This window comes from Viridibacillus soli (genome assembly GCF_016612995.1).
GTDB lineage: Bacteria > Bacillota > Bacilli > Bacillales_A > Planococcaceae > Viridibacillus > Viridibacillus soli.
In genome coordinates, this window is sequence record NZ_JAEOAH010000023.1 from 1 (window position 1) to 57,671 (window position 57,671).

The window sequence follows — 57,671 nt, forward strand, 5'->3', positions numbered from 1 at the left end:
CGCCACTCATTTATTAAACAATGGTGCACCTATTGAAGTCATTCAAAGTCTGATGGGGCATGAAAAAGCGAAACCACTGTAATATGTTGAAGGTATTTTATTTTTTTTCGTATCATGACTAAAAGACTTATAATAAAAGTTAAAATAACAGCAGATATCCATATTAAATTATATAACGTCACATCAGTGATAAGTATTATTTTTCATTTATGCTTTTCACTTTCTCAATTCCCGTGGAACCGCATATCTTTTGAGTCACTATTCATGCAAAGTACTTCCTTTCTGTTTTATCTTAATCTGTCCGTTCCAAGACCAATTTGTCCAAATTCGAAGTATATTTTCTATTGGCCCTCGTTTAAATTTCTTTAAATAAACAATGCTGAAAATACATTGCAAACTGTAAAGAACTATGCCAAATAACATTCCGCCAAAAATGCCTAATTTTCCAGATAACCCTAAACCATATTCATAAAATACGGCCGTACAAATAACGGTTTGCATTAGATAATTGGTTAATGATAGTTTACCGACACTCTCAAACGCAGGTGCCAGCATTTGTACAGGGCGAGTTTTATATAACAAAGCTGCAAGGCAGACATAGCCAACTGCAAGTAGCTGTGAGCCATTCATCATCAACATGCCAGAAAAAGTACTTTCTATAAAACTAAAACTTTTACAAGCTAGACCTACAGGAATGAGTAACGCTCCAATCAAATACCATTTCTTTTCGTTCTCCATATTTACAAAAGCTTGCGTTTTCGCGAGACCCATTCCAAAAAGGCACAATTGAAGAATCATTGGATTTGGTGTAGGACCTATTGATTGAACTGTTGAAAAAAGAAGAAGAAGACCCGTCCAAATAAATAACGTTTTTGGTTTGCGATTAATAAATGGGATTAATAAAATAGTCATGACTCCATAGGCAAATAAAATATCACCTCCCCATAATAATCTATGGAGCAAACCTAAGGCAATTAGCCCCGTTGCACGACGTAAGATGGACCATAGACTCTTCTCTTTTTTCTTACGTATAGATTCTATAAGTTTAATAAGAGAGTAGCCGAATAAAATAGTGAAGATCGGCATAAATGATCCTTCTATAAAGATTTTCACAAAATACGAAGCCCCATTATCGAGGGCGGATAGATCTTTTATTTCGGACCAGCCAAAGTCAAACTGGAAAATCACTAAATTCGCCAGTAAGATGCCAAATAAACTAAACCCACGCATTGCATCGATGAAGGTAACACGATTTGTTGTCATTGCGTTTTTTACCACTCCCTAGGTTTGAATTTTTCTACGGCTTTAGAATACATTTCAAACCTTAAGAAACAGTAGGAAAAATACTTAAGAATCCTAAAGATTTTTAAAGTACATAGTGATAAGTTTAATTTTTCACTTATGCTTTTCACTTTCTCAATTCCCGTGGAATCTCATATACTTCTAAAGTTTTTGTAAATATATTAAATTTATACCTTAGTAAACCAAACTGTCCCGTTAGTGAAAAAGTGTAATACACATAGTGTTGTCTTCTTTTTTTCGAAGTACGCAAAACATATCACAGTTTAGGAAGGTTCCCAAATCGTTTCAAAGTAAAGCGTTTTAAAGATAATGCTTTACTTTGCATTACAATCCGGAGCAATCGATTAAAGCAGATTAATGACTCTGCTTTATTTTGCTTTTATTCGATTTTCAGTCTTACACTCTTATCCCTTTATTCAAATTATACTCTGACCATTTCTTCGCTTCCTTATTTCGCCATCCAAAACATCCGCATTGCTGGCAGTGCCTATCCATGTACGTGTTGTTAGGTCTCTAATTATCGTATATTGTATTTTCCCTATATATATAGCAATATAGTACTCTTTATATTCCTATATAGCTTCACTTCTTAACTGGTTTTATTTACTGTATTTTATATCTGTTTCTAATAAAAATTACGGATTTTGTATGTAAAAGAGAAAAACATTCTATATAGTAAATATACAAAAAAGACACCCTCTATCTAAAGAGAGTGTCCTGTATAATGTTTCTAATGCAAAACCATGGACTTATCTGTAGTTTTCATTTGAAACTTATCTGCTCAACACTAATAGAAAACCGATTTTGCAAAAATGTTCGTTTTTAGTTGCAATTATTTATTCGATCATTTTTCATTATTAACTATATTTAGGCACCAAGAGAAATTATCCCAAGCAGAATACCAGCCGTTGAAAAGTTCGGACGAATCATCCCAACGGACATCGAATTTCTTCTGTCCGTTTACATCCACTAAATACAAAGAAAGGGTCTCATCCGCCTTAGAGACAGCTAACTTCATACCGATTTGTAGTTCTTCTTCAGTGAATTGAACGTCTGAAACCGGACGTAGCTGTGCCTGTTCAAATACTTGTTTGTTACTGATTTTGTAATTCATAATAAACCTCCAATAAAACTTTCAATTAATTTTAAGTTCCTACTCTATCTGCAAATCATAGGACTATAAAAGTATATCCTATATTCATTCAGAAATGAAAATAATAAAAAAAATGAGCTTGGCTCTTTTCAATTGAGCCAAACCTAAAGACGTGTCTGTTTCTTAAAAACATAACAAAAATTACTGTCTTTCTAGAACAGTCTATTGGATTAAACTTACTATCAAAAGTCACTAGTGTTGCATAAATAACGTCATAAAATTCTGTTTTTTTATTTGTGATTTAGAGACAAAAAAGTAACACGCCAATAAAGGTGGTCCATTCATTTGGTTTTTTTTACAATCGCACGTATGCGACAACGACAGTTTGCGTTTTATGGAACAGCTTTTCCTTCAATTTTTCGAAGCCAGGTGTAGGCTGGTTTCCATAAAGAAGCCCTTAAATATCGGCTGATTTGCAGGATTTTTCGTTTACTATTGGTTTCAATTTGAGCTAAAATATTCAAACAAAATACAATGAGGGCAATGAACACTTGGTTGTAATTCGCATTCTCACTTTGACCATAGAACTTTTTAATGTTGAGCTGTTGCTTTATCCATTTGAATAACAACTCAATGGCTCAGCGTGATTTGTACATGTCTGAGATTTCATCGGGTGCTAGATCAAACCGATTTGTTATCAAGTGGAGTTCATTGCCTTTTGAATCGACGACTTTTTGTAAACGAAAGTAATATTCTGCACGATTTTGCTCGGTGTCAGGTGAAAACGAATTCCAATAGGTTGTATAGTTGTTCCCAAGTAAAGTTAAATGTTAATTAAAATGCAAATAGTGTTAAGACTACAGCTAAAGTGTATATGCCTCAAAAACCATTATGTATCTGTAAAGTCTCTTTGGATTCACTATCCATGTAAGGTACTTCCTTTATGTTTTATCTTAATCTGTCCGTTCCAAGACCAATTTGTCCAAATTCGAAGTATATTTTCTATTGGCCCTCGTTTAAATTTCTTTAAATAAACAATGCTGAAAATACATTGCAAACTGTAAAGAACTATGCCAAATAAACTAAACCCACGCATTGTATCGATGAAAGTAACACGGTTTGTTGTCATTGCGTTTTATCCCCTTAACTAGTTATCTTATACATAGTGTAGTTAGTAAAGCTTATGGTGAAATAATGAATACCTTAAATTAATCTTATATACATTTGCCGTTTCCCATAAGCCATTATTCTTTAATGATATATTCAATTGTAAAGGTTAACCAACCTTCTCTATAATCAGCCTCAATTGTTCCACCATGGAGCTCTATAATTCTTTTAGAGATGGCAAGTCCAATACCAGACCCTCCATCTTCCTTTCTTGCCTTATCCCCTCGATAAAAGCGTTCAAATAATTTATTAACGTCTTGTACTGGTAAGTTCTCTGCTTGATTGGATATAGACAAAATAGTTTTTATGCCAACTATATGAAGATCTACTTTTATTGTAGAGGGTTTCATGCTGTATTTTATTACATTCATTAGAAGATTATCATAGACACGCACCATTTTTTCAATATCCATCGACACGTGTATATCTTCTTCAGGTATTGATTTTTGAATGTCCAGACCTTCATTTTCTAAAATTGGCATGTATTCTCCTATTATTTGTTCTAATAATCCTCCTAATTCAACTTCAGTAAAGTTTAATCTTAGATCAGGACTTGTAAGTTTGGTGTATTCAAATAGTTCATTAATAAGTTCCCTAAAATTTTGTGATTTAGAATAAATAATTTCCAGATAATCATATAATTGTTCATCATCTCTATATTCTTTTTTTCTCAATAAATCTACATATCCAATGATGGACGTTAAAGGTGTACGCAAATCGTGAGAAATATTTGTAATAAGTTCGTTTTTTGCACTCTCTATTTGCCTCTCATGTTTGAACTTATTTTCCAATTCTTTTGACATATTGTTGATATTCGAGGCAAGTTGACTTAACTCATCATTACCCTTAATTTCAATAGTATTACCCAGTTTTCCATTTGCAATGGTTTGAACACTTTCTGTAATATGTTGAAGGTATTTTACCTTTTTTCTTATCATTACTAAAAGACTTATAATAAAAGTTAAGATAACAGCAGATATCCATGATAAATTAAATAGCGTCACATCATTAGGGTTTTTAATAAAATACTTCATGGCATATAGTAAAATGCTACCTACAATTATGACTGAGATGATAAAGCTAATGGCTATTGCTGTAAGGAGTTGAACGCTTAGCTTTTTACTCCTCATATTTTATACCCCACTCCCCAAACGGTTTTGATGTATATAGGATGTTTCGCATCATCTTCAATTTTGAATCTGATTTTTGTAATATGAACCATCACAGCGCTATCAGATTTAAAGAAGTTTTCCTTCCAAACAGCTTCATATATTTTCTCAACGCTTAGTACAATGCCCTTATTACGAGCTAGGAGTTCAAGGATATCAAATTCTTTTGGCGTAAGCCTTACTTCGCTATTCTTAATCCATACTTGGCGAGTATCTATATTTATGGTTAAATCGCCAATTTTAATTACACTCTTATTACTTTCTGTTTCAATATTATATTTTTTATACCTTCTGAGTTGAGATTTGACCCTGGCTATTAATTCTAACGGGTTAAACGGTTTGCTTAGATAATCATCCGCACCAGAAGCTAGACCTTGAATTTTATCGATATCCTCGGATTTAGCTGATAGCATGATGATAGGCATATTACGTCCTTCCCTAATTTTCATACATGCCTCGATTCCATCCATTTTAGGCATCATAATATCCAAAATAATCAAATCAAAATTATGGACTTCCAATAACTCCAATGCTTCTAGTGCGTCGCTCGCCTTGGTTATTTCAAGTCCTTCATTTTCTAAATAGATGGAAATTAGATTTCTAATTTCTGAATCATCATCAACAATTAAAACCTTTCCATTCAAACCTATTCACACCCTCTATAAGATTTCCAAAAGTGTACATATTATTTACTACAATGGAATACATACGCTGGAGGCATATTTCTATACTCACGTGTTATATTAATATGCTTAAAATAGTGACTAATAAAGCCTTTCTTAAATAGCGTATATTGGAAAGTAATAAAAGTCCCATTTCTCCTTAACAGCTTTTTGGTTTTAATTAAAATAGCACTTGAGACACTTTTTGGCAAACTTGCAAAAGGAAGACCCGAAACTACATAATCGAGATATGGGATATTAAAGTCCTTTGTATACTTGTCGATTTCCTCAGCAGAACCATTAATAATAACCAGATTCTTTTCGTTCTTATACTCTTCTTTTAATAACGTACAAAATTCTTTATTACTCTCAATCACCATGACAACCGTATGTTGAAGTCTGCTTTTAATAATCTTATCTGTAAAGACTCCTGTACCTGGGCCCAATTCTACGATATATTTTGCATTACGGAAATCAATACTATCTACCATCTTTGCCGCAAGATAATTTGAACTTGGCAAAACTGCCCCAATTTTCCTTGGATTTAATAAATATTGAAAAATAAAACTGAAAGATTTCATGTACACTATCACTCCATAGATTTGAATTTTTCTACGGCTTAAGAATACATTTCAAACCTAAAGAAACAGTAGGAAAAATACTTAAGAATCCTTAAGATTTTTAAAGTACATAGTGATAAGTTTTATTTTTCAATTATGCTTTTCACTTTCTCAACTCCCGCGGAACCGCATATACTTCTAAAGTTTTTATAAATATGTTCAGTTTATACCTTATTAAACTAAACTGCGCCTTTAATTGAATACGAAAAAAAGAGCCGTCTGAACAGCTCAACGATCTTCTAAAGCACCCGTTCGCTTAAAAAGTATAAATGACGACAAAAAAAAATAAATGCAGATGCAAGGATAGACATTATCCCATTTGTTTTCCGTTTTACTTGTAGTTCTAACAGCCCCATAGCCAATATAAACACACCTAAGAACAATAACATATATGGCATAAACTCAAAGTTTTTAGTAATTAGACCATTAGATTCTGGAGTCGGTTACCGAATAACATAAAGGAGCGACCTTAGATTATAGTCGCTCCCTCATGTTATCTTCTTCTATTTTTTGCCTTAACAGCTTTCCTAAATCGCTTTATTTGTCGCAAATTATCAAACATATATTTTAGTCTTTCTTTTTCCCGACCCTCAGCTTTCAGCTCAGCACGTCTTGCTTCTCTTTCAAGCTTTTGATAACTTTGTAATCTTTTATTTGAAAGCTCTCCATCTGTAATGGCCTGCTGCACGGCACAGCCTGGTTCACTCTTATGCTGGCAATTATTAAATTTACATTGCTTCGTTAACTCATCAATATCTGAGAATGATTTTGATAAATCAACACTATGCACCCCCAACTCTCGCATACCAGGGGTATCAATGACAACACCAAGTCCCGAAATCAGAAAAAGTTCGCGTCTTGTTGTCGTATGCTTTCCTTTCTCATCATTCCTAAGATCGCGCGTTTCAATAAGCTCTTGACCAAGTAACGCATTTATTAATGTTGATTTTCCAACACCAGATGATCCAATAAAGGCTACCGTCTGTCCACTAGGTAAGTAGTTTTTGACCGGCTCATAACCCTCATTATCGACACTTGAAGTCACGATTACATCAACGCCTATAGAAATCCTGGATACTTCCTCTAGCATTGCTTCAACATTTTCACACAAATCTGCCTTAGTTAACACGATAACTGGTATCGCTCCACTATCCCATGCAATCGATAGATAGCGTTCCATTCGTCTTATGTTAAAATCATTATTTAACGACATACATATAAAAATTTTATCAATGTTAGCGGCAATAAGCTGAGTTTCTTGGGTCATTCCGGCTTCCTTGCGTACAAGTAAACTTTTTCGAGATAGCACATGGTGAATTATACTATTCCCATCAGTTCGTTTAATCATAACAAAGTCTCCTACGGTCGGATAATTTCTGGCTCCTGTAGCTTTGTAACGAAACTTTCCAGATACCTCCGCTTTCAGCTCACCTTGATCAGTGATTAACTTATAAATCCCTTTTGATAATGAAGACACTCTTCCAACATGAAGACCTTCAAAATGTTTTACCTCTTTTAAGAAAAAGTCATTTAAACCTAAATCTTTCATTTCATTATTCAACGTACCATCCTCCTAAAGTTTAAGTACAACTTTTGGAAGGCCTAATGTATGGGGTTAATTAACACGTACCTCCCTAAAAATTACAATTCCAGTCACATACGTCTTATTCATAAAACATCATCCCCTCTCATTTATTAATACAAATAATATACCATTAATTATCACAATATCCTATTTACACCTATGCGTTACTAGAATATTCGACAAACCTTTTCAAAACAGTTTATTGTTTAAGAACAATCTGGTTTAACGCTTGCTGTATTTCTTCTCTGTAAACTTCCTGAAGATATTACAAAGAGGCTTTCGAAATAGAGGATTATACAATATCAAAACTCTTCACCAGTAAAATGGGACAAGTTATATTCACCTTTTTATAATGAACAATATGAAGTCGTACATTGAATCTGAAGCAAATCACCCCTCACAGACTGAGGCATACACATACGACCATTTTAATAAGCAAGAATGTTAATGTGAAGGTTATAGCTAAGAGGCTGGGAAATACCCCTGCTATGATACTTGATATTTATGGTCATACATTTAAAATAGAGTCCGTTGAAAAGTTCAGTGAGAGCTTATCAGAAGTGGGGAAGGATTCTGAAAAGGACCTTCAGCCCCTTCAGATCAACCTTCTCCAGACATTTGAGTTCTACTCTTGTTAATCTTCTGTTCTTAACTGCTTTAAAACCTTTAGAAATGTTGAATTATCAACACTTTCTAAAGGTTTTTTTATTATCTAAAAGAAAAGCCCTTTCCAATTTACACTGGAAAGAGCTTAAACGTTAAATTATACTGAGCCTCATAACCCAAGAAATACTACTAGAATAATCCCTACTATCATAATAAGAGTTATAACTAAAATAAGTCCAGGAATAAAAATCGTCAAGACGGCACGCCATGTTGAGAATCGATGTACTTCCGATACAATCGCTACGTTAATGACGATCTGCCAAATACCAATAACAATTGACGCAATTGATGCTACAACAGCAATAATCGTAAATGAAACATCGCCAGGAACTATATCGTTCTTAAAATAAGTCACTGGCGAGAAAGCCATCCATATAAACATAAATGGAAATAACCAAATTTCTGGAATTCCACCGATACTTAGCCCTTTGAACATTTCTTTGTAAGTTGCCTGACCACCAAAAAGTTTACCAAACAGCCATATTACAAGACTAGAAACCGAAACTGACAGTAATCCAAAAATCGGACCTAATAGAGTACATAGTAAGACAATTCCCCAAATAGGTAACATTGGATATAACTCTGTGTCTAGTATTCCAATAAAACTACCCGCAATTCCGCTAAGTATAGCAAACATAATGGCATAACCAATTGATTTTTCTTCTAATACAAATCTAACTGTCTTTTTCGGATTAAGCCAAATTGAAAAAAACGGTTGTATTTGATCTTTTTCTTTCATTTCTTCAAAAGAATTCATTTTACACAAAACACTCCTCAAATTATAAAACTCTTCTTTAGCATAGCAGAAAAAACGTGAGAAATTGGCATTTCATGAAAATGTACTAAATTCATTCGAATTTAACTGAAATTTACATCATAAAAAAAGATATGCAAATTGCATACCCTTTAAAACTGCTCTAATGATTAAATGTTATTCAACATCGCCAGCCCAAGCTATCATACCGCCATCCATGTTCATTACGATGAAGCCTTGATTATCTAAAAAGGTTGTCGCTTGTCCACTACGGCCGCCTGAACGACAAACCATAATGTATTCTTTTGATTTATCTAGTTCATTCATACGAAATTCAATCAAGCCCAATGGCATATTGATTGCTGATGGAATTTTACCTACTGATACTTCATCTACTTCACGAACGTCGATCAAGTTTAACTCTTTACCCGCTGCTAATAATTGTTGTACTTCTTCTACTGAAATTGATTTCATTTCTATTATCCCCTTTACCCCACTAGGTATATAATTTATTTAAAATAAAGAAGAGGCGATTTATCGGCTCTTCACTAGTAGTTCGACAGCTTCTTTAATTAAAGTTTCTTTATCTTTCCCTTTAAGCTCGTTTTCGTCTTCCATGCAATGTACTAAGTTCGTACTTACAATAAGGCCAATTGCACGATCAATTGCTGAGCGAGAGGCAGATAGCTGTGTAATGACATCTTTACATTCTTTTTCTTCTTCAATCATACGAATAACACCTTTTAGCTGGCCTTCGATTCGTTTCAATCGATTCTTTATTTGATCGTTATACTCCATTATCTTCACCCCAATTCAAGCATATCGTGTAACAATTATAGATGATATACCCCTAAAGGTATTGTGTCAAGCAGATTAATCACAAACAAAGGAGTTGAAAAATAATACCCCTAATAGTATATTAAGTATACCGTATAGGGTATATAGGGAAGGAGTTTGTAACATGCTTTTTCAATCTTTCTTTGATGACAAACTTGTAAAGTTTTCAAATTTGATCGGCGGTTACTGTACAGAGGGGGAAATTATTGAATGACACAGGAATTAATGACTTCTATATGTCACCTAGGTTTACCACATCCGAATATTAACGGCAATTGGGTATGACCCAAATTCAGCTATAAACATTTTTAAGCAACTAACATTATTGAATGGAAACGGAGAGACTCACTAATGGAATGGATTATCCTACTACTCGGAATCGTTATTTTCATCTACTTCCGTACAAAAACGGTAAAAGGTGTGAAAAACATTTCAACAGCTGACTTAAAAGATATGCTAAATGACAAATCAAAACAGCTCGTTGATGTCCGTACACCTGGGGAATATAAAGCTCGTCATATCCCACAATTTCAAAATATCCCGCTAGATCAACTACCTAGCAAAGTAAGTAAACTCGACACCAACAAGGAAATAGTTGTCATCTGTCAAAGTGGTATGCGAAGTGCTCGTGCAGCCGGCATTCTTTCAAAAGCTGGCTTCACTTCTGTATACAATGTCAAAGGTGGCATGAGTCGTTGGTCATAAAACTACTATAACAGTACGTCTACTCCCTTGATGTCTGACCAAAAGCAGCCATTCGTTATGTTATAATGACACATAAGGAATGGCTATTTTTTTATTTACAAGGAGGTCTTTTATAAATGAAAATTATATCAATTTGCCCTAGTAATACTGAGCTACTCACCTATTTACAGCTTGAGAATCAGTTAATTGCTGTCGATGATTTTTCTGATTGGCCATCTTCTATTAGTCATTTACCACGTCTTGGCCCTGATCTTTCTATCAATATGGATTTGCTTGAAAGCATGGAGCCCGAGCTCGTCATCGCTTCACTAAGCGTTCCCGGTATGGAAAAAAATATTGAAGAACTCGAGCAACGTAAAATCCCTCATATTGTCCTTAATCCAAGTAGCCTGCAAGAAATTGCCAATGATTTACGCATACTAGGTGAAGCATGTGGCGTATTAGAACGCGCTGAAAAAAGAGCAGCTGAATTTGAAAGCTTTGTTGCTATTATGAAAAATATCGGAGAAAACTGTAAAATAAAACCATCATTATATTGGGAATGGTGGCCGAATCCCATCTTTACCCCTGGAGGTGTCAACTGGTTAACGGAAGTGAGCGAAATCGCAGGTGCTGTGAATGTATTTGCTGACGTAGAATTAGCCAGTGTACAAACAGATTGGCATGATGTACTAAAACGGGATGCTGATTATGCATTTTTAGCATGGGTTGGTGTTCAGCATCACCGTATTAAACCTGGACATCTATTAAAAAGACCTGGAGCTTTAGATATGACTGCCGTTAAATTAGACCACCTTCATGTAATGGAAGAATGGCTATATTGCCGTCCATCACCGAGATTACTTGAAGGCGCGTTGAAATTATCCTTATTATTACATCCTAGGGAATATAAAGATTTAACTTTGCCCGAATGGGTTTATGAAAAATAAATTTTGTTTAATAGTAAATGAAGACTTCTCGCGCGGGACGAGAAGTCTTTTTTTGTGTTTCTATTTTCTCATTTTCATATTTCACAATAAAAATGGTTATTTTTTCAAATAAAGGACCATTCTATATGTAGATTAGACTTTTAAGGTTGGGCATCGCTAACGTAGGTTGCTCTCTTTGAAGTGGAGCCTCCAGTATATATCGTAGCCAGGCAAGGGTTTCGACCTCTTAAAGGAAATAAACTCTAATTATAGTGAGTTGCTATGCTCGAAAATCGGTGATCTATATTTCCTTATTCCAATAAAAAAACCTACTCTGGATTCAGAGTAGGTTGATTTATAGAAACATACGCTCGAGTCATAACAACTGGGCTTCTCTCCCAGTCATTATAGTGGGCTCTCAGTCATCTAAGCTGAGCTTCCAGTCATTATAGTTGGGCTCTCAGTCATCTAAGCTAAGCTTCCAGTCATTATAGTTGGCTCTCAGTCATCTAAGCTGGGCTTCCAGTCATTACAGTTGGGCTCTCAGTCATCTAAGCTGGGCTTCCAGTCATTATAGTTGGGCTCTCAGTCATCTAAGCTAAGCTTCCAGTCATTACAGTTGGCTCTCAGTCATCTAAGCTGCTCTCCCAGTCATTATAGTTGGGCTCTCAGTCATCTAAGCTGAGCTTCCAGTCATTATAGTTGGGCTCTCAGTCATCTAAGCTGAGCTTCCAGTCATTATAGTTGGGCTCTCAGTCATCTAAGCTAAGCTTCCAGTCATTATAGTTGGCTCTCAGTCATCTAAGCTGGGCTTCCAGTCATTACAGTTGGGCTCTCAGTCATCTAAGCTGGGCTTCCAGTCATTATAGTTGGGCTCTCAGTCATCTAAGCTAAGCTTCCAGTCATTACAGTTGGCTCTCAGTCATCTAAGCTGCTCTCCCAGTCATTATAGTTGGGCTCTCAGTCATCTAAGCTGAGCTTCCAGTCATTATAGTTGGGCTCTCAGTCATCTAAGCTGAGCTTCCAGTCATTACAGTTGGGCTCTCAGTCATCTAAGCTGAGCTTCCAGTCATTACAGTTGGGCTCTCAGTCATCTAAGCTAAACGGGCGTCCTCAGCATTTAATCAACATATCCAGCTTCAGCGGCCAATCCCTCGAGGTCACTTCCGCTCTCTCGGACAAAAGCTGAAATGATGCTTTTGTTTCGAGAGCTACAGTGCTTGTCGGGATTGAACGGGCCGCTTCAGCATTTAATCAACATATCCAGCTTCAGGCGCTAGACTCTCGAGGTCACTTCCACTTTCTCGGACAAAAGCTGAAATGACGCCTTTGTTTCGAAAGTTCCAGTGCTTGTCGAGTCTAAACGAGCGCCTTCAGCATTTAGTTAAACTGCACCATATGGTATTTCTTTTTACCTCTTCGTACGATTGCGAATGCATCTTCTAGGCGGTCTTTGGCGTCTACAGTGTATGCTACATCTGTAATTTTTTCACCATTGATTGAGATGGCTCCGTTTGTTACGTCTTCACGGGCTTGACGTTTTGAAGATGAAATTTTTGCATCAACGATTAGATCTATGATGTTTTGATCTTCTTTTGTAATTTTTACTGAAGGCACACCGCTGAATGCAACTTTCATTTCCTCTACTGAAAGTGCTTTTAAATCACCAGAGAATAATGCTTCTGTAATGCGTATTGCTTGTTCTAAACCTTCTGCACCGTGGATGAGTTTAGTCATTTCAGCAGCTAATGCTTTTTGCGCTTTACGTAGATGTGGTTCAGCTTGCACAGCTGCATCTAGTACTTCAATTTCTTCACGTGATAGGAATGTGAAAATTTTCAAGTATTTTACTACGTCTGAGTCCGCTGCGTTAATCCAGAATTGATAGAACTCGTATGGAGATGTTTTGTCAGCATCTAACCAAACTGCTCCGCCCGCTGTTTTGCCGAATTTTGTACCGTCAGCTTTTGTTACGAGTGGAATAGTAATACCGAATGCTTTTGCTTCTTCGTTATGTGTTTTACGGATAACTTCTAAACCAGTCGTAATATTACCCCATTGGTCAGAACCGCCAACTTGTATACGGCAGTTTAAATTATCGTATAAGTGGTTGAAGTCGATACCTTGGATAATTGTGTATGCAAATTCAGTAAATGAAAGACCTGTATCAAGGCGAGATGAAATTGTATCTTTACCAAGCATGTAGTTTACATTGATTAATTTGCCATAGTCACGAAGGAACTCGATTGTATTCATAGAGCCAATCCAATCACGGTTGTTTGCAAGCTTGGCACCATTTGCTGAATTGAAATCAAAAATACGCTCTAATTGTTTTTTAATCCCTTGAACATTTTTCTCAACTTGTTCAACGGTTTGTAATTGGCGCTCTTCAGAACGTCCTGATGGATCACCAATCATACCAGTTGCGCCGCCGATTAAAAGAATTGGTTGGTGGCCTGCCAATTGGAATCTTCTTAAAGTAAGCAGTGGCACGATATGCCCAATATGCATACTATCTGCAGTTGGGTCAACGCCACAATACAAAGAAACAGATTCCTCGTTTAATAATTTTTGCATACCTTCAGCATCTGTTTGTTGGTACAGTAGGCCACGCCACTGTAAGTCTTCCAATAATAGATTTGTCATATTCCTTACCTCCTAATATAAATAAAAAAAGTCCCTGCATATAAATATGCAGGGACGTTAATCACAATTTAACGCGGTACCACCCAGCTTGAAGAAAAAATGATTCTTCCGGCTCAGACGTCTTAACGCGACGCTTACGTTCTCGCTCCAAATGTGTAATTCGTGTCCATACTGTGACTAGCTTTCACCAACCGCTAGCTCTCTATACAGGGAATATGTTCACTACTGCGCACTTTTCAACGCTCGAAAAACTATTAATGACTATTGTACTTCATTTGGATTCATTGTCAATAAATATTATTAGTCATAAATCAATTATGGTATAATTAACGAGATTTTAGGAGGTCGATTTAGTGATAGAAAAATTTAAACAATGGGTTGAAAAAATAGACAATCGCTTACAAGAAATGACTTCTATGAGATGGATGAAAACGGTTCGTATAACATCAAGCGTACTCTGGAATTTATGTTTATTATTCATCATATTAGGAGTTGTTGGTCTTGTATTCGTTGGATCTATTGGCTCTGGTTATTTCGCTTCTCTCGTAAAAGAAGAGCCCCTTCGAGCTAAAGCCGAAATGCGCAGCGATATTTTAACCTACGATGAAACTAGTGATCTCTACTTTGCAGGTGGAAAATATTTAGGCAAAATGCGTTCCGATTTAGAACGTCGTGAAATAACTTTAGAAAACGTGTCACCCAATGTTATTAATGCCGTACTAGCTACAGAGGATGAATACTTTTACGAGCATAACGGAATTGTACCGAAAGCTGTTGTCCGTGGATTATTACAAGATGTAACGAACTCTGCGACACAAACAGGTGGGTCAACGTTAACACAACAATTGATCAAAAACCAAATTTTAACGAATGAAGTTTCTTACGAACGTAAAGCGAAAGAATTGTTACTCGCAATACGTCTAGAAAATTTCATGAACAAAGATGAAATATTAGAAGCTTATTTAAATATTATTCCTTATGGTAGAAATGCTTCCGGACGTAATATTGCTGGTATCGAAACGGCTGCTGAAGGTATTTTCAATAAAAAAGCAAATAAACTAAATCTTGCTCAAGCTGCTTATATTGCAGGGATTCCACAATCTCCATATGCATATACACCTTTCACACAGCAAGGGAAACTTAAGGATAAAGACTCTTTACAGCTCGGTATTAACCGTATGAAAACTGTTTTATACCGTATGCATGAAACAGGCTATATAACGGATAAACAATATAACAAAGCATTGAAATATAATATTAAAAAGGATTTCCGTAAACCGGAACTTCGCCCTGAAGAAAAATATCCATATGTAACATATGAAATTGAAAGCCGTGCAAAAGATATAATGGCTACAATTTTAGCTAAAAAAGATGGCTTAGATCCAAAACGTTTAGAAAACGAAAAAAAATTAAAAGAGAAATATACAATATTAGCAGACCGTGAATTGCGATCAAAAGGATATAAGATTTACTCAACAATCGATAAGGCAATGTATGACAATATGCAAAAAGTAAAAGATAACTTTGCCTATTACGGTGCTACATTTAAAAAGACAGTTACAGATTCAGAGACTGGAAATAGTAAACAAGTTGATGTACCTGTCCAAGTAGGTAGTATTGTTATGGAAAACAAAACAGGTAAAATTTTAAGCTTTATTGGTGGTCGTGACTTTAAATTAGAAGAACTAAACCACGCTACACAAGCGAAGCGTTCGAATGGTTCCACAATGAAACCACTTCTAGTATACGCACCAGCAATTGAATACGGAGTAATTGGTGCGGGTAGCCCTGTAGTTGATGCGAAATTTAGCATCCCTGGATGGTCTCCGCAAAACTATACTACAAGTGATAACCGAGGTATTATTTCGGCACGTGAAGCTTTACAAGACTCACAGAACTTACCAGCAATCAGACTGTACAGCCAAATCATGAACCGTAGACCTGCTGATTTACTTGCCAAAAATGGCTTCTCAAATTTAGATGCGGATGATTATACAAACTACGCAACTTCAATCGGTGCACTTAAATACGGTGTCACAGTTGAAGAAAATACGAATGCCTTTGCGACTTTCGCTAACGGCGGTAAATTCGTAGATGGTTATATGATTTCTAAAATTGTCGACTCAGATGGCAAAACTGTGTATAAGCATAAATCAAAAGCTAAACAAGTATACAGTGCACAAACTTCATATATCATTACGGATATGATGCGTGATGTATTGAAAAAAGGTACAGGTATGCAAGCAAATGCTGGCTTGAAATTTAGTGCCGACTTCGCTGCTAAAACAGGTACATCACAAGAATATAACGACGTATGGTTAGTCGGATACAACCCTGATATTTCATTAGGTGTATGGATGGGTTACGATACACCACAGACACTTTACCAATACAATGAAACTTACTTGCAGCCAAGTACCCGAATTAATTTGTTATGGGCTAGACTGATGAACTCTGTTTATGATACAAACCCAAAATTAGCTACCGCTTCCGGCAAAAGCTTCACTGCCCCTTCAGGCGTAGTAAACCAAACCTTCTGTGGTTTTTCTGGAAGAGCATTATCATCAGCATGTTCAAAAGCTGGCTATACACGAACTGACTTATTCAACTCTTTAGTAATGTTACCGAATAGCCCCGATGATAGCTTTAACTCAAGTGGTGGCTTAAATAGTGATTTTATCTCTCGTATGTTAGGCACTCTAGGTGGCGATCCTTCAAGCCTTCTATCCGCTAAAGCAAGAGAACAACTTGAATCTGCTAACAAAACAGCTGATGAAAAGGATAAGGAAAAAGATACAGATAAAGACAAAAATAATCAACCTAATAGTAATAGCAACACAGATACGAATAAAGATAACAACCAACAAGCCAATACAGATAACAAAACACCTGCAACAGACAAAGACAAAGACAAAGATAAAGATAAAGATAAAGATAAAGTTAAGGATAAAGACGAGGATAAAGACAAAGATAAAGATAAAGTTAAAGACAAGGACAAAGATAAAAATACTAGTACAGGCTCTGAAAACACCGGTGCTAGTGGCAACAACTAATCCTTTAAAAAAGAGCATTCCTTTATATCGGGAATGCTCTTTTATTATGTCATTTATCTGCATTTCAATGATCTTATTTACAAAAAACTATACACTTAAAATTACGACACTAGACAAACTTTTTTCTCATTTATGTGATTATTCGCTTTTTCATTCATGTATAATTGAAATACAATATCTTAGTAAGGCGGTGAAATAATGGAATATGCTAAAACTTATTACGCTGTTAATATGAATACTAATTCAGGTCAAGTTGTAATTGAGGGGCCAGTTCCTCCTGAGCAATTAGAAAAATTAAAGTTTCATGAGGACTTAACTGCCTTTCGCGTTGCTAAACAACAATTTAAAGCGCTACTTGGAATTGCAAAATTACCTGAAGGTCGTATTATTATTGTTCGTAATGAGGATACCATCGTCGGTTATGCAACCTATTTGTATCCTGATCCATTAGAACGCTGGTCAGAAGGTAAAATGGCGAACCTAATCGAACTAGGAGCAATTGAAGTCATACCAGCATTTCGCGGTACAGGTGTAGGCAAACAAATACTTCGCGTATCTATGATGGATGACGCGATGGAGGATTACATCGTTATTACAACCGAATATTATTGGCACTGGGATTTGAAAAGAACTGGTTTGAATGTTTGGGAGTACCGTAAAATCATGGAGAAAATGATGAATGCAGGAGGTCTTGAGAATTTCGCCACAGACGAGCCCGAAATCTCTTCACACCCTGCGAACTGCTTAATGGCTCGTATCGGTAGCAGAGTTGATGCAGACTCAATTCAGAAATTTGATCAACTTCGATTTAAGAGCCGTTTCATGTACTAAACAACAAAACAAAGGGGATTTTGTCTATGATTGTTGAAGAAATCATGAATACAACCGTGTTCTCCCTACAGCCTTCCGACACGATTAAGGATGCTGTACAGTTACTAAAAAAAGAGCGCATTCGCCACTTACCTATTACAAATTCAGCTGGCGAAGTAATCGGACTTGTTACAGAAAGAGATATTAAAAATGCCCTTCCCTCTTCGCTACTCAAAATACACGACGAAGATATTTTTTACCAACCTTTAGAAAATATTATGACGAAGAACATTATTGTCGGGCATCCACTTGATTTTGTCGAGGAAATTGCCCTCATTTTTTATGAGCAGCGAATTGGTTGTTTACCCATCGTTAGTGCCGGTAAATTAGTCGGCATCGTAACGGGGACTGATTTACTGTATAACTACATTGAATTAACAGGAGCCAACAAACCAAGTTCACTTATTGAAATTCGTGTACCAGATGTCGTCGGTATTTTATTTGAAGTAACAAAAGTGTTCCACAAACATCGTGTGAGTGTTTTGAGTGTCTTAGTTTATCCAGATAAAGAGTTAGACAATATGAAAATACTATCTATTCGGGTGAAAATCATGAATCCTCTATCAATTATTGAGGATTTACGAAAAGAGGGGTTCGATGTGTTATGGCCAAATATGCCGGGCATGAATCTCTAACAAAGAACGCAGTGTTCGTCTACTCAGATAACCAACTTGGATATAAATTTTCAGACACTCACCCTTTTAACCAAAAAAGATTAACATTAACAGTTGATTTACTAAATGAACTTGGTGCTTTAAATAAAGATGATATCGTTGAACCACGTATTGCCACAGATGAAGAGATTCTGCTTGGTCACGACGCGAAGTATGTAGACATTATCAAAAAAGCTGGCCACGGCGAACTATCAAACGAGCAAGGTGAGCCATATGGCATTGGCACGGAGGATACACCAATCTTCCCCTTTATGCACGAAGCGAGTGCTCATATCGTTGGCGGAACATTAACTGCCTGCGATTATGTTATGCAAGATAAGGTTAAGCATGCCGCTAATCTAGGTGGGGGTCTACATCACGGCTTTAAAGGCCGTGCATCTGGTTTTTGCATTTATAATGATAGTACTGTAGCCATTAAGTATATGCAGCAAAAATACAATGCGAGAGTGCTCTATATCGATACAGATGCTCATCACGGTGACGGTGTACAATGGAGCTTCTACGACGACCCAAATGTGTGCACAATTTCTATTCATGAAACTGGTCGCTATTTATTTCCTGGCACTGGGAATGTGACAGAGAGAGGCACTGGTGAAGGACATGGTACATCATTTAACTTACCAATCGATGCTTTCACGGAAGATGAATCATTTTTGGATATTTATGAAACCGCTTTTCGAGAAATTGTCGCTCATTTCAAACCAGACGTGATTCTGACACAAAATGGTGCAGATGCACATTATTTCGATCCTTTAACACATCTTTATTGTTCGATGAAAATTTATAAAGAAATACCGCGTATTGCTCATGAGCTAGCGCATGAATTTTGTGATGGTCGTTGGATTGCAGTCGGTGGTGGTGGTTATGATATATGGCGAGTGGTGCCAAGAGCATGGTCACTAATTTGGACTGAAATGACTGATCAAAAAGCGCCAGATGGACCGCTTCCTGCTACCTGGTTGGAAAAATGGCAGCTTGAATCGCCCGTCACACTCATTCCAACTTGGATGGATCCAAATAATATGTATAATGATGTACCACGGAAAGCAGAAATTACTGAAAAAAATTATCAAATTTTAGAAAAAGCATTATATATGATTCGCTCTTCACAAAGTTAGGTGTACATAAAAAAGGATTGCTTCTACCATCATGTCTCATAACGGTGAAGCAATCCTTTTTTTAACTAAATTTATTTTACAGAATCGCGTTCTTCAATACGATGTGGAAGAATTACAATTTCCTTTTCTACCGTTTCTTTATTCATAAATTTCGTTAATAGACGCATTGAGACTGCTCCAATATCATACAGCGGTAATACAACACTCGTTAATTGAGGGCGTACCATACGTGCTAATTTAGAGTTTTCAAAGCTAATCACTTCGATATCTTCAGGCACTTTTTTACCTGCATCTTGTGCACCGTGAATAATCCCTATAGCTAGTTCATCACTACCTGCAAAAAAGGCTGTCGGTGCATTTTCAAGCTTGTTTAACTCTGACCAATCTTCGATACCGCTATCATATGAATCCTCAGCAGCAACAACAAGATTTTCATCTACTGCAATGCCAGCTTCGGCTAATGCTTTCTTATAACCAGCATACTTATAATTTTGATTAATCGTCGCAGTGAAAGGTCCAGATACGAAGGCAATTCGTGTATGACCATTTACGATAAGACGTTTAACCGCTTCATAAGCAGCTTGTAAATAATCAATATTGATAGACGGTATTATATTTGTTTCGTCAATAGAACCAGCCAGTACGATCGGTACAGGTGAATGACCCATTTTCTTTAATAAATCTCCTGTCACCTGATCGCTCATTAAAATGATGCCATCTACTTGCTTACCATACATATTATCTAATAGTTGTAGTTCCTTATCTTCTCTTTGGTCGGAATTCGATAAAATAATATTATAGCGATACATTGTCGCGATATCTTCAATACCTCTGGCAAGCTCTGCATAGAAGATATTAGAAATATCCGGAATAATAACGCCCACAGTCGTCGTTTTTTTACTTGCTAAGCCACGAGCAACCGCGTTTGGTCTGTATTCTAAGCGTTCAATTACATCAAGAACTTTTTTCCTAGTCGACGGCTTTACATTTGGATTGCCGTTGACGACACGTGAAACTGTCGCCATTGAAACATTTGCTTCACGTGCAACATCATAAATTGTAACGGTCACTTGATGACCCCCTTTTCTTTTCTTCTTTTCATGATACGACAGTTTACAAAGAATTTTCAACAAAAGAAAAGTGACGATTCAAGTAAATTGAACCGTCACCCCCTATTATGCGTGAATTTCGTAAGATTTCATGAACTTTTGAAGCGTTTCGTAGAATTCATCAAATTGCGGAATGCTCATTTGTTGTTGTGCATCCGATAATGCTACAGCTGGATCTGGGTGAACTTCTGCCATTACCCCATCTGCTCCAATAGCAATTGCAGCTTTAGCACAAGGTAATAGTAAATCACGGCGACCAGTTGAGTGCGTTACATCTACAAATACTGGTAAATGTGTTTCTTGTTTTAAAATTGGAACAGCTGAAATATCTAATGTGTTACGCGTCGCTCTTTCATATGTGCGAATACCGCGTTCGCAAAGAATAATTTGATCATTACCTTTTGAGATAATGTATTCAGCTGCATTGATGAACTCATCAATTGTTGCTGCTAAACCACGTTTTAATAATACTGGTTTATTGGTAGAACCTGCAGCTTTTAATAATTCGAAGTTTTGCATATTACGTGCACCGATTTGGATTACATCAATGTGATCTAACGCTTCATCCAAATGAGATGGTGTGACAATTTCAGAAACAACGGCTAAACCGAATTCTTTTGAAATTTGTTTTAAGATTTTCAAGCCCTCAAGACCTAAACCTTGGAAGTCATATGGTGATGTACGTGGTTTGTAAGCACCACCACGGATCATTTTCAATCCTTTAGATTGAATTGAAGCTGCAACTGCTGCAACTTGTTCATATGATTCAACAGCACATGGACCAAATACAAATGTTGGCTCCCCATTACCTATTGCTTCACCGTTAATATTAACGATTGTATCTTCTGGTTTGCGCTTACGAGATACGAGTAACTCTTTTTTATGATCTGTTTCTTGTAATTTTAAGGCTGATTTGAAAATTTCTTTAAAAATATGTTCAACCGTTCCTTGACTAAGTGGACCTTCATGATGTTCTTTTAACAGGTTCAACATATGTCTCTCACGAAGAGGATCATAACGATTAACACCTTGTTTTTCTTTAATTTTCCCGATTTCTTGTACTGCTTCAGCACGTTCGTTAATTAAACTTAAAATTTCAAGGTTTAATGCGTCTACGCGGTCACGTAATTGTTCTAAGTTTTGATGACTCATTGCGTTTCTCCTCGCTTCCTCGTATCAGGTACTTTCAGTAGACTGAAAACTATGATACATTTTTAGATATTAAGGCTATTATAATCAATATTTTTATAAAAGTCACGCAATTTTTCTTTAGCGCTTCAACGCAACGAAGTATGTGACTTTAAATTCATAAGAAAGGACGTGGCAAAACGTGCCGTCTAAACTGTTTGCATTAGATATTGGTACCCGCTCGGTTGTAGGTATTATTTTAGAAGAACAAGGTGAAAAATTCCACGTAGTCGATTTAATGATTGAAGAACATAAAGAACGTGCCATGGTAGATGGTCAAATACATAATGTATTACATGTAGCTTCTTTAATCGAGAAAATTAAAACGCAGCTTGAAGAAAAGCATGGCCCACTTCATAAAGTGAGTGTAGCTGCTGCTGGTCGCGCATTAAAAACCGAACAAGCTTCTGTGACAATTAATATAAAAAATCGACCTGCTTTCTCTGAAGATGATATTAGCCGTCTAGAATTAGCTGCTGTTCAACAAGCACAACAGCAATTATTACAACATAAAGAAAAAAATAATATGAGCCATTATTATTGTGTCGGTTATTCTGTTTTATATTACCGATTAGACCATGAAGAAATTGGCAGTTTAATCGATCAACAAGGCGAAGAAGCATCTGTTGAAGTCATTGCTACCTTTTTACCTCGAGTCGTTGTTGAATCACTGCTAGCGGCCCTTAAACGTGCAGGCTTAGAGATGGAAGCATTAACACTTGAACCGATCGCAGCTATCAATGCTTTAATCCCACCCACGATGCGTCGATTAAATATCGCTCTAGTTGATATTGGTGCAGGTACGTCAGATATTGCCATTACAGATAAAAGTACAGTTGTAGCTTACGGTATGGTGCCTACAGCTGGAGATGAAATTACAGAAGCTTTAAGTGATCATTATTTACTCGATTTTCCGATTGCTGAAAAGGCTAAAAGAGAAATGGCTACACAAGACGAGATTAATATTAAAGACATACTTGGCTTCGATCAGTTCTTCCAGCGCTCTGAAATTATGGAGAACATACTCCCTGCAGTCGTTCAACTCGCTACTGCTATCGGCTCTGAAGTTTTACGATTGAATAATAATGTTGCACCAAAAGCCGTTTTACTCGTTGGTGGTGGAAGCTTAACACCCGATTTAACGAAAGAACTATGCAAGGTTTTAGAATTACCGGAAAATCGCGTAGCAGTTCGCGGTATCGATGCCATTCAACAGCTTACAAGAGAAGATCATGTTCCGGCATCTCCTGAGCTCGTTACACCAATAGGTATTGCCATTGCCGCCAAACGAGCGCCTATCAAATACATGACCGTTGAAGTAAATAAGCAAGTCATTCGGCTTTTCGAATTAAAAGAAATGACGGTTTCAGATTCATTACTTGCAGCAAATGTGTTAGCTACAAGGTTATACGGTAAACCAGGCTTAGCCCTTTCGATTACAGTGAACGACCAAGATATCCATATACCAGGTGGCCACGGTAGCCCAACAGAAATTTTCGTCAACGGAGAAAAAACTACCACCAAACATCCCATCCAAAATGGTGATATCATCGAGTTAAATGAAGGTCAAAACGGTGCACCTGCTACCGCTTTAGTTAAAGATATACTAGATGACGCCGGGATGAAAAAAGTCTATATCCAAGACCGTGAATACGAAATCAAACCGAAAATAACCATTAACGGACAAACGGTTTCAATGGATACAGAGTTAAAGGATCGCGACCAGATCGCATTTGAAACTGCTGATACAATTGAAGAACTTTTGAACTGGACCGACAATAAAGACATTTTAAAACAGTTAATACCATTCACACTATATATCGATAATAAGCCTGTTCACTTCCCAGAATTCTCGAATAGTCTTATGTTAAATAGTCATCCAACAAAACTTCATTATGCTATGAAAAACGATGATCGCTTAACTATCCAGATGCATGCATTACCGACTGTTGAGGTAATTGCCAAGCGCCTTGACATGCGTATAGAGGATCAGATGATTGTCACTTTCCAAGATGAAACATTAGAAATGACTAAAATTTGTATGGAAGTTTATATAAATGGGGAAATTGCTCGTAAAACAGACGTTTTAACGAATGGAGCCAAAGTTCAATTTGTCTCAAAGGATCCAAGAAACTGGATTTACCAAGATGTGTTCCGTTTTTCCAATTGGCAACTACCTACGAACTTTAAAGGCTCCTTCTCTATTTTACGGAATGATACGCCTTCCAAATTCGATGCAGAGATTTTCGGTGGCGATAAACTTTCTATAACTTTAAACAAAGTAGAACTACAAATGAATGATTAAATAACAGAACAAAAGCGCAGAGCGCCCGTTAACACCAGACAACATTTGTGAACCCTCACGTATTGTCACTTTTTGACTTCGCAGGAGATTTCGAAGTGACTCCTTGACGAGAGCGATCAGAGCTAGAGGTAGTCGATACCTTGCAATAAGGATATCCAAAATGCAAGATGTTATAATTTCCTTATCAAAAAAGCTGTCTCAAAAGTTTTAATTACAAACTTTGAGACAGCTTCTTTATTACGCTTCAATATACTAAGTATATGAATGCTTTATTAGCTTTTTTTAGCTACTTCAGTTTTCGCTTCTTGTGTTACTGCTTCTACTACTTCCACAGCTTCCTCAAGAGCTAAACTTACAGCTGTTGGCTCATTGTCTTCAGCTTCATATTCCGCAATAGTTTTTTCCATTGTTTCCATAATATCTAAAGGCTCTTCGCCTTCAAAAGAGACCGTACCATCATCCAATGGCTGAGACGTTTTAGACTTGATTGATTTAACTTTATCAACAAGTTGCCCTGATTGCTCTTGAAGCGTTTTTGAAATTTGAACTGATTTTTCCTTCGCAGTTGAAGAAAACTCAATACTTTTATCTTTCAATTGGCTAGCTTGTGTTGCCACATTATCGCGCAACTCTTTACCTGTTTTAGGAGCTAAGAATAACGCTGTAGCAGCCCCAACAATACCACCTACAAATGCACCAATAACGAAGTCTTTTACATTTACATTTGATTCGTCATAAAGAGATTCCGTTCTGTGTTCATATGGTTGTGGTAAATAAGCCTTATCTACCGGATTTTCAATTCCTTGATTGCCATAAACATCATAATTATTTCTCACATCTTTGTAATTCGGCTTTTGTTCTGACATACTAGCGCCTCCCAAAATCTTATTTTCGTCTTTTTCTTTTCATTGTAGCTTCTTCTTCTGGTGTAAAAACCGTTACTGACTCGCTATTTGCTTTACGCTCTTTCATTTTACCACGTATTCCCATAAAAGCGTTACTCCATTGAATTACTTGAGCAATTTGATCACTGTTTTTTGAAACATTTGAATGAATAGAAGATGTCACTTGTTGCACTGAATTATTCAATCCGTTTACTGAATCACCGAAACCTTTAACCGCTTGAACAACCGTATTCAGCTGTTGAGATTTATCCTGAATATCCGTTGCCAAACTATTCGTCTTTTCTAACAAGCCAGTTGTTTCGCGTGTAATCCCTTGCATTTGGCCTTCAATACCTGCCATTGTTCCGGCAACATTGTTAAGTGTCGTCTTTAATGAATTTAAAGTCATGGCTAAGCCTATGCATAAAACAAGGAATCCAATTGCTGCAACTAATGCCGCTATATACAAAATTACTATCATCCTAACACCCTCCTAACTATATACATTTAAAGTTCCCACAAAATGAATGTATTTAAACATTACATATACAATACATTCAACAAAATACTGCAAAATCCTGCTAATCCACATCACTATACTACAAAAATAGTTATTTTTCCAACAAAAAAACAGCTCAGCCTCAGAGTGAGGAGTGGACTGTTTTTTATAAACATATATGCACATGCATTAAACGTTATTTTCATCAATTAAAAATACTTCAAATGCTTCTTGGAATTTATGGACATCTCCTGCACCCATAAATAAAAATACAGATTCTTTATGTTCTAATAACGACGAAATATTTTCTAATTCCAATAATTCACTACCATCGACTAAGTCAACTAAGTCTTGGATAGATAGGGCACCTGATTTTTCACGTGCAGAACTGAAAATATCACATAGATAAACACTATCCGCTTTGCTTAAGCTGTCGGCAAACTCTTGTAAGAATGCTTGAGTACGTGTAAATGTATGTGGTTGGAAAATAGCGACTACTTCGCGATCCGGAAATTTTTGGCGTGCAGATTGAATTGTTGCACTGATTTCTGTTGGATGGTGAGCATAATCATCGATTAAAGTACGTGTAGCAAAAGTCGTTTCTGTAAAACGACGTTTAACGCCATGGTATGTGCTTAAACGTACTTGAATTATTTCAGCTGGAATACCTTCATAATGGCATAAAGAAATAACCGCAAGAGTATTTAATACATTATGATCTCCGAACATCGGAATATGGAATTTACTATAGAATTCATTGCGTACGAAAACATCGAAGGTAGAACCTTCTGTTGTTCTTTCTACATTACGCGCTTCAAAATCATTGTCAGAACCGAAGCCGTAAAATACGACTGGCACATTTGCTTGAATTTTTTGTAAATGTCCATCGTCACCGCAAGCAATAATTGCTTTTTTTACTTGTAACGCCATAGTTTGGAATGCATCAAACACATCTTCAATATCTTTAAAATAGTCAGGATGATCAAAATCGATATTCGTCATCACTGCATAATCTGGATGATACGCTAAGAAATGACGGCGATATTCGCACGCTTCCATAACGAAGTTTTGAGCACCAACTGCTCCACCACCCGTACCATCGCCGATTAAGTAAGATGTCGGCTTGTCTCCTTCTAACACATGAGACATTAAACCTGTTGTTGAAGTTTTACCATGGGCACCTGTAATAGCGACTGATGTATATTGTTCTAAATATTTCCCTAGGAATGTATGATAACGAATTACTTCTACACCGATTTCACGTGCTTTAATAAGCTCTGGGTGCTCGTCCGTAAAAGCGTTACCCGCAATTACAACCATCCCTTGTTGAATGTTGTTTTCATCAAAAGGCAAAATTGTAATATTGCGCTCTCTTAATGGATCCTCAGTGAAAAAGTATGTTTCGATATCGGAACCTTGAACCTTTTCACCTGAATCAAATAGAATTTGCGCAAGCGGACTCATTCCTGATCCTTTAATTCCTGTAAAATGATAAACTGTCATGTTGAAACCTCCTGGGAAAGTTTCCTTACCCTTGAATAATCAAATCTTTAAAACATCTTTCATTATAACATGGATTACTTCACTTCTTAAATAAACGATAATTCCCACTCTTCTACCATTATTATTCTCAAATAATAAGTATTTAGTCATGAATAAACTACATTTCATCATAGGCATTATTAAAGAGGTTTTCTAAATCCTGCGTTTTCAAAAAGACATCTCTTGGCTTAGTTCCCTTAGACTCGGAAATAAACCCTTGTGCTTCCATCATATCTACCAATCTTGCTGCACGATTATAGCCAATATGGAATTTTCGTTGTAAAGACGATGTTGAAACTGTACCTTGTTCACAAATATGACGGCAAGCTTCTTCAAATAACTCATCCTGCTCCTCAACAGCTTCAGCCCTTTTTAACAATTCGTCTTGTTCAAAAATATACTCTGGCTTACCTAGCGAACGCATATAGCCTGTCACTGCTTCGATTTCCTCATCCGTAACGAATGTACCTTGCACACGAATTGGTGCAGACATGCCATTCCCTAAGTACAGCATATCCCCGCGACCTAATAATCGCTCTGCGCCTTGGCTATCTAAAATCGTACGTGAATCAATATGTGATGACACAGAGAAGGCAATACGTGTTGGTATATTCGATTTAATAAGACCTGTAATCACATCGACTGATGGGCGTTGTGTTGCGAGCACTAAATGCATGCCACAAGCTCTCGCCTTTTGAGCAATTCGGCAAATCGCCTCTTCCACATCGGTAGGGGCCATCATCATCAAATCAGCTAATTCATCAATGACAATAACTAAATAAGGCATTTTCAATGAAAATTTACGCTCTGCTTCAACCATTGCATTATAACGCGTTATGTCTCTTGCGCCAAGATGTGCAAATAATTGATAACGTCTTTCCATTTCCTCTACAGCCCATTTTAAAGCAGCAGTAGCTGCCTTCACATCGGTAATAACTGGGCTAACTAAATGTGGTATATGATTAAACGCTGCTAATTCAACCATTTTCGGGTCAATTAGTAATAGCTTCACATCTTGAGGGCTCGCTTTTAATAATAGACTAACCAAAATGGAGTTAATACAAACCGATTTACCAGAACCCGTTGCACCTGCAATTAATCCATGAGGCATTTTACGAAGGTCAAGCGTCACTGGCTTTCCTGTTAAATCAAGACCTAACGCAGCCTCAAGGGGCGAATCAGAATCAATAAATAAATGATCACCGACGATTTCAGAAATGCGTACCGGTCTTGATGAACGGTTTGGTATTTCAATTCCAATTGAGCTCTTACCTGGAATCGGTGCTTGAATACGAATATCCTTCGCTGCAAGAGCAAGTTTCAAATCATCTGCTAGGTTACGAATTTTACTGACTTTTGTACCGTGACCAACCGTAATTTCAAATTGCGTGACGGCTGGACCTTGAACGATTTGAACAATTTCCCCTTTTACTTGGAAATACGATAGCGCTTCGATTAGTCTTCCACCTTGCATATCCATCCATTCAAAGTCTTCTGTTTTTTCTTCAGGTGGTTCTAAATATTGTAGAGATGTATCCAGATTTTCGTTAATACGTGACGGTTCGGGCTCTTCCACTGCTGCTTCAATGACTTGCTCAACTGTTGTCGCAACTGCTTCTTCGTCATAGTTTTGCGCTATAGGCTGTTCTAGCTCTGTAAATTGTTTAGATTGTGCCGTGGCCTTAGTTTCCATAAGCTTTTCTATAACTGTAATGGACGTGTCATGTTCAACTACTTCTGCTTGAAAATCATGCTTAAACTTGGCTTCTTTTGCTGCCCATTTCTCTTTATCTGTTTTTAACATTAGAACATTAAAAGGAAGTTTACTTTCTTCTGTTCTTACCGGTTCCGCTATTGCCGTAGGTCCCTCTTCGCCTGTTGGAGAAGACATTTCATCTAACTGTTCATGAACTTTAATTGGATCCATTGGTATTTCTATGCTGTCTAGCACTAAAGCAGGTGCTTCTTCAGAGACATTTTCAGACGTAGCAAGCTCTTCTGGTTCTTCTGCACGGTAAATTACCTCTTCGATAATGGCAGGTTTTTCTTCTATAGTAAGCTCTTCTTCATAAGTTTGTGCCTGCCCAACTAATTTTACTTCTTGATTTTGCTCTAAATCTTCTTCACGCTCTTGAACAGCAACAGTTGTTTGTTGTTGTTGGAACTGCTCTTCTACAGGCTGTGTAATAGTTGGCGTAACTATTATTTGTTCTTGAATTACAGGTTCTTCTTCCTCTATTGCTTCCATAACAACTGGCTCGGTAGCTATTTCTTCCGTGGCAACCACTTCCATCGCTTCTACAGGTTCTTGTTCCGTTGTGGCTGTTTGCTGGAATTGTTCCTCTTCAGGCTGTGAAGTGGTTGGCGTAACTATTATTTGTTCATGATTTACAGACTCTTCTTTCTCTACTGCTTCCACAACAACTGGCTCGGTAGCTATTTCTTCCATGACAACCACTTCCATCGCTTCTACAGGTTCTTGTTCCGTTGTGGCTGTTTGCTGGAATTGTTCCTCTTCAGGCTGTGAAGTGGTTGGCGTAACTATTATTTGTTCATGATTTACAGACTCTTCTTTCTCTACTGCTTCCACAACAACTGGCTCGGTAGCTATTTCTTCCATGACAACCACTTCCATCGCTTCTACAGGTTCTTGTTCCGTTGTGGCTGTTTGCTGGAATTGTTCCTCTTCAGGCTGTGAAGTGGTTGGCGTAACTATTATTTGTTCATGATTTACAGGCTCTTCTTTCTCTACTGCTTCCATAACAACTGACTCGGAGACTACTTCTTCAGTGATTTCTTCTTCCACTGCTTGTACTTCCGTCACTTTGAGCTTATCAGTTACTGGCACACTTACGCTTACTTGTTCTACAATAGGTCTTACATTTAACGGTTCTACAGTTTCTGTAACCGCTTGTTCCGTTACTTCTACATTGTCACCAGACAGCTGTTGTTCATGTAGATTCTTGTCTTCTAATTGGTCATAAATTGAGCGCATTGGCGGCTTTTGGAAACCATAAACGGGCGATGGCACATTTGTTGGTTTGAATTTTTGTTTTTTCACTTGCTCTGGCTTTGAATCAGATGAAGCTTTATCCTCATAGACAGTCGCTCTACGGCTATTGGGAGTACTTGGGCTTTCTCCGTAAGGTTTTTTTGTGTCATAACTTGGCGTTGGATTAAACGGATTAATGCGCTCCTGTTTCACCGGCACTTCATTATAACGATTCGTCGACGTTGGTCTTCGTTGCTCTCTAGTGCCAAAGTGAGTTGGCTCTTGAGATTGTTGTGAATTTGACCTTAATGGTTGTCTTCTCATTTGTGATGGTGCTTGTTCTTGGTCTGGTGCTTGGAAGCGATCCTGTTGCTGTCTTTGGCGCTGGTTATTCCACTGCCCTTGTTCTGTTGCTTGTGGTTTTGGTCTTGCTTGTCTATTCGACTGCTGTGGTGATTGTTTGCGTGGGCTCTCTTTATCAATCATTTGCGAGCGCTCAGCATCAGAAATTACAGGGAATCGAAAAGCATCTCTTTTTCGTAAAAATGCAGGGACATGATCGTCTTTTTTTGCAGTGTCAAATTCTTGTTCTATATATTCTTCATATGTATCGTTATATTCTATTCTGTCATTATTATTCTTTTTTTCATTATCATATTCTTCGATTTCATCACCCATAATTCGAGCAACTACATTTTTAAACCATTTCATTAGAATCACTCTTTTCCAAATCGTTGCATTCATTTTATCAGTAATATTACCGTCTATGCAATGAGAAGCGAAAGAATGTAATGGAAATTTACCATTTTTAATAAACCGAAATATTATTCTCCTTTTTTCGCCAAAAAATAAGCAAAAACGACATCTCTGTAACAGGAGATGTCGTTTTTTAACAATAAAGATTAAAATTGGAAAGGTGTACCTGCAACAGCAGCAGCATCTAATACTAGAATACCTTTTACTTGCGGTGCGTTTGGTATTGCTAATTCACGTGCCGAACAAATCATCCCTGAAGATGGAACGCCTCGTAGCTCTGCATCTTTAATCAGCATACCTGAAGGCATCACTGCACCTACTTTTGCTACAACTACTTTTTGTCCTGCTTCAACATTCGGAGCGCCACAAACAATTTGTAATGTTTCATTTCCAATATTTACTTTACAAATATTTAGTTTATCTGCATTTGGGTGTTTTTCTTGTTCTTCAATATAGCCAATTACAAATTTCGGTGTGAAATCGACATCTAAATTTAATGTTGCACCATTTTTAGCGATTGCTGCTTCAATTGCTGAAACTAGCTGTTCTGTAATTGCAATATTGCCTTGCTCTTCAATTTGCAGATATGTGCTTGCGTTGAAAAGGTTAAATCCTTTTACTTCACCAGTAGACTCTTCTTTTAATAGAACGACATCTCCGTGCTTTTCTAGACTAGTTTTTACGATTGCTTCTGTTGATAATTGAACGAGTAATACGTCCCCCACATAAGCTTTGTTGTATGATACGATCATTTTTTCTCTTGCTCCTTTTTCACTCTGTTTTTAGCTAATATAAAGATTGGCTCTAATTCGCCATCTTCATAAATAAATGACAGTGATGTAATTGGCACTGTACCTACTGTAAAGAAGTGCATCGTCATTTGCGCTAATACATCATAACCCGCTTCGTTACGAATATCACCAATGATTAACACGTCTTGATGCGGTACAGACACAGTCATATCCCCTTCAATTTTACCACGCATTTCCTTTAAAAAGGCATCATTTAATATACGACTTGCATCATAGCCATCATTCTCATTTAAAAAGTAAAAAACATTTTCAGCTACTTCATCTTTTTTTGTCTTCGTATTCAGCTTTCTTATTTGAAATCTAGCCGCTTCTTTTAATTGTTCTGTAGATATATTTAACTTTTCCAACATACTAACATCGATTAAACGATACGTATTCCCAAGATCAAGAGCATAGTAAATACGTGTTTCAGCTGTATGATCTGATGTAACGAAGTCATGTCCTTCTTTTGATTTTTTTGGAAAAGATGTAGAACGGATGATTGGAAAGATATTATCTAAATCCTTAAAACCTTCTGCTTGCTCTTTTTCCATCGCAGCAAATGTTTCTTGAATTGTATAAATCACTTCATCAATCGCCAGCTCTTTTTTCGTTGTATATTTAGAAAGAATACCTGGTAATGAAATGTCCATTCCTTTACCTAACTCTTTATGATCTAATCTTACTTTGTTATGCTTTTCATCAAATTGCCATTCAAAGTGAGTATCACTCAATCGTTCTTGTAGCTTTTTGACTAGCTCTTTAGATTTCAACTGCTTCAACTCCCTTTTATTTTCACATAAACATACGGCTCACTTCTTAGTGAACCGCATCAGACAGCTTTTCTTTTACTGTTCCCTATGACTTATAAAGATTTTATAAATACTTCGATTTCATCTTGTGTTTTACGATCCTTGCTTACAAAACGCGCACTTTCTTCACCGTTCTCAAATGCAACAAAACTTGGAATTCCAAATACGTTTAAGTCCCCACATAAGTCAATAAAATCATCACGATCTACTGAAACGAATTGTACATCGGTGAACTTCTCTTCTACTTGTGGCAAGAATGGCTCGATAAAATGACAATCTGGACACCAACCAGCTGTAAATAAAAAGACTGTTTTCCCTTGTGCTTTCAACACTGAAAATTGTTCAATAGTTTGTAAACTTTGCATTTTCTTAACCTCACTTTTTAGTGATTTTTAATGAGCGTACAATTTGCATCATTTGCTCTATTAACTCATCTATATCGTCACCATTTGTCACGGTCGTCATTTTAACGCCGCCATTGCTAACGATGATCTCATACTGTTTATCATCGCTCTTCAGAACACTAACAAAGCCGAAACGATTCTTCTGTTTAAATGAATGTTCTTTTACTATATTAGCCTCTTTATCCGCTTTCAAAGATTTGTAAAACCTATCACTATCAGCACTCTCATTAGGATTATTAAATAGAACAAAAGCATTATTGTTTTTGGATAATATAATATTCGTATCATCAGATGAGGCTTCTATTTCATATCCCGAAGGTAGATAGAATTTAATTTTATTTACTTGTTCGGTACTTTTCTCAGGATTAGCTTTAAAAATACTTTCTGCATTTGCTATTCCCTGATCCATCTTTTCGTCAACAGTTTGTCCACACCCTACTAGACTTGCCAGTACAGAAACACCTAGTAACATTAAAATGATATAACGTGACATGCCATCCTCCGTCCTTGCATGAACTCCATTCTATTTTAAAGATGTTATAGAGTCCATGCAACTATAGTGCTTTGCCCCCTAAAGCGTTACTAAAAGGGCCAAAGTCATCCTTTTTGGAAGAAGTATTGCCCAATTAACAGTTTTATAACATGTTCGAACATTTCTTTTCGATCAATTAAGTCTTTTGTGAAAATACCAATTGCCCCAGAATGCTGACGAATATCATTTTGTTGTGTATATTCGTCCATTACCGGACCTAGCTCAAGACCACTATTGACGGCTGTAGCTATTACATTTGGCAAAGGAATTTGTGCACCTGCTGCAGTAATAATTGTGCCATCTTTTAAAACTAGAGTACCCCAGTTACATACGTACATGACACCGCCAACATCCTTCACGCCACCTTCTAAACCAAATGAAAAATCTGCTTTCGATGCCGTGTGTGTATTTAGCGCACGATTAATGGCTCCTTCTCTTGTTTCAGCATCCGACATAGGTTGTGCGGATACACCTGATTCAACAGCGATATACTGGAATTCTATTTGCTCATTTAGTAATTGTTTTACAACCGTTTCTACGGCGCTTATTTTAGCTTTATTTTTTGTCCCAATTGCTACCAACATACTTTCTGCTCCTTTAGTGAATCTTTTTTGCATAGGAAAAAGGGCTCCATCTAGGAACCCTTTCGTATTACAACAAATTAGCCGTTTGAACGGATTGTTTCTAGAGTCGTACGATCTGCATTTTTCACAAGTTTTACGATTAATTCTTTCGCAGCATCAATATCATCCGTATGAATCATTGATGCATGTGTATGAATATAGCGTGAGCAAATACCAATTACAGAGCTTGGTACACCGTCATTAGAGATATGTACATTCCCCGCATCTGTACCGCCTGGTGAGACGAAATATTGGTACGGAATATTATTAGATTCTGCTGTATCTAAAATATATTCACGCATTCCTTTATGTGTAATCATCGTACGGTCTAGAATACGAAGTAAAGGACCTTTACCAAGCTGACCGAATTGTGTTTTATCACCTGAAACATCGTTTGCTGGACTAGCATCTAATGCGAAGAATAGATCCGGTTTGATCATATTAGCAGATACTTTTGCTCCGCGTAGGCCAACCTCTTCCATTACATTCGCACCTGAATATAATGTATTCGGCAATTTTTCGTCTTTCAATTCTTTTAATAATTCAATCGCAAGTCCACATCCATAGCGATTATCCCATGCTTTTGCCATAATTTTTTTAGAATTTGCCATCGGTGTGAATGGACAAATTGGAATAATCGATTGTCCAGGGATGATGCCCATCTTCTCTGCATCTGCTTTGTCATCTGCGCCGACGTCAATTAGCATATTGCTAATTTCCATTGGTTTTGCTTGCATTTCAGGTGTCAATAAATGCTTCGGTACTGAAGCAATAACGCCCGGAATAGCACCGTTTGTCGTATATACTTCAACACGTTGCGCAAGCATTACTTGGTTCCACCAGCCACCAAGCGGTTGGAAACGAATCAGTCCATTTTCAGTAATAGACGTTACCATAAAAGCTACTTCATCCATATGCCCAGCAACTAAAATACGCGGACCATTATCGTCACCCTTTTTCAATCCAAAAATGCCGCCCAAATTGTCTTGAACAATTTCGTCCGAATACTTAGACAACTCTTGTCGCATAAATGCACGCACAGCACTTTCATCCCCCGGTGCACCTGGTAATTCTGTTAACGTTTTAAACATTTCCAAAGTTTCTTGATTCAATTAAAAAGCCTCCCTTAATGAGCCACTATATTCTTTATTCTAGCTAAAAACTGATATATTTACTAGCATTATATTTCGGTCATCGAAATTCTGAGGGCGCTCGTTTAACTGTTATGACTCAAGCTCTAACTTCTATGACTCAGTCTCTAACTTCTATGACTCAGTCTCTAGCTTCTATGACTCAGTCTCTAGCTTCTATGACTCAGTCCCTCTTCTATGACTCAGTCCCTAGCTTCTATGACTCAAACTCTAACTTCTATGACTCAGTCCCTAGCTTCTATGACTCAGTCCCTCTTCTATGACTCAGTCCCTAGCTTCTATGACTCAGTCCCTCTTCTATGACTCAGTCCCTAGCTTCTATGACTCAAACTCTAGCTTCTATGACTCAAACTCCTGCTTCTATGACTCAAACTCCTGCTTCTATGACTCAAACTCCTGCTTCTATGACTCAACACCATAGATTTTTTATTGGATTAAAGAAACATAGATCTCCGGATTTAAAATATAGCAATAAACCTTAATTAGAAAAACAATATGTTATGAACGTAAATTTACACAGATTGCGCATAAATCCCCTAAGAGAACTCCCTTCAACCTACCCTCACATTTTCCCTCCATATAATGGATGTGGTACACTAGCTTTATATGAAATATAGGGAGGAAGTTATCTATGAAATTACGTGATTTCTTACTTGGCGTAGCTACTGGTCTTGCTGCAGCTTACGTAATTAAAGAAGCTAGTGAAAAAATTTATCCAAACAAGCCAGCGAATTCCGTATTGAATAATATTAAAGACTTATTTAAACAAGAAGGTCCCATCGATGGATCATGGATTTTCATGGTACCTGAAGTTTTCAAAAAAGAAAACATAGAAATCCCTGTATATAAAGGTGGTATTTCTCGCGTACAAAATGGCAAGACAGAGAGCTTCGAGTTCGCTGCTGATGCGAAGACAGGCTCAATTGTTGACTTAGTGCGCGTATAATCTATGTATTATCCTAAAGCTCCTCTCTATTGAGGAGTTTTTTCTTTTCAATAGATTAAAATAAAACCACCATCCATTGGCTTTACTTCCTCAAAAACCCTAAGTCATTTCATTTTTTTTTTGATTTTCTTGAAAGTTATTTTCCATTATTCCAAAAAAATCAGCGAGGAACCCCCGCTGATTTCTAATCTATTCTCTCGTACGTTTTAATTCACCGATTACTTCCTTACCTGTTTCATTCCATTTGATCATTCGATAGTGTGCATCATGATAGAAGCTAAACCAGTAGCTATTTTCTAATGCTTCTTTCATTAACTTTTCCTTTGCAAAAATAGATGTCATTGGGTAGTCATCATACGCAAGTACCCATAGTGGATTTTGATGCGCATGTGTTGGCATTATGTCCGCCATATGTAGAATCGTCTCACCATTTTGCGTTACCTTAATGATACTATGTCCATCACTATGACCACCTGTATGGATCATTTCAATACCAGGTAATACTTCTAATTTGTCATTAAATGTCTCTACTTGATGTTGTACCTGCTCCCAATTTTCTTTCCAATACGTATTAGCTGAACGAATATTTGGTTCGCGTATTTCATTCCATTCTGCTTGTGATACAAATATTTTAGCATTTGGGAAGGTTGGCACTAGCTCGTCCTGTTCCCATTTTGTTAACCCACAAGCATGGTCAAAGTGTAGATGGGTCATTAATATATAATCGATATCCTCAGTCAGTAACCCCATTGCTACTAAGCCATCATCGATAAATGATTGTTCTGTCACACCATAGTTTCTCAGCTGTTTTTCAGTAAATTTATTGTTCCCAACACCTGTATCGATAAGTATATTCTTGCCTTGATACTGGATTAAAATTGGATCTGTTGAGGTTTCAATTTGGTTGTTGTCATTGACAGGGTATTTGCGTGACCAAAGTGGCTTTGGCACTACCCCGAACATCGCTCCGCCATCTAAAAAAATGGTTCCCCCTTTGAGCCATGTGAATGTCATGTCGTGAAATTTAAATTGATCCATTTTCTTTTCCCCCTTGTTAAAAAAGCTAAAGACCTAAGCATTTCTATTTTTATATAAAAATGAATAATTCTTCATTTGCATTGTAACATGACCAAAAAGGTTGTTCTATTTTTTTGAACAAATAAAAAATGCAGTAGCTCACAATAAGCAACTGCACTTTTAAATTTGTTATTTCTCTTCAGGTAATTGGAACTGAGCTTCTACGCGGTAAATTGGTTGACCTTTTGCAGAGAATTTCTCTTCGTATTCAGTCATAATATTATCCTCAGGCATTTCCACATGTAAATCTAGTGAGACATACTCAAGTTTCATACCATATTGTGACATACTAACTAAAGAATACTCAAATAGGCCACGGTTATCCGTTTTGAAGTGAATTTCACCGTGATCAGGTAAAATATTCTCATAAATTTTCAAGAAGCCTTCATGTGTTAATCTTCTTTTTGCATGGCGTGTTTTTGGCCATGGATCAGAGAAGTTTAAATATACGCAATCCACATCCGTTTTCCCGAAAAATTCCTCTAAATCTGCACCGTTTACTTTTAATAAACGTAAGTTAGCTGGCTGACCTGCAGCTTGTACTTTTTCAACTGCTTTTACGATGACACTATCGAAAAGTTCAATACCGATATAGTTAATCTCTGGATTAGCAAGCGCCATTCCTGTGATAAATTGACCTTTACCTGTTCCTACTTCAATATGCAATGGATTGTCATTATTAAATACTTCATTCCATTTGCCTTTTTGCTCTTCAGGATTTGGAACGACGATGTCTGGGTGACTTGCGATAAATTCTTCAGCCCATGGTTTATGTCGAAGTCTCAATTGCTTTCCTCATTTCTGTTATTTCGTATGTTCAACTTCTCATTATTAAAGAAAGCCGTACATTCGTCAAGAAGTCTTTCTTGCTAGATGCCATGCATGATGCATAACACCGAAGTGAATACGCTGATTTTTTTCCGTAATACCAGCAAATTCACCGTCTGTATGACCAATAACTTCACCGTGAATGTCCACTTCAAATGCCTCACCTGAATACTGTTGCACTGCTTTAATTCCCGTATGTTTGCCAAAAAACACTGTACTAAAAAGTAGCAATAATTTTAAACGTGAAATGTTATAAATAATCGTCAACTCAATGTTGTGATCACTTGGATTGGAGGAAGGCGAAATTTTCATTCCTCCACCAAAATATGGCTGATTACTTGCCACTACAAGCCAAACATTGTCATATACTTGTTCTTCCCCATTATGTATAACCTTAATCGAAAACGTTTTAAAACGATTCAAAGCCTTTAGTAAAAAAAAGACATATGTCAGTTTCCCTAAACGGAAAAAATTAAAATATCGCTTAAGCTTTGATTCATTTGAAATCTTGGATATATATGCATCGAAGCCGATTCCTGCATTATTAATATAATAAAGTGTCTCATCATTCTTTTGCAGAACACCTATATCCATCACTTTAGCATTACTATGTTGCTGGGTGAATCTGACTATTTCTGACGCTTCTGTAAATGTTTCATACCCTCGTCCAAAGTCATTGCCAGAGCCTGCACTGATTGCTCCGATATAAACTTCACCAGTAGTTATAACGCCTTGTACAACTTCATGAACAGTGCCATCCCCGCCAATTGCGATTAATAAATGCTTGTCAGAAAATTTCGTGGCAATGGTTGCATAGCGCTTAGCAATTTCGGTTGCATGGCCCGGATATTCTGTATACTCTAGTTTGTATGGTATTTGTAATGATTTTCTTAGATTCTTCCATTTTCGCTTAGCAGCACCATTTCCCGCCTTTTCATTAATGATAAAAACAACTTTCACTTATCGTTTTCTGCTTCCTTCATATCCCAATCCGTGCGATGGAATGATGTTGTTTGCACCGTGTTTAATAGGGTTTGGGCTGCTTTAAATTGCATATGCTTCATTGGTGAAGGATTTCTTTTCAATTGTGAAAACCATTCAGGAAATTTACGTTTATCAATAAAATTAACCCCATAAGTAGAACCAGGGTAATCGATATAACCGTTGCGGGATAGCACAATTTTATGAATCGGTATATCGATTTGATCATGACTAAATAATTGTTTCAAAATAGATTCCATACGCTTTAAGCTAATTAATGGGCTTAATACTTTTTTATCTGTCTTACCAACCTTTTTAAGCCAAAAACGATCGCCACTACCGATAAATGCAGCTTGATCTTCCTCTTCTAGCACTTGAATACAAAGACAATCTGTCGGAGTTAGTAAAATAATCCCCATCTCAATCGGCGCTTTTTTCAATTGGAAAATAGGATAGTAAAATAATAAATAACTGTCAGGAAGATTTTGAGTTAATGCTCTTAATAATGAATCACGATGGTATTTTGGATCAACATATGATTTTTCTCTTAAAGTGGAACTAGCCCATTTCAATTGAAAATGGAATAGTTGATCGATATACATACGCTTTAATTCTTCCATAGATTGAGGGTGATATAAAATATTCGGCTCAAAATCCAGTGTCGATAATTCCTCAGGTATGTCATCCCCATCCATTTCTTTATGATGCGGAATTCCTTCTTGCCATTCGTCATCCTGCTCATGCTCTTGTTCCCAAGGCTGTTCTTTCTTTTTGCGCGAGAATGAAAACATTTTTTTAAAAAAATGATTACGCGATTTTTCTTCAACTTCCTCAGTCTCATTCTCATGCTTCCAATGTGATAAGTCCTCACCAGATTCCCATTCTTTTTTCATACGCTCCCATTGCATTAGTTTCAATCGTACAAATTGGGTTGGATAGCGTTTTAAATCGATTTGATAGCGTGAAGTATAATCTTGTAGCTTAACTAGTTGTGCCATTCTATGCGTACCTCCCAAATTTATTTCGTTCAAAAGTAGGATTATCTTTACTGCTTTATGTCTTTATTCTACATGAGGATAGCAAAAAAAAATAGAGAAGGCATTTCTTTTGCCTACTCTACCCCCTTATTTTGTAAATTAAAAAGTCACTAGTTGTTGGATACGCGCTTCAAAAGCCGCTTGTAATTTTCTAGTCCACTCACCAGGTGTACCTTTACCTATTTTATAATCATCAATTTGAATAATTGGTGTTACTTCTGCGCTTGTTGAAGACATAAAGAATTCATCCATCGCTACAGCTTGGTCTGTTGTAAATGATTCTTCTTTTACTGGCAAGCCAATTTCCACGCAAAGAGACATAATCACTCTTCTAGTAATACCATTTAAAATTAAATTAGTTGTTGGATGTGTGTAAAGCACACCGTCTTTTATACCATAAAGATTTGATGATGAACCTTCCGTTACGATATCACCACGATGTTGGACAGCTTCAAAACAACCTGCTTGTTGAGCTGTTTCTTTTGCTAATACATTACCGAGCAAATTCAAACTTTTTATATCACAGCGTAACCAACGAATGTCTTCTACAAATTTAGCTTTTACACCTTGCTCAAAATGTTCGAATGGACGCTCCCCTGCCACTGTATAAGCGATAAAAACGGGTTCTGTAGCTGTTGTTGGAAAAGCGTGTGCTCGTGGTGAAGAGCCACGTGTAATTTGAAAATAGACATGGCCATCAACGATTTGATTATCTTCAATCAGATCATACAGCATTTTATGGAGAACATCCTTCGTATATGGGATAACTAGTTTAATTTTATCCGCACTTTCATAAAAACGATCGATATGCTCTGTTACCGTAAACATTAAACTGCTATAAATTTTAATTACTTCATAAATTCCGTCACCAAATTGGTAGCCACGGTCTTCTACAGAAAGATGAATTTCTTCCTCTTTTACTAAACGATCATTCCAAAGTATTGTTGTCATTCAAGCATCTCCTTATGTTGTTTCTATGCATTTGCTGCTCTTAGTTATATGCATCATTATTATCATAATAATCACAAAAGTGCAATGAATACGTACGCTTCATTGCACTTTTTTACATCGGAACCGAGCGACTTTTAATACTCAGTAATATATATTTTCTCAGGCTTTAAGAGATTTTGGAATGCCTCATTCGATATGCGGATGAAGAATTCTTTCATATTATGCCCTTTATTCATTTCTAATGCTTTTTTATTTTTTTCACTTAAGTCATTAAAAATTGGTTCATAATCTTCGCCAGTACCATTATTTTGCCAAACCATAAATTGCATTGGACGGTTCACATTAGTAAATACATTATTTTGAAAAGTTGGATTAACCGCACCGCTAGCTAAAATGCCACGTAAACTTACTTTACCATCATTTATATTTGTAAATGTGTTATTTTCAATGACTGAATTTGACCAGTTCATAACACGAATAGCATCCGAACGTGTATTGGAAATCTTATTATTTCGAATAATAATATGATCATGGTATTTACCACCGGAATATTTATGTGTACCTATTGCTCGATCAACCTTATTGAATGTATTGTTTTCCATTCGAACATTAAAGTTTGGTTGTGCATCGAATTTACTCCAAATTTGACTCCATCCACCTGTTGAAGCATCTGGTGTATCTATATTGATGGCTTCTTTATTGTACCCTTCATATTTTTTCGAACCATCAAATGTACAATTTTCTACAACTACATTTTTGGAAGCATCTAATTCTATAAAGTGGCCTGAATACATATTTTTAAATGTGAGATTACTTATCTCCACATTTTGGTTATGACCCATAATAATTGAGATAGCACCTAGATCATACTTCATATCGATTGTTACTTGCCCTTCTCCAATCAATGAAATATTCTTTTCTCCATTAAATTTCCCGTATGCATCATCTTCTCTTGCTTTCGATGGGCGCACTAATTGGAATATTGATTTTGACGGCTTCATTTTAGATGTGCCGGTTTTTTTTCCTTTTATAATTTTAACACCATCGTTAAATTCTATCGTAACGTTAGATGCTACATACAAAGCATTTGTAATCGTATATGTACCCTTCTCCAAGATAAGCTTACCGCCACCCGTTTTTTCTAACTTTTCGAGATATGATCGTAACATATAATATTGCTCTGTATAATCGTTATATGTAGAATAATTCATCAGATTCTTATTGAGAGGCTCTGATGAAGGTGAAACCGTGTAGACAGGTTTTTCAGTTGCATCCGCTGTCGTAGATGTTATGTATGTTAGTAAACTAAAGAATAGAACTGTTGCTACGATTAAAAGACTGTTTTTTCTCAAATTAGACATTGATTTAATAGCTCCTTTTATCTTAAAAGTAATATTCAACAAACCCCCATCCAAATAATTGAAAGGGGGTTAATAATTAGTCTACTATATTTTCCCGCTTCAAAAAAGGTAAAAATTTATTTTGTTGCTAATTCAACGATAGCATCTGCATAAATGGCAGCTGCTTTTACTAAGTTTTCAACTACTACAAACTCATCCGCTTGGTGGGCGATATCTGGTTCACCAGGGAATAACATACCGAATGCCACACCTGTTTTTAATTCACGGGCATATGTGCCACCACCGATTGATAATAATTCAGCTTTTTCTCCGGTATTGCGTTCATAAACTTTAAACAACTTTTGAATTAGCTCTTCTTTTTCATCTACATAATGCGGCTCAGAGTTTTCTGGGATATCTAAAGCAAATCCAGCTTTTGCAAGGTTTTCTTGAACTGCTGTTATTTTCTCATCATATGGATATGTGACAGAATAGCGCATACTTACTTGCACTTCCCCACCTTTACCCGCAGTAAATTCTATAACTCCCGCATTGAAGGTTGTGTCACCCGACATATCATCATTAAAAGCCAGTCCTAATGCATGACCACGCGTTTCTTCGCCAAAGGCTGTTACTAGAAATTGAACAAATTCTTTCGACTGGGGTGATGTTAATACAGTGTTCAAAAATGCCGCTAATTTAACTGCTGCATTGACACCTGCATCTGGCTCCATTGCATGTGCAGATTTCCCTTTAACAGAAACAGTGAAGACATCTCCTGCTTTTTCAATCACACCTTGTAAATTCTCATTTTGTAAATACGCATGGAATGCTAATTCAAAATCAGCTGACACATTTTGAATCATTGCTTCGGCAAAATCAGGTACCATATTCGTACGGCGTCCTGCTTTTAAAGAAATTAATTGTTCGTTTTTAGACGATTTTTGCTGCTGGCTAAATACTAATACAGCAATCCCTTTTTCTGCATTAATAATTGGAAAATCAGCATCTGGTGCAAACCCTAATGTTGGCATTTCTTCTTTTTCAAAATAACGATTTACACAACGGAATCCTGTTTCTTCATCAGAACCAATGATTAATCGAACACGGCGATCTAATTGGATCCCCGCATCTTTTACCATTTTCATCGCCAGCCAAGCAGCCATTGTTGGTCCTTTATCATCAATTGCTCCGCGTCCAAATAATTTACCATCTTCCACAGCGCCACCAAATGGCGGATGTACCCAATCACTACCCGCAGGCACAACATCTACGTGACAAAGGATTCCAACTAATTCTTCACCAGAGCCCATTTCAATATGACCAGCCATATTGTCGATATTTTTTGTAACTAAGCCTTGATCTTCACCTTTTTGTAACAACCATTTCATCGCTTTTAATGGTCCCACTCCAAATGGTGCATCTTCAGAAATAGTTGCTTCATCTAAAACACTTTCTATTTGCACTAATTCCTGTAGCTCTTTTATTAATTCATCTTGTCGTGCTTCAGCTTGTTTTAACCAGTTCATTTAAATTCCTCCCTACACTTCTTGAGTCTATTTTACACCTTACTCGTTCTACGAAGATAGAAATAACATACCGTTTAACAAAACACGAACATTTTACCAATAGACCCATTAAATAATTCGTTAATAACTATGAACATCCTGTTACAACTTTGTAAATGTAAACAAAATGATGGAAAAGTACAACGTTTTTCGCTATAATTGAATTGTCAGATAATCATATTCTGACCAACAACTAAGAGAAGGGGATGTCTAAGGCAAACGAAAACAAGCCTGAAATACCTCGCAAATATTGTCGTCCGCTAGTCTTTGCCATGAGAATTAAGATGAAGGAGTGGTTCAACCTTGAAACCAACTACTGATCGGATGCTCAATCGTATTAAAGATGTGTATATGTACATTCTTAGCAATGGGACTGTATCGACACAGGATTTAGTCGATGAATTCGGCATCACTCCTCGCACCATTCAAAGAGATTTGAATGTGTTAGCCTTTAATGACTTGATAGAAAGCCCAAGTCGAGGTAACTGGACAACGACGCGTAAAAAAGTGAAAATGACATCTTAGAAAGATTCGACGAGTTTGATCTCACGCTTTTCGTTGAACACGACGTTTAACTAATTGCCTTAACTAGATTTAACATGCTGATGGTAAAACGTCCTCACAAATGAACTTCCATATTTATTAATATGTAAAAAAGAATGACCATGCTGCGTCGCTTGGTCATTCTTTTTGTTTTAAGATTTTAAGCTATTTAATTCTTCTTCCGTCAGCTCTCGGTACTCGCCAAGCGCTAACTCCTCATCTAACTGCAATGCGCCCATTGAAAGACGTTTTAAATACGTCACCTTTTTTCCAACAGATTCAAACATACGCTTTACTTGATGAAACTTCCCTTCAGAAATTGTCAATTCAATTTCAGAGGTAGGGCCTGCATTTAAAATGACTAACTCACCAGGCTTCGTCATATAACCATCTTCTAACATCACACCTTTAGAAAATGCTTCAATATCCTCTGTCGTTACTTCTCCATCAATTTTTGCATAATAAACTTTAGGTACATGCTTTTTCGGTGACAATAAATTATGCGTCAATGTACCATCGTTTGTGATTAGCAGTAACCCTTCTGTATCTTTATCTAAACGACCTACAGGGAACGGTTCAAAATGTGCATGAAATGGTTCTAACAAATCGATTACCGTTTGATCATGCAAATCTTCCGTTGCAGAAATGACGCCTGGTGGTTTGTGCATCATTAAATAAATGAATTCTTGATAATGCACGCGCTCTCCTAGTACGGATACATTTTGTTCAACGGGATCTACATGTTTTGAAACATCTTTTTCTACTACCCCATCGACCGTTACTGCTTTCATTTTTAGAAGTTGCTTTACTTCTTTACGTGAGCCGTAGCCCATATTGGATAACAATTTATCTAAACGCATTTTTTCCTCCTACATACCAAACTTACGTGAAATCCTTGCAATACGTTCCCCTAATAACTTTTGAGCTAAGCCAATTCGTAGTGAAAGGAAAGCATAAACAACTCCCCCTACACATGAACAAATTACTACATATATTAGCGCTAACCCCTTAGAAGGATCAGGTACGATCAATGTTAACCCTTTATGCACGACAATAACAAATGCAGCCATAATAATAGTTAATACAATAATTAATATTGAACGTCTAATGACCATTTTTGATCTATAATCTAGCGCTTTTTTTAATACAACCATATTGATTAGAATAGAAACCGTATAGCCAATCGCAGTTGCTAATATAGCACCTTTTGTTTGCATCGCTTCTATCAAGGGTATATTAATTGCCAGTTTAATCAAAATACCTGTTAATAAGCTAAAGACAATCCATTTTTGATAGTCAATGCCTTGTAGTAATGCCGCAGTTACTTGAAAGAACGCAAATAAAATGGCAACCGGTGCATAGGCAGCTAAAATGCTCGACCCTGCTGCACTATTTGAAAAAAGCACATGGTACAAATCAGTAGATAACAGTGAAATACCAACTACAGCTGGTAATGTTATAAACAATAGTATTTGATACGTTTTATCCATTGCATTTATCAACGCACCATGTTGTTTTTTCGTATAATATTGTGTAATCGTTGGTACTAAAGCCATTGAAAAACCAGTTGCAAGCATAACAGGTATAATGACAATTTTATGTGTATTGAAATTTAACATACCAAGATAAATATCCGTTACTTTAGAAAGTCCAATATTCGTCATCGCGGTATTGAATGTCAGCATATCTACCAATTGGAACAGCGGATTAGCCACCCCAACGAAAACAAATGGAATGGAATAACGAATAACTTCTGAATAAATTTCTTTATATGATAACTTTCCTGAAGAAACACTTTGCGCAAGCTTCAAATCAAACTCCGGCTTCAAGCGTTTCCAATAATAATACATGACTATTAATCCTCCGAGTGCTCCGATAAATGCTGAGAACACCGCAAATGACACAGCCGTTTTGGCCGCACCACTAAATACCTTCATTACTAAAAACGAACCGACTAAAAGTGCAATAATTCGTACAATCTGCTCAACTAATTGCGAAATAGCAGTTGGCTTCATATGGTCATAGCCTTGGAAGAATCCTCGTAATAAACTCATAAACGGCACGACAATAAGTGCAAAGCTGACCCAACGAATAACTGAAGCTATTTGATCAACTGTGAAAATTTGTTCCTCATCTTTAATTACTAAATGTGCAATCGGCGTTGCTAAGAAATAAAGTAATAAAAACGATAAAAAACCCGTGATTGTCATAATGAGCAAACCTGATTTCACAAGCCTACGCCCTGATTCATAATCACCGAGACTATTGTATTTCGATACAAATTTTGAAACTGCAATCGGCGCGCCAGAAATAGCCACTGACAGCATTATTGTATATGGAATGTAGGCATACGAATATAACGCCACATTTTCTTGCCCAATAATGGCATAAAACGGGAATATGTAGACGAGGCCAAGTACTTTCGATAAAAACATACCAATTGTTAATATGGCAGTGCCCTTCATTAATGATGACATAAAAACCTTCCATTCTCCGTAAAACTAATGAACCTACATGATAGTTTACAACTCCAAGAACAATTACTCAAATAGTTTATTTAAATCATGTATAATAAATACTAAAAAGAAAGCGAGTTCACATATATGTATGACGTTATTATAATCGGTGGGGGTCCCTCAGGGCTCATGGCCGCAATTGCAGCTGGCACTGAAAAGAAAAAAGTTTTACTGCTCGAAAAAGGAACAAAATTAGGCAAAAAATTAGCTATCTCAGGAGGCGGTCGCTGTAATGTCACAAATCGTCTACCTGTTGAAGAAATCGTCAAGCATATTCCAGGGAACGGTCGATTCTTATACAGCCCATTCACTGTTTATAACAACGAAGATATTATCGCCTTTTTCGAAGGCCTAGGTGTTGCATTAAAAGAAGAAGATCACGGGCGCATGTTCCCTGTCTCCAATCGTGCACAAGATGTTGTAGACGCCATGATTAACGAATTACATCGCTTAAAAGTGGATATTCGTTTAAGTACGACCGTTAGTAAATTAGTAATGGATGATGACAAAATTCTAGGTGTACGCTTCGCAAATGGTGAAGAAATACGCTCAAATGCAGTCGTAGTCGCAGTTGGCGGTAAAGCCGTACCACAAACAGGTTCAACAGGAGACGGCTATCCATGGGCTGAGAAGGCCGGTCATACCGTAACAGACCTATATCCAACAGAAGTACCATTACTATCTAACGAAAACTTCATCCGCCTGCGCGAATTACAAGGCTTAGCACTACGGGACGTAGCTGTTTCCGTACTAAATAAAAAAGGCAAACCATTAGTAACCCATCAAATGGACATGCTTTTTACTCACTTCGGTTTAAGCGGTCCTGCGATTTTACGATGTAGTCAATTTGTTGTAAAAGAAATGAAGAAAACTGGCGGACAACCTGTCACAGTCCGCATTCAATCACTAATGGATTACAACGAAGAATCCGCATTCCAAATGCTCTTTAAATTAGCAAAAGACGAACCAAAAAAAGCATTAAAAAACGTTTGGAAAGGCATCGTACTTGAGCGCTGGCTGTTATTCTTACTAGAGCGTGCTGGCCTTGACCCACAGTCTATCGGCGCTGATCTTGCTGCCGATAAAACACGGTTATTTTCAAAAGAATTGGTCGCATTTGAAATGACCGTTAATGGTACACAACCACTAGAAAAAGCTTTCGTTACTGGTGGCGGCGTTTCAGTAAAAGAAATCGAGCCGAAAACAATGGCTTCTAAAAAGAAACCTGGGCTATATTTCTGTGGCGAAATTTTAGATGTACACGGATATACAGGCGGTTATAATATTACTTCTGCACTTGTGACTGGGAGAATTGCTGGGATGAGTGCAGCAGGGTTTGTTGAGGAAAAATAATAGACGTACTTATAAATTAGGACTATCTAAAAGTCCCTAAAATAAAATGCGAGAGGAAATACATAATGTTCTTCCTCTCGTAATCTATTTACTTGCTTATCTTGCAACACGACTGAACATGACCATTAATAATAGGACAACTGTTGCAATACTGATAGACATTACTAGAGAAGCGGGAACGAATACTCCAGCTAATAATCCGACTACTGTGACCATCCCCAACAGGGTGAAAACTGGAGAATTCCTGAAAATTAGGATTCCATCAAGTTGATACCTCCTAATTTTTTCAAGATACTTATAGTATAGACACTTAGCAAAAAATTGTTTAATAGTATGTATTTTACTCATTTATTTGTGGTTTTCATAAGTAGCTATACGAATTTCAAAGCATATTTGTGATTCTTACTTTTTACATATAAGTATGATTACTTTAGAATAAATTCCATACACTAAAAAGGTTATTACTATTTTCATTCGTCAATTGATTAGTATAACTATTCAGGAGGTCATGTAAATGTTTTTTATCCCATCAACTATTGCGTTTTTATATGAATTATTACTAGCCATTCCGATTTTAGGTGGCGCTATTATGGTTGGCTCTGGTTATTCAGCTTTAGTAACTGCGCTCATTATTCATGCAATCGTTTTTGCTCTCCGCTTTGTCACTGGTCACTCAAAAGTTGTGCCGATTATGTCGATTCTTTTAACCTTACTCACTTGGATTCCTTTAATTGGGTGGGCGATTCATGTTTTAATCGCAGTAGCTTATTTGATAGATATTTTTATTGGCATAGGCCGAAACCCTAAACATATTAGCATGCAAGATACTTGAGATCTCTCATAAAGAATACACAGTTTCTTTTAAAGTAGAAGCTGTGTATTTTTTTGCGATTATGGGCATTTTATGGCTCATCCTATATGAAAATACAAAAACCACGCCCCTCTTTCATGCTAGAGAGAAGGCGTGGTTTGTTTTTTAACACAAATAGTACTAGGGAACGGCTCCTTAATACCGATGTTTCCATCAGTTTAGATTGCTACAATATTTACAAGTTTCCCTGGAACAGCGATAATTTTCTTGATCTCTTTACCTGCGATTAGTTCCGCAATTTTGTCATCTGCTAGAGCAATTTCTTGTAGCTCTTCACGAGATGCATCTTTTGCCACTAATAGTTTTGCTTTTACTTTACCGTTTACTTGAACAACTACTTCGATTTCGTCGTCAGTTAATTTCGACTCATCGAATGTTGGCCATGTTGAGTAAGTTAATGTATCAGGATGACCCAGTTTAGCCCAAAGTTCTTCAGCAATGTGAGGAGCGATTGGTGCTAACATTTTAACGAAACTTTCAGCGAAAGCTGTTGGCACAACATCTGCTTTGTAGCATTCATTAATGAATACCATCATTTGTGAAATTGAAGTATTAAAACGAATTTGTTCGTTGTTTTCAGTCACTTTTTTCACTGTTTGGTTATACACTTTCTCTAACGTTGTATCATCAGAAGATTGGATTTTGTCTGATAATGTTCCATCTTCGTTGATAAATAGACGCCATATGCGATCTAAGAAGCGGCGTGCTCCGTCAAGGCCATTCTCAGACCATGGAATAGATGCTTCTAGTGGTCCCATGAACATTTCATATAGTCGAAGTGTATCTGCACCGTGGCTTGCAATGATATCGTCAGGATTTACGACATTGCCTTTAGATTTAGACATTTTTTCGTTACCTTCACCTAAAATCATCCCTTGGTTGAATAATTTCTGGAATGGTTCTTTTGTTGGTACAAAGCCTAGGTCATACAATACTTTATGCCAGAAACGAGCATATAGTAAGTGTAGAACAGCATGCTCTTGACCACCGATGTAAATATCAACTGGTAACCAGCGTTTTAGTAGTTCTGGATCTGCTAGCATTTCATCATTTTTTGGATCGATGTAGCGTAGGAAGTACCAGCTTGAACCAGCCCATTGCGGCATAGTATTTGTTTCACGACGACCTTTTTTACCTGTAACAGGATCTACAACATTTACCCATTCTTCAATATTTGCAAGCGGTGATTCACCTGTTCCACTTGGACGAATATCGTCAGTTTTAGGTAGAATAAGCGGTAGTTCTGATTCATCAATTGTCGCTACTTCACCATCTTCCCAATGGATTACTGGGATTGGCTCGCCCCAATAACGTTGACGACTGAATAACCAGTCACGTAGGCGGTACGTAATTTTCTTCTCACCGACACCTTTTTCTTCTAACCACTCGATTGCTTTCGCGATACCATCAGTTTTATCAAGACCGTCTAAGAAGCCAGAGTTAACATGTTTGCCTTCGCCAGCATACGCTTCTTTTTCGATATCGCCACCAGCTACTACTTCTACGATTGGTAGTTCGAATTGTTTTGCAAATTCGTAGTCGCGTTCATCATGTGCAGGAACAGCCATAATTGCACCAGTACCATATGTTGCAAGAACATAGTCAGCAATCCAAATTGGCATTTTTTCGCCGTTAATCGGATTTACTGCATAAGCGCCTGTGAAGACACCCGTTTTTTCTTTCGCTAAATCAGTACGTTCAAGATCTGATTTCATTTTCACTTCGTCTAAGTAAGTTGCTACAGCTGCTTTTTGTGCATCCGTTGTGATTGCTGCTACTAAATCATGTTCAGGCGCAAGAACAGCATAAGTTGCACCAAACAAAGTATCAGGGCGTGTAGTGAATACACGGAAAGTTTGACTCGCACCATCAATTGTAAATGACACTTCTGCTCCTTCAGAGCGGCCAATCCAGTGACGTTGCATATCTTTAATGTTTTCTGGCCAATCAACATCTTCTAAATCATCGATTAATCGGTCAGCATAAGCAGTAATTTTCAGCATCCATTGTTTCATTGGGCGGCGTTCAACTGGATGTCCCCCGCGCTCAGATTTACCATCAATTACTTCTTCATTGGCAAGTACTGTACCAAGTGCTGGGCACCAATTAACAGGTACTTCATCAATATAAGCTAATCCTTTTTTGAATAATTGAATAAAAATCCATTGCGTCCATTTGTAGTAGCTAGGATCTGTTGTGTTAATTTCGCGATCCCAGTCATATGAGAAGCCAAGTTCTTGGATTTGGCGTTTGAATGTCGCGATGTTTTTTGCTGTAAATTCAGCTGGGTCATTTCCTGTGTCTAAAGCGTATTGCTCAGCTGGTAGACCAAATGCATCCCAACCGATTGGATGTAGTACATTGTAGCCTTGCATACGTTTGAAACGACTTAAAATATCAGTCGCTGTATAACCTTCCGGGTGTCCTACATGTAGCCCTGATCCTGATGGATAAGGGAACATATCTAATGCATAAAATTTCGGCTTTGATTCGTCATTGACAGTTTTAAATGTGTTATGTTCTGCCCAATACGATTGCCATTTTTTTTCGATCTCTAGATGATTGAAATTCAATTGTTTCTCCTCCTTAAAATAGCTTTGAGCTAATTGTCACAATATTCGTGTACTTTAGGTAAAATAAAAACTCCCGTCCCTAGAAAAAGGGACGAGAGCTTAGAAAGGTTCCCGCGGTACCACCCAAATTAGTGTTTTACACTCAACTTGATTCCTTAACGCGGAAAACGGCTTTGGTTACGTTTGTATTCACCATTGCAGACTCCAAGGCGAGTTCAATTTATCTCTTTACTAGCTCACACCACCCGCTAGCTCTCTTGAAAATCAAATAAATTTACTATTCCTTATCTCAGTCTTGTTATATTGAATCTAATTCTAATCGAATAGTACGAAAATGACAAGCAATTTAAACAAGCGCGTATTTTAAGGGGTTTGAGTAAATAAAAGGAGCGTCTTTAATACACTATGTAAAGGTGAGGATTTAGTGCAAAAGATAAGAATTCATGAGAAATGCTTTTTTCTATTCATCATTCTATTCGTTTTAACCGGGCGCTCTAACAATAAAACTGCACAAGAAGAAATTTAGATGATTTAACCTTACATTCTATGAAAAAATGGCTCCTTCAGTTCTAATTCTTTACATTAAATGATGGGGGCAGGGGTATATACATTGCCGTTATGTCCTGTTTTATTGATTACTGGCAGCTTCGGTGGTTTTACTGGCAACTTTGGATACTTTACTGGCAACTTTTCATGGTTTACTGGCAACTTCGAGCACTTTACTGGCAACTTTCAAAATAGTCACCACAAAATACATATAGGGGTATACACGCTTTCCCATTTTCACACAGTAACAAAAAAAGGACAGTCTCATAAGTCAATTTTATGACCAAGCGACGCCCTTATTTTTTCAAAGGATTTGCCCTTTTGAGACAATCCATTTCGTTTTTATGCTTTCAAATATTCTTTATCTAACTACTACGTTTTCTTGTACTTTATCTATATTTAAAACTGCTCCAGTAGCTGCAACAACTTCATCTACTGTGTAGCCTTCGAAAACTTCTCGTAGTACTAACCCTTCAGTTGTTACATCGATGACAGCTCGGTCTGTAATAATCATATCAACAACTGATTTCCCTGTTAATGGTAAGTCGCAAGCTTTTTTAATTTTTGGTGAGCCATCTTTTGCAACATGCTCCATAATGACGATAATTTTCTTAGCGCCATGCACTAAATCCATCGCTCCGCCCATACCTTTTATCATTTTCCCAGGAATCATCCAATTGGCAAGGTCGCCTGTTTCAGACACTTCCATACCACCTAAGATCGCTACATCGATATGACCTCCGCGAATCATCGCAAATGATTCAGCATTGCTAAAAAATGCTGATCCAGGAATAGTCGTCACTGTTTCTTTTCCTGCATTAATCAAATCTGGGTCCACTTCTTCCGCAGTCGGATAAGGTCCTATTCCTAATAAGCCATTTTCTGATTGCAGAACGACCGCCTTATCCGATGCTATGTAATTTGCCACTAATGTTGGCATACCAATTCCTAAATTCACATAATTCCCATCAGCAATTTCCTGCTCTGCTCTGCGTGCAATTAATTCTCTAACATTCATATCTCAAAGCCCCTCTCTTTAAGTACGAGTCGTTAAGCGTTCAATTCTTTTTTCCTGATGCGCTTCTAAAATACCTTGTACGTATATACTTGGCGTCTGAACTTGGTTTGGATCAAGATCACCCACTTCTACAATTTCTTCCACCTCTGCAATTGTAAAAGTACCTGCCGCAGCCATTATTGGATTAAAGTTTTGTGCTGTTTTGTTATAAATTAAGTTACCAAAGCGGTCTGCTTTTGCAGCTCTTATTAAGGAAAAGTCTGCATGCAACGCTTCTTCTAATACATATTCCTTACTATTAAATACGCGTATTTCCTTCCCCTCAGCAACAGAAGTCCCCACTCCTGCTGGTGTAAAGAATGCTGGAATGCCTGCTCCGCCTGCACGAATTTTCTCGGCTAATGTCCCTTGAGGAGTTAGCTCCACTTCGATTTCACCAGATAGCACTTGACGTTCAAATTCTTTATTTTCTCCTACATAGGAGCCAATCATTTTCTTAATTTGCTTTTTTTTCAGTAGTAATCCAAGTCCCCAATCATCGACTCCACAGTTGTTTGAAATGATCGTTAAATCTTTCACTTCTTTTTCAACTAAAGCTAAAATGAGTTGCTCTGGAATTCCCACTAAGCCAAATCCACCGACCATAAGCGTCATACCATCTTGAATAGTAGCGATCGCTTCACTTGCTGAACTATATATAGGCTTCATATTCAATACCCCTTCCTTCATTTGAAATTTCTCCCTCTTCTATTTTCTCAAACAAATAACAAATATTCAAATTCTGGCAAATATATATCTTTAAGTATTATTTTCTATTAAAAAAGCTGAAAGTCTTAAAGACTTTCAGCTTCCTTCTTTTTCAACGGTCGATCATAAAGTACATAAGGCACAATCGCAATCGCTAGGAAAATCGTTAGAATGATGAACATGATATGCATACCAAATTGATCTGCCATTACGCCCCCTATGAAAGGCCCAATCATACGACCAATCATCGCTGCACTATTGACGACACCTTGATAAAAACCATCTCTCCCTTTTGGTGCCAATGTGCTAGCAATTGTTGGAATTGCCGGCCATACGAACATTTCACCAAAAGTTAATATGATAATTGCGACCATGAACATTTGGAATGATTCTGCAAAGCTAACTACGATAAAAGACACAGCAAGAATTGCAACGCCCAATACAAGCTGAGCTTTTATTAAATGCTCCAACTTTTTCACAATAGGGTTAATAAGTGGTTGCGCTATAACAATAAGTAAACCATTAACTGTCCAAAGTAAACTATACTGTTTTAGAGAAATACCTAAATCCTGTGTATGGGATGAAATCGTCGTTGTCCATTGCGAATAAGCGAACCAGCAAAATAGAAAGCCTGCTGACAATATTAATAGTGCTGTAAAAGATGATTTGTCTTGCACACGTTTACTCTCACTAACAACAGAACTTGGTGCCAAGGACGGGACACCCATTTTCCGAAAGCCGAAAAAAGCAATGATAAAGAATAAGATATACATGATTAAATTAGCACTAAATAAATAATCAAAGCTATATGATGCTACGACTCCAGCAAGGGCAGGGCCAATCGCCACACCTAAATTTTGGGCTAAGTAAATCGCATTAAAGCCTCGTCTTCCCCCTTCAGGCCAAGCAGTCCCAACCATTGCGAACATACTTGGAAAAACGATTCCACCACTAAAACCAATCAGTGTTAAAAACCACACATAATGCGGCCAACCATGCCAAATTGTCAGTCCAACTAAACCGATGATTGTCACGACCGTACCAAATAGTATTGTTTTATAACCACCGAATCGATCAAATAAAATACCACCTAGTAAATTCCCAACAACACCTGCAGCCGCATTCGCCATTAATACAAGCCCTGCAACAGATAAAGTTTGCCCAAGATGATCGTGCATATAAATTGTATTTAAAGGCCATAAAAATGAGCTACCTGTCACATTCACAAGCATCCCAATAATTAATAGCCAGACACTTTTTGGCATACTGATGACCTCCATTATTTCGGATAACTAAATAATTTTATTTCATTTTCACTATTTCAACAACCCCATTATGCTTTTTATATGAATTTTTTCTTATAGAAACAAAATGATTCGTTGTATAGGTCATTCCCATGTTAAAATAGTTCGTTAGAGGAGTGAAAATGCATGACTGAAAATTTATTTCCGTTCCCTTCCGATGGGAAACGTTATTATACATGGAATCGATATTTACGTGATGAGTTTGGACATAAAGTATATAAAGTAGCTTTAGATGCAGGTTTTGACTGCCCAAACCGTGATGGTACCGTAGCATTTGGTGGGTGCACATTTTGTAGTGCAGCTGGCTCAGGTGATTTCGCCGGTGAGCGCGTTGATCCAATTCCAGTTCAATTCGAAAAAATAAAACATAAGATGGAGCAAAAATGGAAAAACGGAAAAACAATGGCCTATTTCCAAGCGTACACAAATACACATGCTCCACTACCCATATTAAAAGAAAAATTTGAAGCGGCATTAGCTCAAGACGGTGTGATGGGCATTAGTATCGCTACTCGTCCTGACTGCTTGCCAGACGATGTTGTTGAATATTTAGCTGAGCTTAACGAACGTACTTATTTATGGGTCGAGCTAGGCTTACAAACTGTTCATGAAAAAACGGCGACAATGATTAACCGAGCACATGACTTTGCAACATATGTTGAAGGAGTCGAAAAATTACGCAAGCACAATATTCGTGTATGTAGCCATATTATTAACGGGCTCCCACTTGAAACAAATGAAATGATGATGGAGACAGCAAAAGCTGTCGCTAATCTCGACGTACAAGGCATTAAAATTCATCTTCTTCATTTATTAAAAGGCACCCCAATGGTTAAACAGTACGAAAAAGGGATGCTCGAATTTTTGGATAAAGATGAATATATTAAACTTGTAGCTGACCAGCTTGAGATCATCCCACCTGAAATGATCGTCCATCGAATTACAGGTGATGGACCAATTGACTTAATGATTGGACCAATGTGGAGCGTTAACAAATGGGAAGTATTAAATGGGATTGACGCGGAGCTTGAAAAACGCGGCAGCTGGCAAGGCAAGTTTTACAATGTGGAAGTGCCCGCTAAATGAAGCTTCAGCGCGTATTGCAATATACAAAAGCCTTACTAGAAGATACAGTTGTAGCTGGTGATATTGTTATCGATGCGACTGCTGGTAACGGGCATGATACAGCCTACTTAGCAGAGCTTGTTGGCGATACAGGGCATGTCTATGCTTTTGATGTACAGCAGCAAGCCGTAGATGCCACAAAATCAAGGCTAGTAGAGCAGCAATTAGACAAGCAAGCTACCGTTATTTTAGACGGCCACCAAAATGTAAAACAATATGTATCAGAACCTATTAGCGCAGCTATTTTCAATCTTGGGTATCTTCCTGGCAGTGAGCATTCGATTGTCACAAAGCCTGGCACAACGATTGAAGCTGTTTCTGACCTATTAGATTTATTAAAAGTAGGGGGTATGATCATACTCGTTGTTTATCACGGCCATGAAGGTGGCAAGGAAGAACGTGACAAGCTACTAACCTATGTCAGTGATCTGCCACAGAAATACGTTCATGTATTACGCTATGAATTTATCAATCAAAAAAATGATCCTCCATTTATAATTGCTCTTGAGAAAATGAAGAATCTACCAAAATAAACTTTCAATACGAGACTTTCCATCACTGGCAATATAGTTGATGAAAGTCTTTTTTTATGTCTAACACTTCATTCATCTGTAAAAATATGAATAAAAGCTATGGAACATAGTGATACTTGTAGTACCCTACATTATTAAGGAGAATCATGATGCCAAAAATCCATGCCGTTAGTACATATAATCCTCCCGTTTTATTATCACAAAGCGAGGCTGAGCATTTTGTTCGCAATATCTTTTCTAAAAAAGTTACACAGTTAGAACGCTATTTACGCGTCTTCGAAAATGGCGAAATTGAAAATCGCCATCTCACTATGCCTATCGAATGGTATAAGCATGACCATGATTTTGCTGAACGCAACCGACTCTATATTGAACATGCCGTGTCCTTTGGGATGAT

General features: G+C 37.1%; 51 protein-coding genes, 2 pseudogenes and 2 other annotated features (1 of these 55 running past the window's edge). Of the genes and pseudogenes, 15 read left to right on the top strand and 38 right to left on the bottom strand.

Annotation, left to right across the window (positions count from 1 at the left end; translation table 11 throughout):
• Positions 1-258: 258 nt before the first annotated feature.
• The 9 genes and pseudogenes from JFL43_RS14395 to rsgA all read right to left on the bottom strand — a co-directional run bounded on the left by JFL43_RS14395 (position 259) and on the right by rsgA (position 7,574).
• A complete protein-coding gene (locus tag JFL43_RS14395) occupies positions 259-1,263 on the bottom strand; it encodes a DUF418 domain-containing protein (RefSeq protein ID WP_200749573.1) in 1,005 nt (334 codons plus the stop codon).
• 883 nt (positions 1,264-2,146) lie between these two features.
• On the bottom strand, positions 2,147-2,416 hold the full coding sequence (locus JFL43_RS14400; protein ID WP_100794544.1) for a hypothetical protein: 270 nt from the start codon (positions 2,414-2,416) through the stop codon (positions 2,147-2,149).
• Between the two features lie 371 nt (positions 2,417-2,787).
• Positions 2,788-3,168: pseudogene (locus JFL43_RS14405) on the bottom strand (transposase); the annotation flags it as partial.
• Between the two features lie 146 nt (positions 3,169-3,314).
• Positions 3,315-3,524, bottom strand: coding sequence for a DUF418 domain-containing protein (locus JFL43_RS14410; RefSeq protein WP_200749574.1), 210 nt, complete (start codon positions 3,522-3,524; stop codon positions 3,315-3,317).
• A 115-nt stretch (positions 3,525-3,639) separates the two neighbouring features.
• On the bottom strand, positions 3,640-4,692 hold the full coding sequence (locus JFL43_RS14415; protein WP_200749575.1) for a HAMP domain-containing sensor histidine kinase: 1,053 nt from the start codon (positions 4,690-4,692) through the stop codon (positions 3,640-3,642).
• Positions 4,689-5,375 (bottom strand): response regulator transcription factor, encoded by a 687-nt coding sequence (locus tag JFL43_RS14420; protein ID WP_200749576.1) that lies wholly within the window; start codon positions 5,373-5,375, stop codon positions 4,689-4,691. Before JFL43_RS14420 ends, JFL43_RS14415 begins: the two co-directional genes overlap by 4 nt.
• 41 nt (positions 5,376-5,416) lie before the next feature.
• Positions 5,417-5,974 (bottom strand): class I SAM-dependent methyltransferase, encoded by a 558-nt coding sequence (locus tag JFL43_RS14425; protein ID WP_200749577.1) that lies wholly within the window; start codon positions 5,972-5,974, stop codon positions 5,417-5,419.
• Between the two features lie 278 nt (positions 5,975-6,252).
• Positions 6,253-6,411, bottom strand: a complete 159-nt coding sequence (locus tag JFL43_RS23090; protein ID WP_200749578.1) for a DUF3953 domain-containing protein — start codon at positions 6,409-6,411, stop codon at positions 6,253-6,255.
• 95 nt (positions 6,412-6,506) lie between these two features.
• Positions 6,507-7,574 (bottom strand): ribosome small subunit-dependent GTPase A, encoded by a 1,068-nt coding sequence (gene rsgA, locus JFL43_RS14435; protein ID WP_200749579.1) that lies wholly within the window; start codon positions 7,572-7,574, stop codon positions 6,507-6,509.
• A gap of 401 nt (positions 7,575-7,975) precedes the next feature.
• Between rsgA and JFL43_RS14440 the strand changes: the two are divergent.
• Positions 7,976-8,236 (top strand): annotated as a pseudogene (locus JFL43_RS14440) (tyrosine-type recombinase/integrase); the annotation flags it as partial.
• 137 nt (positions 8,237-8,373) lie between these two features.
• Here the strand turns inward: JFL43_RS14440 and JFL43_RS14445 are convergent.
• The 3 genes from JFL43_RS14445 to JFL43_RS14455 all read right to left on the bottom strand — a co-directional run bounded on the left by JFL43_RS14445 (position 8,374) and on the right by JFL43_RS14455 (position 9,816).
• Positions 8,374-9,021, bottom strand: a complete 648-nt coding sequence (locus tag JFL43_RS14445) for a YIP1 family protein (RefSeq protein WP_234447802.1) — start codon at positions 9,019-9,021, stop codon at positions 8,374-8,376.
• Positions 9,022-9,195: 174 nt separating this feature from the next.
• Positions 9,196-9,492: a rhodanese-like domain-containing protein gene (locus JFL43_RS14450; protein ID WP_200749582.1), complete on the bottom strand. Its 297-nt coding sequence runs from the start codon at positions 9,490-9,492 to the stop codon at positions 9,196-9,198.
• 60 nt (positions 9,493-9,552) lie between these two features.
• The gene (locus tag JFL43_RS14455; protein WP_200749583.1) at positions 9,553-9,816 is read right to left on the bottom strand and encodes a metal-sensitive transcriptional regulator; all 264 of its coding nucleotides are present in this window, start codon (positions 9,814-9,816) and stop codon (positions 9,553-9,555) included.
• Positions 9,817-10,206: 390 nt separating this feature from the next.
• On the opposite strand from JFL43_RS14455, the gene JFL43_RS14460 reads away from it, so the two are divergent.
• Together JFL43_RS14460 and JFL43_RS14465 are read left to right on the top strand one after the other, a co-directional pair.
• Positions 10,207-10,560: a rhodanese-like domain-containing protein gene (locus JFL43_RS14460; protein ID WP_200749584.1), complete on the top strand. Its 354-nt coding sequence runs from the start codon at positions 10,207-10,209 to the stop codon at positions 10,558-10,560.
• A 116-nt stretch (positions 10,561-10,676) separates the two neighbouring features.
• Positions 10,677-11,489, top strand: a complete 813-nt coding sequence (locus JFL43_RS14465; protein ID WP_200749585.1) for a cobalamin-binding protein — start codon at positions 10,677-10,679, stop codon at positions 11,487-11,489.
• Between the two features lie 1,359 nt (positions 11,490-12,848).
• Here JFL43_RS14465 and tyrS read toward each other — a convergent pair.
• On the bottom strand, positions 12,849-14,114 hold the full coding sequence (gene tyrS / locus JFL43_RS14470) for a tyrosine--tRNA ligase (protein ID WP_200749586.1): 1,266 nt from the start codon (positions 14,112-14,114) through the stop codon (positions 12,849-12,851).
• Between the two features lie 47 nt (positions 14,115-14,161).
• Positions 14,162-14,363 (bottom strand) — a binding site (T-box leader).
• A gap of 158 nt (positions 14,364-14,521) precedes the next feature.
• Between tyrS and JFL43_RS14475 the strand changes: the two genes are divergently transcribed.
• The 4 genes from JFL43_RS14475 to JFL43_RS14490 all read left to right on the top strand — a co-directional run bounded on the left by JFL43_RS14475 (position 14,522) and on the right by JFL43_RS14490 (position 19,829).
• A complete protein-coding gene (locus tag JFL43_RS14475) occupies positions 14,522-17,167 on the top strand; it encodes a transglycosylase domain-containing protein (protein ID WP_200749642.1) in 2,646 nt (881 codons plus the stop codon).
• 198 nt (positions 17,168-17,365) lie between these two features.
• The gene (locus JFL43_RS14480; protein ID WP_200749587.1) at positions 17,366-17,998 is read left to right on the top strand and encodes a GNAT family N-acetyltransferase; all 633 of its coding nucleotides are present in this window, start codon (positions 17,366-17,368) and stop codon (positions 17,996-17,998) included.
• A gap of 26 nt (positions 17,999-18,024) precedes the next feature.
• Positions 18,025-18,672: an acetoin utilization AcuB family protein gene (locus JFL43_RS14485; RefSeq protein WP_200749588.1), complete on the top strand. Its 648-nt coding sequence runs from the start codon at positions 18,025-18,027 to the stop codon at positions 18,670-18,672.
• Positions 18,642-19,829, top strand: a complete 1,188-nt coding sequence (locus JFL43_RS14490) for an acetoin utilization protein AcuC (protein WP_200749589.1) — start codon at positions 18,642-18,644, stop codon at positions 19,827-19,829. The genes JFL43_RS14485 and JFL43_RS14490 overlap by 31 nt, the downstream gene beginning before the upstream one ends.
• A 71-nt stretch (positions 19,830-19,900) precedes the next feature.
• Here JFL43_RS14490 and ccpA read toward each other — a convergent pair whose 3' ends face one another.
• Together ccpA and JFL43_RS14500 are read right to left on the bottom strand one after the other, a co-directional pair.
• Positions 19,901-20,899 (bottom strand): catabolite control protein A, encoded by a 999-nt coding sequence (gene ccpA, locus JFL43_RS14495; protein ID WP_100794554.1) that lies wholly within the window; start codon positions 20,897-20,899, stop codon positions 19,901-19,903.
• Between the two features lie 105 nt (positions 20,900-21,004).
• Entirely contained in the window at positions 21,005-22,090 is a 1,086-nt protein-coding gene (locus JFL43_RS14500) for a bifunctional 3-deoxy-7-phosphoheptulonate synthase/chorismate mutase (protein ID WP_100794555.1), read from the bottom strand.
• A 178-nt stretch (positions 22,091-22,268) separates the two neighbouring features.
• On the opposite strand from JFL43_RS14500, the gene pilM reads away from it, so the two are divergent.
• Complete coding sequence (gene pilM / locus JFL43_RS14505; RefSeq protein WP_200749590.1) at positions 22,269-24,431, top strand: pilus assembly protein PilM; 2,163 nt, start codon at positions 22,269-22,271, stop codon at positions 24,429-24,431.
• A gap of 272 nt (positions 24,432-24,703) precedes the next feature.
• Here pilM and JFL43_RS14510 read toward each other — a convergent pair whose 3' ends face one another.
• The 10 genes from JFL43_RS14510 to JFL43_RS14555 all read right to left on the bottom strand — a co-directional run bounded on the left by JFL43_RS14510 (position 24,704) and on the right by JFL43_RS14555 (position 35,378).
• The gene (locus tag JFL43_RS14510) at positions 24,704-25,297 is read right to left on the bottom strand and encodes a YtxH domain-containing protein (protein ID WP_200749591.1); all 594 of its coding nucleotides are present in this window, start codon (positions 25,295-25,297) and stop codon (positions 24,704-24,706) included.
• A gap of 19 nt (positions 25,298-25,316) precedes the next feature.
• Complete coding sequence (locus JFL43_RS14515) at positions 25,317-25,796, bottom strand: DUF948 domain-containing protein (protein ID WP_200749592.1); 480 nt, start codon at positions 25,794-25,796, stop codon at positions 25,317-25,319.
• A gap of 207 nt (positions 25,797-26,003) precedes the next feature.
• Positions 26,004-27,317, bottom strand: coding sequence for a UDP-N-acetylmuramate--L-alanine ligase (gene murC, locus JFL43_RS14520; protein ID WP_200749593.1), 1,314 nt, complete (start codon positions 27,315-27,317; stop codon positions 26,004-26,006).
• A 157-nt stretch (positions 27,318-27,474) separates the two neighbouring features.
• Positions 27,475-31,059, bottom strand: a complete 3,585-nt coding sequence (locus JFL43_RS14525; RefSeq protein WP_234447798.1) for a DNA translocase FtsK — start codon at positions 31,057-31,059, stop codon at positions 27,475-27,477.
• Between the two features lie 191 nt (positions 31,060-31,250).
• Positions 31,251-31,856: a YtpR family tRNA-binding protein gene (ytpR, locus tag JFL43_RS14530; protein WP_200749594.1), complete on the bottom strand. Its 606-nt coding sequence runs from the start codon at positions 31,854-31,856 to the stop codon at positions 31,251-31,253.
• Positions 31,853-32,668, bottom strand: coding sequence for a DUF1444 domain-containing protein (locus JFL43_RS14535; protein WP_200749595.1), 816 nt, complete (start codon positions 32,666-32,668; stop codon positions 31,853-31,855). The genes ytpR and JFL43_RS14535 overlap by 4 nt, the downstream gene beginning before the upstream one ends.
• A 92-nt stretch (positions 32,669-32,760) precedes the next feature.
• Positions 32,761-33,072 carry a thioredoxin family protein gene (locus JFL43_RS14540; protein ID WP_100794562.1) on the bottom strand — a complete coding sequence of 104 codons (312 nt, stop codon included), beginning with the start codon at positions 33,070-33,072 and terminating at the stop codon, positions 32,761-32,763.
• Between the two features lie 10 nt (positions 33,073-33,082).
• Complete coding sequence (locus JFL43_RS14545) at positions 33,083-33,604, bottom strand: hypothetical protein (protein ID WP_200749596.1); 522 nt, start codon at positions 33,602-33,604, stop codon at positions 33,083-33,085.
• Positions 33,605-33,708: 104 nt separating this feature from the next.
• Entirely contained in the window at positions 33,709-34,260 is a 552-nt protein-coding gene (locus tag JFL43_RS14550) for a DUF84 family protein (protein WP_325166686.1), read from the bottom strand.
• 44 nt (positions 34,261-34,304) lie between these two features.
• Positions 34,305-35,378: a M42 family metallopeptidase gene (locus JFL43_RS14555; protein ID WP_100794565.1), complete on the bottom strand. Its 1,074-nt coding sequence runs from the start codon at positions 35,376-35,378 to the stop codon at positions 34,305-34,307.
• A gap of 670 nt (positions 35,379-36,048) precedes the next feature.
• On the opposite strand from JFL43_RS14555, the gene JFL43_RS14560 reads away from it, so the two are divergent.
• On the top strand, positions 36,049-36,363 hold the full coding sequence (locus tag JFL43_RS14560; RefSeq protein WP_200749597.1) for a hypothetical protein: 315 nt from the start codon (positions 36,049-36,051) through the stop codon (positions 36,361-36,363).
• A 189-nt stretch (positions 36,364-36,552) separates the two neighbouring features.
• On the opposite strand, the gene JFL43_RS14565 is transcribed toward JFL43_RS14560, so the two are convergent.
• The 7 genes from JFL43_RS14565 to pepV all read right to left on the bottom strand — a co-directional run bounded on the left by JFL43_RS14565 (position 36,553) and on the right by pepV (position 44,106).
• Positions 36,553-37,401, bottom strand: a complete 849-nt coding sequence (locus tag JFL43_RS14565; protein ID WP_200749598.1) for a YtnP family quorum-quenching lactonase — start codon at positions 37,399-37,401, stop codon at positions 36,553-36,555.
• A 168-nt stretch (positions 37,402-37,569) separates the two neighbouring features.
• Positions 37,570-38,226: a tRNA (guanosine(46)-N7)-methyltransferase TrmB gene (gene trmB / locus JFL43_RS14570; protein ID WP_200749599.1), complete on the bottom strand. Its 657-nt coding sequence runs from the start codon at positions 38,224-38,226 to the stop codon at positions 37,570-37,572.
• 66 nt (positions 38,227-38,292) lie between these two features.
• Complete coding sequence (locus JFL43_RS14575; protein ID WP_200749600.1) at positions 38,293-39,228, bottom strand: diacylglycerol/lipid kinase family protein; 936 nt, start codon at positions 39,226-39,228, stop codon at positions 38,293-38,295.
• Positions 39,225-40,247, bottom strand: coding sequence for an NERD domain-containing protein (locus tag JFL43_RS14580; RefSeq protein ID WP_200749601.1), 1,023 nt, complete (start codon positions 40,245-40,247; stop codon positions 39,225-39,227). Before JFL43_RS14580 ends, JFL43_RS14575 begins: the two co-directional genes overlap by 4 nt.
• A gap of 138 nt (positions 40,248-40,385) precedes the next feature.
• On the bottom strand, positions 40,386-41,237 hold the full coding sequence (gene dat / locus JFL43_RS14585) for a D-amino-acid transaminase (protein WP_200749602.1): 852 nt from the start codon (positions 41,235-41,237) through the stop codon (positions 40,386-40,388).
• A 134-nt stretch (positions 41,238-41,371) separates the two neighbouring features.
• Positions 41,372-42,598 carry a right-handed parallel beta-helix repeat-containing protein gene (locus tag JFL43_RS14590; protein WP_200749603.1) on the bottom strand — a complete coding sequence of 409 codons (1,227 nt, stop codon included), beginning with the start codon at positions 42,596-42,598 and terminating at the stop codon, positions 41,372-41,374.
• 116 nt (positions 42,599-42,714) lie between these two features.
• The gene (pepV, locus tag JFL43_RS14595; RefSeq protein ID WP_200749604.1) at positions 42,715-44,106 is read right to left on the bottom strand and encodes a dipeptidase PepV; all 1,392 of its coding nucleotides are present in this window, start codon (positions 44,104-44,106) and stop codon (positions 42,715-42,717) included.
• A 342-nt stretch (positions 44,107-44,448) separates the two neighbouring features.
• Here pepV and JFL43_RS14600 point away from each other — a divergent pair, with 342 nt between their 5' ends.
• The gene (locus tag JFL43_RS14600; protein WP_100794574.1) at positions 44,449-44,670 is read left to right on the top strand and encodes a DeoR family transcriptional regulator; all 222 of its coding nucleotides are present in this window, start codon (positions 44,449-44,451) and stop codon (positions 44,668-44,670) included.
• Between the two features lie 170 nt (positions 44,671-44,840).
• On the opposite strand, the gene JFL43_RS14605 is transcribed toward JFL43_RS14600, so the two are convergent.
• Together JFL43_RS14605 and JFL43_RS14610 are read right to left on the bottom strand one after the other, a co-directional pair.
• Positions 44,841-45,548 carry a pseudouridine synthase gene (locus JFL43_RS14605; protein ID WP_200749605.1) on the bottom strand — a complete coding sequence of 236 codons (708 nt, stop codon included), beginning with the start codon at positions 45,546-45,548 and terminating at the stop codon, positions 44,841-44,843.
• Between the two features lie 9 nt (positions 45,549-45,557).
• Positions 45,558-47,165: a putative polysaccharide biosynthesis protein gene (locus tag JFL43_RS14610; protein ID WP_100794576.1), complete on the bottom strand. Its 1,608-nt coding sequence runs from the start codon at positions 47,163-47,165 to the stop codon at positions 45,558-45,560.
• A 126-nt stretch (positions 47,166-47,291) separates the two neighbouring features.
• Here JFL43_RS14610 and JFL43_RS14615 point away from each other — a divergent pair, with 126 nt between their 5' ends.
• Together JFL43_RS14615 and JFL43_RS14620 are read left to right on the top strand one after the other, a co-directional pair.
• On the top strand, positions 47,292-48,557 hold the full coding sequence (locus tag JFL43_RS14615; RefSeq protein WP_200749606.1) for a BaiN/RdsA family NAD(P)/FAD-dependent oxidoreductase: 1,266 nt from the start codon (positions 47,292-47,294) through the stop codon (positions 48,555-48,557).
• Between the two features lie 514 nt (positions 48,558-49,071).
• The gene (locus tag JFL43_RS14620; RefSeq protein WP_200749607.1) at positions 49,072-49,389 is read left to right on the top strand and encodes a hypothetical protein; all 318 of its coding nucleotides are present in this window, start codon (positions 49,072-49,074) and stop codon (positions 49,387-49,389) included.
• 197 nt (positions 49,390-49,586) lie between these two features.
• Here JFL43_RS14620 and leuS read toward each other — a convergent pair whose 3' ends face one another.
• The 4 genes from leuS to JFL43_RS14640 all read right to left on the bottom strand — a co-directional run bounded on the left by leuS (position 49,587) and on the right by JFL43_RS14640 (position 55,577).
• Positions 49,587-52,001, bottom strand: coding sequence for a leucine--tRNA ligase (leuS, locus tag JFL43_RS14625; protein WP_200749608.1), 2,415 nt, complete (start codon positions 51,999-52,001; stop codon positions 49,587-49,589).
• Positions 52,002-52,085: 84 nt separating this feature from the next.
• Positions 52,086-52,301 (bottom strand) — a binding site (T-box leader).
• A 607-nt stretch (positions 52,302-52,908) separates the two neighbouring features.
• Positions 52,909-53,565 carry a 3-oxoacid CoA-transferase subunit B gene (locus JFL43_RS14630; RefSeq protein ID WP_200749609.1) on the bottom strand — a complete coding sequence of 219 codons (657 nt, stop codon included), beginning with the start codon at positions 53,563-53,565 and terminating at the stop codon, positions 52,909-52,911.
• 18 nt (positions 53,566-53,583) lie between these two features.
• Positions 53,584-54,273 carry a CoA transferase subunit A gene (locus JFL43_RS14635; protein ID WP_200749645.1) on the bottom strand — a complete coding sequence of 230 codons (690 nt, stop codon included), beginning with the start codon at positions 54,271-54,273 and terminating at the stop codon, positions 53,584-53,586.
• 125 nt (positions 54,274-54,398) lie between these two features.
• Positions 54,399-55,577 carry an MDR family MFS transporter gene (locus JFL43_RS14640; RefSeq protein ID WP_200749610.1) on the bottom strand — a complete coding sequence of 393 codons (1,179 nt, stop codon included), beginning with the start codon at positions 55,575-55,577 and terminating at the stop codon, positions 54,399-54,401.
• Between the two features lie 165 nt (positions 55,578-55,742).
• On the opposite strand from JFL43_RS14640, the gene JFL43_RS14645 reads away from it, so the two are divergent.
• The 3 genes from JFL43_RS14645 to JFL43_RS14655 all read left to right on the top strand — a co-directional run.
• Positions 55,743-56,702, top strand: a complete 960-nt coding sequence (locus JFL43_RS14645; protein ID WP_200749611.1) for a TIGR01212 family radical SAM protein — start codon at positions 55,743-55,745, stop codon at positions 56,700-56,702.
• The gene (locus tag JFL43_RS14650; RefSeq protein WP_200749612.1) at positions 56,699-57,274 is read left to right on the top strand and encodes a tRNA (mnm(5)s(2)U34)-methyltransferase; all 576 of its coding nucleotides are present in this window, start codon (positions 56,699-56,701) and stop codon (positions 57,272-57,274) included. Before JFL43_RS14645 ends, JFL43_RS14650 begins: the two co-directional genes overlap by 4 nt.
• A gap of 149 nt (positions 57,275-57,423) precedes the next feature.
• Positions 57,424-57,671 carry the start of a type III polyketide synthase gene (locus JFL43_RS14655; RefSeq protein ID WP_200749646.1) on the top strand. 820 nt of this gene lie beyond the right edge of the window, so 248 of the gene's 1,068 nt are visible here — the first part of the coding sequence; its start codon is at positions 57,424-57,426; the stop codon falls past the right edge of the window.

Bases quoted from the DNA above. Each gene is read 5' to 3' on its own strand.
- JFL43_RS14515 (WP_200749592.1), bottom strand. From the start codon at position 25,796: ATGATAGTAATTTTGTATATAGCGGCATTAGTTGCAGCAATTGGATTC.
- JFL43_RS14635 (WP_200749645.1), bottom strand. From the start codon at position 54,273: ATGAAGCCTATATATAGTTCAGCAAGTGAAGCGATCGCTACTATTCAA.
- JFL43_RS14620 (WP_200749607.1), top strand. From the start codon at position 49,072: ATGTTTTTTATCCCATCAACTATTGCGTTTTTATATGAATTATTACTA.
- JFL43_RS14475 (WP_200749642.1), top strand. From the start codon at position 14,522: ATGACTTCTATGAGATGGATGAAAACGGTTCGTATAACATCAAGCGTA.
- JFL43_RS14580 (WP_200749601.1), bottom strand. From the start codon at position 40,247: ATGGCACAACTAGTTAAGCTACAAGATTATACTTCACGCTATCAAATC.
- tyrS (WP_200749586.1), bottom strand. From the start codon at position 14,114: ATGACAAATCTATTATTGGAAGACTTACAGTGGCGTGGCCTACTGTAC.
- JFL43_RS14490 (WP_200749589.1), top strand. From the start codon at position 18,642: ATGGCCAAATATGCCGGGCATGAATCTCTAACAAAGAACGCAGTGTTC.
- JFL43_RS14465 (WP_200749585.1), top strand. From the start codon at position 10,677: ATGAAAATTATATCAATTTGCCCTAGTAATACTGAGCTACTCACCTAT.
- JFL43_RS14630 (WP_200749609.1), bottom strand. From the start codon at position 53,565: ATGAATGTTAGAGAATTAATTGCACGCAGAGCAGAGCAGGAAATTGCT.
- JFL43_RS14485 (WP_200749588.1), top strand. From the start codon at position 18,025: ATGATTGTTGAAGAAATCATGAATACAACCGTGTTCTCCCTACAGCCT.
- JFL43_RS14640 (WP_200749610.1), bottom strand. From the start codon at position 55,577: ATGCCAAAAAGTGTCTGGCTATTAATTATTGGGATGCTTGTGAATGTG.
- JFL43_RS23090 (WP_200749578.1), bottom strand. From the start codon at position 6,411: ATGCCATATATGTTATTGTTCTTAGGTGTGTTTATATTGGCTATGGGG.
- dat (WP_200749602.1), bottom strand. From the start codon at position 41,237: ATGACAACAATACTTTGGAATGATCGTTTAGTAAAAGAGGAAGAAATT.
- JFL43_RS14445 (WP_234447802.1), bottom strand. From the start codon at position 9,021: ATGAATTCTTTTGAAGAAATGAAAGAAAAAGATCAAATACAACCGTTT.
- JFL43_RS14645 (WP_200749611.1), top strand. From the start codon at position 55,743: ATGACTGAAAATTTATTTCCGTTCCCTTCCGATGGGAAACGTTATTAT.
- JFL43_RS14565 (WP_200749598.1), bottom strand. From the start codon at position 37,401: ATGGATCAATTTAAATTTCACGACATGACATTCACATGGCTCAAAGGG.
- JFL43_RS14460 (WP_200749584.1), top strand. From the start codon at position 10,207: ATGGAATGGATTATCCTACTACTCGGAATCGTTATTTTCATCTACTTC.
- JFL43_RS14510 (WP_200749591.1), bottom strand. From the start codon at position 25,297: ATGTCAGAACAAAAGCCGAATTACAAAGATGTGAGAAATAATTATGAT.
- JFL43_RS14590 (WP_200749603.1), bottom strand. From the start codon at position 42,598: ATGTCTAATTTGAGAAAAAACAGTCTTTTAATCGTAGCAACAGTTCTA.
- JFL43_RS14615 (WP_200749606.1), top strand. From the start codon at position 47,292: ATGTATGACGTTATTATAATCGGTGGGGGTCCCTCAGGGCTCATGGCC.
- JFL43_RS14525 (WP_234447798.1), bottom strand. From the start codon at position 31,059: ATGAAATGGTTTAAAAATGTAGTTGCTCGAATTATGGGTGATGAAATC.
- JFL43_RS14395 (WP_200749573.1), bottom strand. From the start codon at position 1,263: ATGACAACAAATCGTGTTACCTTCATCGATGCAATGCGTGGGTTTAGT.
- JFL43_RS14415 (WP_200749575.1), bottom strand. From the start codon at position 4,692: ATGAGGAGTAAAAAGCTAAGCGTTCAACTCCTTACAGCAATAGCCATT.
- JFL43_RS14550 (WP_325166686.1), bottom strand. From the start codon at position 34,260: ATGCAAAAAAGATTCACTAAAGGAGCAGAAAGTATGTTGGTAGCAATT.
- JFL43_RS14605 (WP_200749605.1), bottom strand. From the start codon at position 45,548: ATGCGTTTAGATAAATTGTTATCCAATATGGGCTACGGCTCACGTAAA.
- JFL43_RS14500 (WP_100794555.1), bottom strand. From the start codon at position 22,090: ATGAGTCATCAAAACTTAGAACAATTACGTGACCGCGTAGACGCATTA.
- murC (WP_200749593.1), bottom strand. From the start codon at position 27,317: ATGACAGTTTATCATTTTACAGGAATTAAAGGATCAGGAATGAGTCCG.
- JFL43_RS14480 (WP_200749587.1), top strand. From the start codon at position 17,366: ATGGAATATGCTAAAACTTATTACGCTGTTAATATGAATACTAATTCA.
- JFL43_RS14540 (WP_100794562.1), bottom strand. From the start codon at position 33,072: ATGCAAAGTTTACAAACTATTGAACAATTTTCAGTGTTGAAAGCACAA.
- JFL43_RS14650 (WP_200749612.1), top strand. From the start codon at position 56,699: ATGAAGCTTCAGCGCGTATTGCAATATACAAAAGCCTTACTAGAAGAT.
- JFL43_RS14400 (WP_100794544.1), bottom strand. From the start codon at position 2,416: ATGAATTACAAAATCAGTAACAAACAAGTATTTGAACAGGCACAGCTA.
- JFL43_RS14545 (WP_200749596.1), bottom strand. From the start codon at position 33,604: ATGTCACGTTATATCATTTTAATGTTACTAGGTGTTTCTGTACTGGCA.
- JFL43_RS14450 (WP_200749582.1), bottom strand. From the start codon at position 9,492: ATGAAATCAATTTCAGTAGAAGAAGTACAACAATTATTAGCAGCGGGT.
- JFL43_RS14610 (WP_100794576.1), bottom strand. From the start codon at position 47,165: ATGTCATCATTAATGAAGGGCACTGCCATATTAACAATTGGTATGTTT.
- pepV (WP_200749604.1), bottom strand. From the start codon at position 44,106: ATGAACTGGTTAAAACAAGCTGAAGCACGACAAGATGAATTAATAAAA.
- JFL43_RS14455 (WP_200749583.1), bottom strand. From the start codon at position 9,816: ATGGAGTATAACGATCAAATAAAGAATCGATTGAAACGAATCGAAGGC.
- JFL43_RS14425 (WP_200749577.1), bottom strand. From the start codon at position 5,974: ATGAAATCTTTCAGTTTTATTTTTCAATATTTATTAAATCCAAGGAAA.
- JFL43_RS14410 (WP_200749574.1), bottom strand. From the start codon at position 3,524: ATGACAACAAACCGTGTTACTTTCATCGATACAATGCGTGGGTTTAGT.
- JFL43_RS14560 (WP_200749597.1), top strand. From the start codon at position 36,049: ATGAAATTACGTGATTTCTTACTTGGCGTAGCTACTGGTCTTGCTGCA.
- ytpR (WP_200749594.1), bottom strand. From the start codon at position 31,856: ATGATCGTATCATACAACAAAGCTTATGTGGGGGACGTATTACTCGTT.